This window comes from Pseudoalteromonas sp. SR45-6 (genome assembly GCF_014163545.1).
Classification (GTDB): Bacteria; Pseudomonadota; Gammaproteobacteria; order Enterobacterales; family Alteromonadaceae; genus Pseudoalteromonas; species Pseudoalteromonas rhizosphaerae.
In genome coordinates this window covers 229,208-272,879 of the sequence record NZ_JACJDM010000001.1, presented here as the reverse complement: position 1 = coordinate 272,879, position 43,672 = coordinate 229,208, and the positions used below count along the sequence as shown (strand labels likewise).

At 40.1% G+C, this 43,672-nt stretch carries 37 protein-coding genes (1 of these 37 only partly in view); 16 read left to right on the top strand and 21 right to left on the bottom strand.

Translation table 11 applies throughout. The features are described 5' to 3' along the window. Positions 1-294: 294 nt before the first annotated feature. Positions 295-1,104, bottom strand: coding sequence for a sulfite exporter TauE/SafE family protein (locus H5158_RS01275; protein WP_182739274.1), 810 nt, complete (start codon positions 1,102-1,104; stop codon positions 295-297). A gap of 512 nt (positions 1,105-1,616) precedes the next feature. On the opposite strand from H5158_RS01275, the gene H5158_RS01270 reads away from it, so the two are divergent. After that, the gene (locus H5158_RS01270; protein ID WP_182717840.1) at positions 1,617-2,591 is read left to right on the top strand and encodes a DUF1852 domain-containing protein; all 975 of its coding nucleotides are present in this window, start codon (positions 1,617-1,619) and stop codon (positions 2,589-2,591) included. Between the two features lie 68 nt (positions 2,592-2,659). Next, a complete protein-coding gene (locus tag H5158_RS01265; protein ID WP_182739273.1) occupies positions 2,660-3,709 on the top strand; it encodes a methionine synthase in 1,050 nt (349 codons plus the stop codon). A 102-nt stretch (positions 3,710-3,811) separates the two neighbouring features. Here the strand turns inward: H5158_RS01265 and H5158_RS01260 are convergent, their stop codons facing one another. The 4 genes from H5158_RS01260 to H5158_RS01245 form a co-directional block, all read right to left on the bottom strand. Next, on the bottom strand, positions 3,812-4,243 hold the full coding sequence (locus H5158_RS01260) for a DUF3859 domain-containing protein (protein ID WP_182739272.1): 432 nt from the start codon (positions 4,241-4,243) through the stop codon (positions 3,812-3,814). 49 nt (positions 4,244-4,292) lie between these two features. Next, positions 4,293-6,116, bottom strand: coding sequence for a protein kinase domain-containing protein (locus tag H5158_RS01255; RefSeq protein WP_182739271.1), 1,824 nt, complete (start codon positions 6,114-6,116; stop codon positions 4,293-4,295). A 321-nt stretch (positions 6,117-6,437) separates the two neighbouring features. Continuing rightward, positions 6,438-7,364: an electron transfer flavoprotein subunit alpha/FixB family protein gene (locus H5158_RS01250; RefSeq protein ID WP_182717844.1), complete on the bottom strand. Its 927-nt coding sequence runs from the start codon at positions 7,362-7,364 to the stop codon at positions 6,438-6,440. Continuing rightward, entirely contained in the window at positions 7,365-8,114 is a 750-nt protein-coding gene (locus H5158_RS01245; RefSeq protein WP_149981096.1) for an electron transfer flavoprotein subunit beta/FixA family protein, read from the bottom strand. A 195-nt stretch (positions 8,115-8,309) separates the two neighbouring features. Between H5158_RS01245 and H5158_RS01240 the strand changes: the two genes are divergently transcribed. From H5158_RS01240 to H5158_RS01215, 6 genes are all read left to right on the top strand, one after another. Beyond that, positions 8,310-9,956, top strand: a complete 1,647-nt coding sequence (locus tag H5158_RS01240; protein WP_182717845.1) for an electron transfer flavoprotein-ubiquinone oxidoreductase — start codon at positions 8,310-8,312, stop codon at positions 9,954-9,956. A 139-nt stretch (positions 9,957-10,095) separates the two neighbouring features. Continuing rightward, the gene (locus tag H5158_RS01235) at positions 10,096-10,566 is read left to right on the top strand and encodes an acyl-CoA thioesterase (RefSeq protein ID WP_145233918.1); all 471 of its coding nucleotides are present in this window, start codon (positions 10,096-10,098) and stop codon (positions 10,564-10,566) included. A gap of 222 nt (positions 10,567-10,788) precedes the next feature. Then, positions 10,789-11,361 (top strand): outer membrane beta-barrel protein, encoded by a 573-nt coding sequence (locus tag H5158_RS01230; RefSeq protein ID WP_182717846.1) that lies wholly within the window; start codon positions 10,789-10,791, stop codon positions 11,359-11,361. A 108-nt stretch (positions 11,362-11,469) separates the two neighbouring features. Further along, on the top strand, positions 11,470-12,174 hold the full coding sequence (tsaA, locus tag H5158_RS01225) for a tRNA (N6-threonylcarbamoyladenosine(37)-N6)-methyltransferase TrmO (RefSeq protein WP_182717847.1): 705 nt from the start codon (positions 11,470-11,472) through the stop codon (positions 12,172-12,174). Between the two features lie 90 nt (positions 12,175-12,264). Next, positions 12,265-13,989: a proline--tRNA ligase gene (locus H5158_RS01220; RefSeq protein WP_182717848.1), complete on the top strand. Its 1,725-nt coding sequence runs from the start codon at positions 12,265-12,267 to the stop codon at positions 13,987-13,989. 151 nt (positions 13,990-14,140) lie between these two features. After that, positions 14,141-14,983, top strand: coding sequence for a UDP-2,3-diacylglucosamine diphosphatase (locus H5158_RS01215; protein WP_182739270.1), 843 nt, complete (start codon positions 14,141-14,143; stop codon positions 14,981-14,983). 17 nt (positions 14,984-15,000) lie between these two features. Here H5158_RS01215 and H5158_RS01210 read toward each other — a convergent pair whose 3' ends face one another. The 4 genes from H5158_RS01210 to H5158_RS01195 all read right to left on the bottom strand — a co-directional run bounded on the left by H5158_RS01210 (position 15,001) and on the right by H5158_RS01195 (position 21,039). After that, entirely contained in the window at positions 15,001-18,051 is a 3,051-nt protein-coding gene (locus H5158_RS01210) for an ATP-binding protein (RefSeq protein ID WP_182739269.1), read from the bottom strand. Between the two features lie 192 nt (positions 18,052-18,243). Then, on the bottom strand, positions 18,244-19,452 hold the full coding sequence (locus tag H5158_RS01205) for an ABC transporter permease (RefSeq protein WP_182717851.1): 1,209 nt from the start codon (positions 19,450-19,452) through the stop codon (positions 18,244-18,246). Beyond that, positions 19,445-20,233 (bottom strand): ATP-binding cassette domain-containing protein, encoded by a 789-nt coding sequence (locus tag H5158_RS01200; RefSeq protein ID WP_149981088.1) that lies wholly within the window; start codon positions 20,231-20,233, stop codon positions 19,445-19,447. The genes H5158_RS01205 and H5158_RS01200 overlap by 8 nt, the downstream gene beginning before the upstream one ends. Continuing rightward, positions 20,230-21,039 (bottom strand): DUF3025 domain-containing protein, encoded by an 810-nt coding sequence (locus H5158_RS01195; RefSeq protein WP_182739268.1) that lies wholly within the window; start codon positions 21,037-21,039, stop codon positions 20,230-20,232. Before H5158_RS01195 ends, H5158_RS01200 begins: the two co-directional genes overlap by 4 nt. A gap of 108 nt (positions 21,040-21,147) precedes the next feature. Between H5158_RS01195 and H5158_RS01190 the strand changes: the two genes are divergently transcribed. Beyond that, entirely contained in the window at positions 21,148-22,773 is a 1,626-nt protein-coding gene (locus H5158_RS01190) for a M28 family metallopeptidase (RefSeq protein ID WP_182739267.1), read from the top strand. A 69-nt stretch (positions 22,774-22,842) separates the two neighbouring features. After that, the gene (locus H5158_RS01185; RefSeq protein WP_182739266.1) at positions 22,843-24,015 is read left to right on the top strand and encodes a putative manganese transporter; all 1,173 of its coding nucleotides are present in this window, start codon (positions 22,843-22,845) and stop codon (positions 24,013-24,015) included. A 65-nt stretch (positions 24,016-24,080) separates the two neighbouring features. Here H5158_RS01185 and H5158_RS01180 read toward each other — a convergent pair whose 3' ends face one another. The 6 genes from H5158_RS01180 to seqA all read right to left on the bottom strand — a co-directional run bounded on the left by H5158_RS01180 (position 24,081) and on the right by seqA (position 31,489). After that, on the bottom strand, positions 24,081-25,658 hold the full coding sequence (locus tag H5158_RS01180; RefSeq protein WP_182739265.1) for a dihydrolipoyllysine-residue acetyltransferase: 1,578 nt from the start codon (positions 25,656-25,658) through the stop codon (positions 24,081-24,083). An 8-nt stretch (positions 25,659-25,666) separates the two neighbouring features. After that, the gene (locus tag H5158_RS01175; protein WP_145233893.1) at positions 25,667-26,644 is read right to left on the bottom strand and encodes an alpha-ketoacid dehydrogenase subunit beta; all 978 of its coding nucleotides are present in this window, start codon (positions 26,642-26,644) and stop codon (positions 25,667-25,669) included. Further along, positions 26,644-27,858 (bottom strand): thiamine pyrophosphate-dependent dehydrogenase E1 component subunit alpha, encoded by a 1,215-nt coding sequence (locus H5158_RS01170; RefSeq protein ID WP_182739264.1) that lies wholly within the window; start codon positions 27,856-27,858, stop codon positions 26,644-26,646. Before H5158_RS01170 ends, H5158_RS01175 begins: the two co-directional genes overlap by 1 nt. 261 nt (positions 27,859-28,119) lie before the next feature. Continuing rightward, a complete protein-coding gene (gene astE / locus H5158_RS01165; RefSeq protein WP_145233889.1) occupies positions 28,120-29,172 on the bottom strand; it encodes a succinylglutamate desuccinylase in 1,053 nt (350 codons plus the stop codon). An 84-nt stretch (positions 29,173-29,256) separates the two neighbouring features. Continuing rightward, complete coding sequence (pgm, locus tag H5158_RS01160) at positions 29,257-30,894, bottom strand: phosphoglucomutase (alpha-D-glucose-1,6-bisphosphate-dependent) (protein ID WP_182739263.1); 1,638 nt, start codon at positions 30,892-30,894, stop codon at positions 29,257-29,259. A gap of 10 nt (positions 30,895-30,904) precedes the next feature. Further along, positions 30,905-31,489 (bottom strand): replication initiation negative regulator SeqA, encoded by a 585-nt coding sequence (gene seqA / locus H5158_RS01155; protein WP_182717858.1) that lies wholly within the window; start codon positions 31,487-31,489, stop codon positions 30,905-30,907. 141 nt (positions 31,490-31,630) lie between these two features. Between seqA and H5158_RS01150 the strand changes: the two genes are divergently transcribed. From H5158_RS01150 to fur, 5 genes are all read left to right on the top strand, one after another. Beyond that, positions 31,631-32,395, top strand: a complete 765-nt coding sequence (locus tag H5158_RS01150) for an alpha/beta fold hydrolase (RefSeq protein ID WP_182739278.1) — start codon at positions 31,631-31,633, stop codon at positions 32,393-32,395. A 99-nt stretch (positions 32,396-32,494) separates the two neighbouring features. After that, positions 32,495-32,716, top strand: a complete 222-nt coding sequence (locus H5158_RS01145) for a DUF2788 domain-containing protein (RefSeq protein ID WP_054204660.1) — start codon at positions 32,495-32,497, stop codon at positions 32,714-32,716. Between the two features lie 2 nt (positions 32,717-32,718). Beyond that, positions 32,719-32,997 carry a LexA regulated protein gene (gene ybfE / locus H5158_RS01140; RefSeq protein ID WP_016709654.1) on the top strand — a complete coding sequence of 93 codons (279 nt, stop codon included), beginning with the start codon at positions 32,719-32,721 and terminating at the stop codon, positions 32,995-32,997. A 14-nt stretch (positions 32,998-33,011) separates the two neighbouring features. Beyond that, positions 33,012-33,539: a flavodoxin FldA gene (gene fldA, locus H5158_RS01135; RefSeq protein ID WP_149981079.1), complete on the top strand. Its 528-nt coding sequence runs from the start codon at positions 33,012-33,014 to the stop codon at positions 33,537-33,539. 186 nt (positions 33,540-33,725) lie between these two features. Next, the gene (gene fur, locus H5158_RS01130; protein WP_145233880.1) at positions 33,726-34,166 is read left to right on the top strand and encodes a ferric iron uptake transcriptional regulator; all 441 of its coding nucleotides are present in this window, start codon (positions 33,726-33,728) and stop codon (positions 34,164-34,166) included. A 90-nt stretch (positions 34,167-34,256) separates the two neighbouring features. On the opposite strand, the gene glnS is transcribed toward fur, so the two are convergent. Continuing rightward, positions 34,257-35,918, bottom strand: coding sequence for a glutamine--tRNA ligase (gene glnS / locus H5158_RS01125; RefSeq protein WP_145233878.1), 1,662 nt, complete (start codon positions 35,916-35,918; stop codon positions 34,257-34,259). 511 nt (positions 35,919-36,429) lie between these two features. Here glnS and H5158_RS01120 point away from each other — a divergent pair. Further along, complete coding sequence (locus tag H5158_RS01120; RefSeq protein ID WP_182717859.1) at positions 36,430-37,500, top strand: DUF3083 family protein; 1,071 nt, start codon at positions 36,430-36,432, stop codon at positions 37,498-37,500. 42 nt (positions 37,501-37,542) lie between these two features. Here H5158_RS01120 and H5158_RS01115 read toward each other — a convergent pair whose 3' ends face one another. The 5 genes from H5158_RS01115 to H5158_RS01095 all read right to left on the bottom strand — a co-directional run. Further along, a complete protein-coding gene (locus H5158_RS01115) occupies positions 37,543-39,390 on the bottom strand; it encodes a diguanylate cyclase (protein WP_182739262.1) in 1,848 nt (615 codons plus the stop codon). Between the two features lie 215 nt (positions 39,391-39,605). Next, on the bottom strand, positions 39,606-40,478 hold the full coding sequence (gene sucD / locus H5158_RS01110) for a succinate--CoA ligase subunit alpha (RefSeq protein WP_145233870.1): 873 nt from the start codon (positions 40,476-40,478) through the stop codon (positions 39,606-39,608). Beyond that, on the bottom strand, positions 40,478-41,644 hold the full coding sequence (gene sucC / locus H5158_RS01105) for an ADP-forming succinate--CoA ligase subunit beta (RefSeq protein ID WP_145233868.1): 1,167 nt from the start codon (positions 41,642-41,644) through the stop codon (positions 40,478-40,480). The genes sucD and sucC overlap by 1 nt, the downstream gene beginning before the upstream one ends. Positions 41,645-41,820: 176 nt before the next feature. Next, entirely contained in the window at positions 41,821-43,335 is a 1,515-nt protein-coding gene (gene odhB / locus H5158_RS01100; protein WP_182717861.1) for a 2-oxoglutarate dehydrogenase complex dihydrolipoyllysine-residue succinyltransferase, read from the bottom strand. A gap of 3 nt (positions 43,336-43,338) precedes the next feature. Next, positions 43,339-43,672, bottom strand: the final stretch of a protein-coding gene (locus H5158_RS01095) for a 2-oxoglutarate dehydrogenase E1 component (protein WP_182739261.1). Its footprint extends 2,486 nt past the window's final position; only the last 334 of its 2,820 coding nucleotides appear in the window; the start codon falls outside the window, past its right edge; its stop codon occupies positions 43,339-43,341.

Below are 43,672 nucleotides of genomic sequence, written 5' to 3'. Positions count from 1 at the left end.
GCTAAGTGCTAAGTGCTAACAAAATGTTTTAATAATTAAGCTGGCAGTGCCAGCTTTTTTGCGCTTATACGGATACTTTTCATAAATGTTCTAATGTACTTTCATTTAAAAAACGACTTAGCTTTCTCAGATTTAAACCCTCATTTATTTCTCATTCTTTTCTCTTTGTGCAATAAAATTTTAGTGAATTATTCACAAAGGTATTAAGGTTCGCTGCGCTTAAAGAGCTAGCCACGCAAATAGAACCGATTTGATTAATTATTGGCTAACCTTATCACTGCAGTGCCCTTCCTTTTAATACATAATCATTTTGACAGCGGTTACTAGCAACAATGCGGCGAAGATTTTTTTGACTAACGTGACTGGCAAGTGATGGGTGGCTTTGGCGCCTAACGGGGCGGTAAACCAGGATGCGCAAATAATACCGAATAACGCTGGTAAATACACAAATCCAGCAAATCCATCTTCTAGTGCAAAATGGCCGCTGCCTGAGCTGATGTAACCAATTGAACCAAATAATGCGATAACAATGCCGCATGCGGATGCACACCCTATGGCTTTTTTCATATCGACTGAGAAAAACGTTAACAATGGTACCAAAAGCGCGCCTCCGCCAATACCGATCATCGCAGACAAGCCGCCGGTGATCGTGGTCATAATGGTTAACACACTTTTATTGGGCATGCCACGCTCAACCGATGGCTCACGCTTGTTACTTACAAACATCTTTATCGCAATAAGTACCACTGTGATAGCAAACACTAAGCGAACAACCTGCTCAGGTAATAGTGCCGCTATAAAGCCACTGATAAGCGCCCCCAGTGCAACGCCCGTCATTACCCAAGGAGCAAGAGTCCATGGAACATTGCCATTTTTATGATGTGCGATTGCGGAAGACGTTGATGTAAATAATATTGATGCTAATGACGTTGCAATTGCGGCAATAACGACTTGCTCAGCTGGTAGAATTTCAAAATGCAGTAAAATAATACTCAACACAGGAACAATAACCAACCCGCCCCCAATACCTAGCAGCCCTGCTAAAAAACCTACGCCACAGCCAAGTAAGGCGCAGTATAAAATCAACATTATCAATTCACTCATTGCGTTATCTCTTATTATAATTTGGGAGCACTCATGCTAAATGAATGCGGTTCTATTTCCTATTGAGCTGCTATCACTCACCATATTGGCCGCGAGTATATCAATATAACTGATGTCTATTGATATATTTGGCTAAATTAAGCCCTGAATAATCCTCATGTTTTAGATGAAATAAATACAACTTACACATCTAGAAGTCTAAATGTCTGCATGGCCAAGTTGAAACTCTTTTTTTTCAAGTGCCACTTCAGATAATTTATAGCTAATGGCGTGCAATATTATTAGTTGATGAATACAGCTCATGTTTTAGGTGAAATTAAACCGTTTTTATTCATGTATCGATCCACGTATAAATAGCTCAACTCTTAGAGGCAACACAGTTTTACAGCGGTTTTAATTAAGCCATCAGGCACAAAAACTGTGAACATCACTTACGAGATCAGTAACGTTAATCCGCTCAAGAGCACAGCATAAACGCAGGTTTTAAATCAGATAATTGGATATAGATCACTATGACTAAAGATTTCACATTTACTATTAAGAGTATTTGTCTCGATGAAAATTATCATCCAGCAGCTAATACACGTATCACTACCAATTTTGCAAACTTGGCCAGAGGCAGTTATCGCCAAGCAAACTTACGCAACGCCTTAAAAATGATCGATAACCGTTTTAATGCCTTGGCGCAGTGGGATAACCCAAAAGCGGATCGTTATTCTGTAGAGCTTGAAATCATCTCTGTTGATATGGATATTGCTGGCAGTGGTAATAGCTTTCCATCGATTGAAATATTGAAAACAAATATTGTTGATCATCACACTAACAAACGCATTGAAGGCATTGTAGGAAATAATTTTTCCTCCTATGTGCGCGACTATGATTTTAGTGTATTACTGCAAGAACATAATAAAGATCAGCCTAAATTTAGTATTCCTGATAACTTTGGCGAGCTGCATGGCAAACTATTTAAATATTTTATTAGTTCTGACAGCTACAAAAAGCACTTTAAAAAGCCGCCAGTAATATGCCTAAGTGTTTCGGATAACAAGACCTATCATCGTACTGAAAATCAGCACCCTGCGTTAGGTGTTGAATATCAGCCAAATGAACCGTCTTTGACTGAGCAATATTTCAAAAAAATGGGCTTGCAGGTGCGTTATTTTATGCCGCCAAATAGTGTAGCGCCCTTAGCCTTTTATTTTGTTGGTGATTTGCTAAATGATTACACTCATCTTGAGCTTATTAGCACTATTAGCACTATGGAGACATTTCAAAAAATCTACCGACCAGAGATCTATAATGCCAATGCGACTGCGGGGAAATCATATCAACCAAATTTGAAGAACCTAGATCATTCACTCACGCAAATTGTTTATGACCGTGAAGAGCGCAGTAAATTGGCGAATGAACAGGGGAAATTTGCTGAGCAGCACTTCATCAAGCCATATCAAACAGTGCTTGAGCAATGGTCTGCTAATTACGCGTAATAGCGAGTTCAATCGTTAGATTCAATCGCAACTTAAAAAGTTAACCCAAATAAATGGCATTATTTATTATGAAAACATCTATTAGCAAAACAATATTACCGACTTCAACTGCAGGCAGCTTACCTAAACCTTCATGGCTTGCAGAGCCAGAGACTCTTTGGTCACCTTGGAAACTTCAAGGTGATGAATTAATTGACGGCAAACACGATGCATTACGGATCTCTCTGCAAGAGCAACAACGCGCAGGTATTGATATTGTCAGTGATGGCGAGCAAACACGCCAACACTTTGTTACCACATTTATTGAGCACCTTAACGGTGTAGATTTTGAAAACCGTAAAACGGTGAGAATTCGTGACCGCTATGATGCCAGTGTACCGACAGTCATTGGACCTGTTAGTCGTATAAAACCGGTTTTTGTTGATGATGCTAAGTTTTTACGCAGCCAAACCAAAAAACCGATCAAATGGGCGCTACCAGGTCCTATGACTATGATAGATACACTTTATGATGACCATTATAAAAGCCGCGAACAGCTCGCTTGGGAATTTGCCAAAATTCTTAATCAAGAAGCCAAAGAACTAGAAGCTGCGGGGGTTGATATCATTCAATTTGATGAGCCTGCATTTAACGTGTTTTTTGATGAGGTAAATGATTGGGGAATTGCGTGTTTAGAAAAAGCCATTGAAGGCCTTAAATGCGAAACGGCCGTACATATTTGTTATGGTTATGGCATCAAAGCCAATACAGATTGGAAAAAAACGTTAGGCTCAGAATGGCGACAATACGAAGAAGCATTTCCAAAACTGCAGCAATCTAATATTGATATTATCTCATTAGAATGTCACAACTCTCATGTACCAATGGAACTACTTGAACTTATTCGCGGTAAAAAAGTAATGGTTGGCGCCATTGACGTTGCCACCAATACCATAGAAACACCTGAAGAAGTGGCAAATACGCTACGTAAAGCACTGCAGTTTGTCGATGCTGACAAGCTCTACCCGTGTACTAACTGTGGTATGGCCCCCCTACCTCGCGCAGTTGCAAGAGGTAAGCTCAATGCGTTAACCGCTGGCGCAGAGATTATTAGAAAAGAGCTGGCTCAAAGTAATTAAAATCTAATTTATTTCATGAGGTGGAGTAACCACCTCGTCCTAATTTATTTTCAACAATTACACTTACTACAAATACAATAAGCCTATATACACATAAAGTATTTAATACCCGCGCTTTTGCCAAAACTCAATTTCTGACATGGACTCTTGTTCAAACACTGAAAATGTTTTATCGGCAATCAGTTTACCGTTTAGCTCTATGGTCATGCGCCAGTCACCTATTTTATTGCTGATAGGTTGCCACAAGGTATCACCTAAGTAAAAGTGCCAGTCATTGTCTTTAACGTATTCAAAGCCGTAAAATGGTGGCATTACCTCACCATCAGCATCCGGTATGTCAGGATGATAAATACAATAATGAAGCTTTTCGCCTTTGGCTTTTTTAATATTAATGATAAAACCAAACTCCACATCGAGTTGTGCGGGTACTTTTGTGGTAAATGCTTGAATTTGCGGTAAGGCTTTTGATGATGAATCCCACTTTGTATAAATACCAAAGCTTTGCATAGTGATTGCGGGCTGAGTTTTTGCCATTATTTATCCTTTTTTTGATGCATTAGTTTAACGTATTTACACGGCAAAATTAAGCGCCAAAACGTTTAGGATCTTTAGGATAGAAAAAATCAGGCTGGCGATCACACAAGGCAAACTCACGGGTATTTTTGTAAGGTAGTTTCATAAACCCGGCAACCCCCACATCAGTAATGCTCACCGCATATTGCATCAACTTATTAAGCAAGCGCTTAAACTGTGCTTCTTTAGTGCCATCTAACAAACGATAGTAATGATGTATTTTCATTCTATCTGGTAAAGCTTCAAAAATAATGCAGCCGGTATGATGTATTTGGTTTAACTCAAATACGCATTTGATCACTTTTTTAGGTAGCTGCAGTTGCTCGTCCGGATCTTTACCGTCTTCAAAATAAGAATGTGGTCGGGTGACTTCTGAGCTTTTTAAATTCATTACCTCATAGTCAAGCTCTGGAAGTTGTTCAAACTTAAATGCCCCTGTGCCATCACGCTCCAGTTGAATGGTCTTTCTTGCATCAAATAAACAACACTTAAATAAGCCTTTTTGATGAATGCCTTGTGCCAACATCACGGTATTATTAACCGCTTGGGTAAAAGCATGGCCTAAACTTTCATCATGCATGATCAGTGATGATTCAACGAACAGTGATTCCTCTTTCCAATGAAAGCTTAAGCCCCCTACTACTGGGTATTTTGCTAATCGGCTGATAGAGGCTAAAAATGCTTTTTCAGTATCACCGGTATCAAACAGGAATTCTTTATAATACCGGTCCAATTGAGCGTCATTTACATCAAGCAGTTGTTGATTGAGGTCGGCTTGGCGTAAAAATTGTTTACGTGAACTATAAACCACAGTATCAGGTAGTTCGTCATCGTTACCAAACCAAAATGGAATATTGGCTCGCACATCTTCAGCTAAATTGAGCTCTGGTAAATATGCTTTTGCCATAGCAGGCATATTACGCATAAAGTAATCACCCGCCCCGTCTCTTGTAATTTTATTTTTAGAGAGCATACCGTCAATCACTTTTGCAAGCTCCATAGGGAGCCCTAGTGAACTGGCTGGGATCACTTGCGCGCCAAATCGGCATGACTGTGCAGAAGCCAGTGCGTATAAGGTGGACGCCACGCCTTGCTCATCAAAACGCGGCGATGATTTAGCACCTGACATTTGCTCATCACCAATAAAATACACATCCCCCATCCGCGCATTGGTGGTACTTAAATCGCCAGACATTAAATCCATAAAGTTACTGGTGATTGGCTCGCCATTACTGTCTATTTGGGCATACACCGAGCTGCCCCAGTCCACCAGCGATAAGCCTTGGGTATGTTCATCCCACACTAGATTAGAGGGCTTGATATCGCCATGCACAATCGGTTGTGGCGTTATGCCATTTTGCTGAGTGCGTAGGTCTATTAATACATTACGTAGTTTTAGCGCTAAACTGGCGATTGCTGCTGCGCTAAAGCGGCCTTTTTTAAGTGATACTTTTTCTAAGTCTTCGCCCAGCGCGCGGGCCATCATTAAAATGCCCTGCTTTTTTATCCGTTCAAAAGCATAAAACTTAGGCACTAATGGGTTATCAACTTGCGAGAGCATATACGCTTCGTCCTCAAGTCGATCACGTACACTTTGCGCCAAGGTGATACGTGAAAATTTAAACACCCAAGGAAGTTTACGCTCATCTAAACCCGCAAATACAAATCCAAAAGCACCCGAGCCAATCATTTCAACCTGGCTGTAGCCTAAATTAGTGAGTTGCTTAATACAGATATTCAACCATTGGCGATGTTTTTTGGCGTCATGGTGCGAAAGCAAATAGACCGACTGCTCTTCATTGATATAAAAATTGCGGATTGCTTTGGTTTTCACTGCGAGGTCTCAACGTATTCTAAAAAATGTAAGGGATAAGGGTGAAGCTAGCTTATTGATTATTAATTTTTTAGTTCTAAATTTCTAGTCATTTAGCCTCAGCTTAGCGTGTCCTGACATTTTGCGCAAAAAAAGTGTAAAAAGGCAATGTGTGTTAAAAAAATAATGCACCCAACTCACTAAACGACAAGTGATACTCCTTATTCATGGTAATTACTTAGTTAGATATTACAGACTTTCTGATTGGTAAAATAAAAGAAAAAAAGCCGCGTGATCAGTAAACTGATCACAACAGCTTTTAACAACCAGAATCGTTATAAATTAGAGTGCTTGTTCAAGCTCTGGTAGCACATCAAATAAATCTGCTACTAAACCATAATCTGCCACTTGGAAGATTGGCGCATCGGGATCTTTATTGATAGCCACAATCACTTTAGAGTCTTTCATACCCGCTAAGTGCTGAATTGCGCCACTAATGCCTACGGCAATATATAAGTTAGGCGCAACGATCTTACCGGTTTGACCCACTTGCATATCGTTTGGCACAAAGCCTGCGTCAACCGCAGCACGAGACGCACCAATTGCCGCGCCTAGTTTATCGGCAATACCATTAAGTAATGAAAAGTTCTCGCCATTTTGCATACCGCGTCCACCTGATATAACCACTTGCGCAGCAGTTAACTCTGGGCGCTCAGATTCGGTTTGCTCAACACTTACAAATGCGCTTAATTCACTGCTAAACACAGAATCAACAACACGACTCTCAGCGGGAGCTTGCTCACCTTGCAGATCAAAGCTACTTGCACGAACGGTGATCACTTTTTTGCTATCCAGTGATTTTACAGTTGCGATGGCATTACCTGCATAGATTGGACGTTTAAATGTATCAGCGTCAACCACATCAATGATTTCTGAAATTTGTGCAACATCAAGTAATGCGGCAACACGTGGCATGAAATTTTTGCCCGTTGTAGTGGCACTAGCAACAAGATGCGAATAATCTGGCGCAAGCGATAACACTAAATCTGCGATGTTTTCAGCTAACTGATGCGCATACTCACTATGATCAGCCACCAGCACGGTGTTTACACCTGCAATACTGGCCACTATTTCACTCATTGGTGCTACGTTTTCACCAGCAATTAGTACATCAACAGCAAAACCAAGCTTTAATGCTGCGTTTATGGTTTTAGAAGTTTCAGGCTTTAAACTGCCATTGTCATGATCTGCTATAACTAATGTTTTCATTTAAATCACCTTCGCTTGTGTTTTTAATAAATCAACTAACTGGGCTACATCATCAACAATGATACCGCCACTGCGTTTTGCAGGTTCATGTACCGCAACAAGTTCGATACGCGGGGTTAAGTCTACACCTAAGCTATCAGCTGCAATTACCTCAAGTGGTTTACGTTTGGCTTTCATAATATTTGGCAATGATGCATAACGGGGTTCATTCAAACGTAAGTCTGTTGTGACTACGGCCGGTAACTTTAATGCCACTGTTTGTAAACCGCCATCAACTTCACGCGTCACATTAACAGTGCCATTTGCTATGTCGACCTTTGATGCAAACGTACCTTGCCCGCGCCCAGTAAGAGCCGCCAGCATTTGACCTGTTTGATTGTTATCTGAATCAATCGACTGTTTACCTAAAATCACCAGTTCAGGGGCTTCTTGCTCGACGATTTTAGCAAGCAGCTTTGCAACGTGCAGTGATTCTAATTTTTCGTCAGTCTCAATATGAATCGCTTTATCGGCGCCCAGTGCCAGAGCTGTACGTAATTGTTCTTGAGATGCTTTAGCACCAATGGTTACAGCAATCACTTCAGTGGCAGTGCCCGCCTCTTTTAAGCGGATAGCTTCTTCAATGGCAATTTCGCAAAATGGGTTAAGTGCCATTTTCACATTAGTTAGATCAACGTCGCTATTATCTGCTTTAACGCGTGCTTTTACGTTGTAGTCGATAACTCTTTTTATTGGAACGAGAACTTTCATAGGAACTCCATAATTATTTAAACCTACAAGCTAACGTGTACGTCAACCTATTTATTTTATGAAATCAGACTACTTCCTGTTGACGTAAACGTCAACCTAAAATAACCTTAAACTATTCATCGCCTGTAACGTTTCATTTGCAAGTATGAAATTGCCCTCGTAAAGGCACAGGTCCGTCACATAAAAGAGGTTAATATGGTCGAACGCGAAACCATGGAATTTGATGTCGTTATTGTCGGCGCAGGCCCTGCAGGCTTAGCTACCGCCATACGATTAGCGCAACAAGCACAAGAAAAACAACAAGAGTGCATGATCTGCGTGGTTGAAAAAGGCTCCGAAGTGGGCGCCCATATATTATCGGGCGCAGTATTTGAAACCACCGCTTTGGACGAGTTACTGCCCAATTGGCAAGAACTTGGCGCACCAGTGACCACTAAAGTAACCAGTGATGAAATATATTGGTTTAATAATGACAGCAAAGCCACCGCTATCCCTCACTTTGCCGCACCTAAAACATTTCATAATTCTGATAACTATATTGTCTCTATGGGTAATGTATGCCGCTGGCTTGCAGAGCAAGCAGAAAACCTAGGGGTTGAGATTTTCCCAGGTTTTAGCGCACACTCACTGATTATTGAAGATGACACAGTAAAAGGCATTATTACCGGCGATATGGGCCTTGATAGCAATGGCAATGAAAAAGATGGCTTTATGCCTGGCATGGAACTTCGTGCTAAATACACTGTATTTGCTGAAGGTTGTCGTGGTCACTTAGGTAAACAGCTGATCACTCAATTTGCACTTGATCAAGATGCCTCACCGCAACATTATGGTTTAGGCTTTAAAGAAATTTGGCAAATCGATCCTGCTAAACACAAGCAAGGCACGGTAGTTCATGGCACCGGTTGGCCCTTAAGTGCAGATACTAACGGTGGTGCGTTTATGTACCACAGTGATAATAATCAAGTTGTAGTCGGCTTAATTGTTGATTTAAATTACTCAAACCCGCATTTAAGCCCGTTTGATGAATTTCAGCGCATGAAACACCACCCAATCTTTAAAGATGTATTAGCCGGTGGTGAACGTATTGCTTATGGCGCTCGTGCGATTGCAAAAGGTGGCTTACACTCATTACCAAAAATGCACTTCCCGGGTGGTTTGTTGGTCGGCTGTGATGCTGGCACCTTGAATTTTGCCAAAATCAAAGGCAACCACACAGCGATGAAGTCAGGTATGATTGCCGCTGAGGTGATCTTTAGCGCGCTTACAAACGAGCAACAGCATACTGACTTAGTTGACTACAGCGAAGCATTTAAACAAAGCTGGGCTTATAAAGAGCTATACCAATCACGTAACTTTGGCCCTGTGATGCATAAGCTAGGAAAATTTCTTGGTGGTGCGTATAACACCCTTGATCAAAATATTTTTGCAGGGGCATTACCTTTTACTTTTAAAGATAATATCCCAGATCACGCAACGCTAGTTGATAAAAATCAGGCCAGTGTCATTAATTACCCGAAGCCTGATGGTCAACTCAGCTTTGATAAATTATCTTCGGTGTTTTTATCAAATACCAATCATGAAGAATCTCAGCCGTGTCATTTAAAACTAAAAAATAGCGCTATTCCTATCGATGTTAACTTAGTTAAATTTGACGAGCCTGCTCAGCGCTATTGCCCGGCGGGTGTGTATGAGATACAGCAAATTGCCGGCAAAGACGAGTTTGTGATCAATGCACAAAACTGCGTGCATTGTAAAACCTGCGATATTAAAGATCCGAGCCAAAACATCACCTGGGTAACACCTGAGGGAGCCGGTGGTCCCAACTACCCAAATATGTAATCTAAATACAATTAAAGCGCTTGATACAGCGTAAAAATAATATTTTACATATAAGTTATAAACCTATCCTAAATTGCAGGGGCTTCGGCCCCTTTTTTGCGCTATGCTAATAAGAATTATATATGAGTGAGATATTTTTATGCCGTCGTCTAATGTTGTATTCCGTTTTTTAGCAGAGCCCACCGATGTGAATTTTGGCGGGAAGGTTCATGGCGGTGTCGTCATGAAGTGGATTGACCAAGCAGGTTATGCCTGCGCTGCTGGTTGGAGTGGTCATTACTGTGTCACTGTATCTGTCGCTGGGGTTAAATTTCGTCGCCCAATTCTAGTTGGTCAAATTGTTGAAGTTGAAGCTAAAATTGCCCACACTGGCAAAACCAGTATGCAAATCTTTATACAAGTTCGCTGTGGCGATCCGAAAACGCGTAATTTAGTTGAGACTAACCACTGTGTAATTAGCTTTGTTGCCATGGACGAAACAGGTTACCCCGTAGCAGTGCCAGAATACATCGCAGTGAGTAATGAAGACAAAAAATTAGAAAACTACGCAATTAAGATGAAAGAGATTGCCATAGAAACTGAAACTTTATTGCATAAATCAGAACCCTGATCACCTAAACTATCTATCTGTAAAAGCTACATCCTAGTCAGAAATATTTTCTCCAGCCAAACTGAACGAGCGTTTAAATAGCGCTCATTGGTATACTTTATATGCTATAAAAGACTATAACTGGCTGTTTTTAAGCCAAATTAATCATGGCACGCACCATGCAATATTAAAATTAACCGGTAATTTAAAGGTTATATTTTTATTTTGTAAAGGAGCTATTAAATGATTAAATCAATTTCACTTTCTGCTATCTCATTAGCATTGTTAGGTTTTAATACTGCAGCTAGTGCAGAAACAACAAACATGGATTACCCTCGCGTATATACAGGTATTGGCTATGGTCAATACTCATTCAAATTTGAAGACTCTGATGACGACATCGATTTTGATGATGATTCACAAATGCTTAAGGGTTACGTTGGTACGCAATTTAATAAGTATTTAAGTTTAGAGCTTGCCTATCAAAACTTTGATGAAGTAAGCGATATTGATAGCTATGCTGAAGTTGATGGTGTGTCTTTGGCCGCACGGTTAGCTGCCCCTATTACGGATAGCTTCTCTGTCTATGCTAAAGGTGGTTGGCTAGAATGGGATGCTGAGGTAACCAGCGACCTTCCTGCTATTGGTAAGATATCAGCAGATCAAAGTGGAGGCGATGTATTTTATGGTGCAGGTATCGAGTACGCATTCACCACCAACATGCAGGTACGCTTTGAGTATGAACGCTATGAACTAAAAGATGAAATTGATCCAGAAATGGATGTAGCATCGGTTTCATTCCAATATATGTTCTAAGAAATGCTTAACCTATTTTGAGGTTATTTAGCAGTAAAAGGCAGCTTCGAGCTGCCTTTTTTGTTGTTAGCGGTTAGAATATCGTATCTTTAACAGTAATTGAGTTTCATGAGCGATTTTCAACTAACGGCTATTGGCCATATTCAATCTCCTTATAAACAAAAGTTCGCCATTCCTCGCCAACCGCGTTTAGTTCCACAAGCAAAAGCTAAGTTGGTATTTGCTGCTGATTTTAACCGTGAAGAATTTGTTCGTGGTTTAGATGAATTTAGCCATATTTGGTTATTGTTTCGCTTTCATGAAACTGCAGATAAAGGCTACTCAGCCATGGTTAGACCACCGCGTTTAGGCGGTAATGAGCGCAAAGGCGTATTCGCCACACGCGCGACCTTTAGACCCAATGCCATAGGCATGAGTGCCGTCAAACTTGAAGGCATAGAGTATAAAAATGGCCAGCTGTGTTTATTATTGGCAGGCATAGATTTACTTGATGGCACCCCGATTTTAGACATCAAACCATATTTACCTTATTCAGATGCCATGGTTGATGCCACTGCAGGCTTTGCTGACACGCGCCCAGAAACGCAAATGACCGTTGAGTTTAGCCCGCAAGTGCAGGCGTTTATTGAACAGCAAACCAACTTCCCACAGTTGCATGACTTTATTAGTAATGTACTTAAGCAAGATCCTCGCCCTGCCTATAAAAAGCAAAAAGAGGGTGAACAAAGTTATGGAATGACCTTGTATGATTTTAATATCCGTTGGCAAGTAAACGACGAGCATAACTATGTCACTAGCATAGAAAAAAGTTAGAAAAACACACTTAGCGCTTTAGTGTAAAAGCAACCGCTGCTAAACTGAGTGCCCAATTGAAATAATAATTTTATAACTATCGGAATAAACATGCGTACCAGTCAATATATACTCGCAACACTTAAAGAAACGCCATCAGATGCTGAAATTGTATCGCATCAATTAATGTTAAGAGCGGGCATGATCCGTCGCGTCGCGTCGGGCCTATATACTTGGTTACCCTCTGGATTACGCGTGTTACGAAAAGTCGAAAACATTGTGCGTGAAGAAATGGACAAATCAGGTGCAATCGAAATGTTGATGCCTGTTATTCAACCTGCGGATCTATGGGAAGAGTCTGGCCGTTGGGAGCAGTTTGGCCCAGAACTTATGCGTTTTACTGACCGTCACAATCGTACTTTCGCGTTAGGACCAACCCATGAAGAAGTGATCACTGACTTTGTTCGTAAAGAAGTAAGTTCGTATAAACAATTACCGCTTACTTTGTATCAAGTACAAACAAAAGTGCGCGACGAACGTCGTCCTCGTTTTGGGGTTATGCGCGCGCGTGAATTTACTATGAAAGATGCCTATTCATTTCATTTAAGTGAAGAATGTTTAGATGCAACTTATCAAGTAATGCACAAAGCATACTGTAATATATTCGATCGCTTAGGCCTTGATTACCGTCCTGTTATTGCTGATACCGGCTCTATAGGTGGTAGTGTATCTCATGAATTTCATGTGTTAGCTGAATCAGGTGAAGATGCTATCGCCTTTAGTGATAAAAGTGACTACGCAGCAAACATCGAAAAAGCAGAAGCATTAGCGCCAAGTGAAGCGCGCCCTGCTGCCGCAAAAGAATTAAAAGCATTCCCAACGCCTGATGCGAAAACTATCGACGAGCTAAAGAAACACTATGGTGTTAAACCTCATCGCAGTGTTAAAACACTGATTGTTTACGGCGCGCCAAATGAAGATGGTCAACGTGGTTTAGTTGCATTAGTAATACGTGGCGATCATGAGCTTAACGAACTTAAAGCTGAAAAACATCCATTAGTAGATTCTCCACTGGAAATGGCAAACGAGGCTGACATAATTGCAGCCATTGGTGCTAAACCGGGTTCATTAGGCCCTGTTGGCTTAATCATGCCAATTTTAGTAGACCGTACAGCCAACGTAATGGCTGATTTTGTAGCCGGTGCTAACAAAGATGACGAGCATTACAGCGGTATTAACTGGGATCGCGATGTAACTGAGTATGAAGTTGCTGATCTACGTAATATTGTCGAAGGTGATCCTAGTCCATGTGGTAATGGTACTTTACATATTAAACGCGGTATTGAAGTTGGCCATATCTTCCAGCTTGGTACTAAGTACTCAGAAGCGATGAAAGCGGGAGTATTAAACGAAAGCGGTAAAAACCAAATAATGACTATGGGTTGTTATGGTATTGGTGTATCGCGTATTGTCGCAGCGGCTATTGAACAAAATAATGATCAATACGGTATTATTTGGCCACAGCCAATCGCCCCGTTCGATTTAGCTATTGTGCCAATGAATATGCATAAATCGCATCGTATACCAGATATCGCTAATAACCTTTACGACGGTTTAAAAGCCGCAGGCTTAGACGTGTTATTTGATGACCGTAAAGAGCGCCCAGGTGTGATGTTTAACGACATGGAATTACTCGGTGTACCTTTCACGTTGGTAATTGGTGAGCGTAATCTTGATGAAAACAAGGTTGAGCTGAAAAATCGCCGTACCGGTGAAAAACTAATGATAGATATTGATAGCGCTGTTGAAGCAATCAAAGCGGCCATGAACGCTTAATCATCAGCACCCTCTGTAACAAAAAAACCGCGAAATGCGGTTTTTTTGTTTTTGCACGATCATTAATTGTCATAGATGTTTCGTCAAACAGTCTTATAAACGTCATTCAAGTTGCTTAACTTTGTTGTTATTACACCGTGAGTAACCTCCTATGCACGACATCGAAAAAAGTGATAAAAAGTACTACCCAGCCGTTTGGATCTCCGATGTACATTTAGGCTATAAAGATTGTCGAGCAGATTACCTACTCGACTTTTTAAATAGTATTGAGTGCGATACCCTTTATCTAGTGGGTGACATCGTCGATTTATGGTCTATGAAGCGAAGTTTTTATTGGCACCCTAGTCACTATCAAGTATTAGCCTGTATTCAAGCCAAAGCAGTTCAAGGTACTCGAGTGATTTATATTCCCGGCAATCACGATGAAACATTCCGGCACTACGTCAATAACAGCCTATTTGGTATTGAAGTCCACCAGCAGTTTATTCACACAACCAAAGCCAACAAACGATTTCTTCTGGTTCACGGTGATGATTTTGACTCAGCAACTCGGTATAACAAACTGATCAGTATTGCCGGTGATGCAGGTTATGACTTTTTACTATTTTTAAATCGCTGGACTAATCGTATTCGACGCCTATATGGTGGTAACTATTGGTCACTTGCTGCTTGGATAAAAGCCCGCGTTCATAAAGCGCGTGAAGCAATAGAGGCATTTGAAAATGCTGCTATTCATGAGGCTAAAAAGCAAGGCGTAGACGGTATTATTTGCGGTCACATTCATCACCCACAACTCAAAGTCGTTGATGGCATTGTTTACTGTAATGATGGCGATTGGATAGAAAGTTGTACCGCAGTAGTAGAGCAAGAAAATGGTCGTATCGAATTGCTACACTGGTCTGACACTCAAACAGTGATTAATTCTGCTGATATTACCAAACTTAATCAAAATCTTGGTGGACCAAAGGCTAAACCTGAAAAATCAGTAGCTTAAAATTTAGACTGTGTGGTTTATTTTAACCACATAGCTAATTTGTCTTTCAAAACTTTTGGCTTTATGGGTTTGGTAATATAATCATTCATACCAGCTGTAATACAGCGTTCTCTGTCACCTGCCATAGCGCTGGCAGTCATAGCGATAATAGGCACTTTCGCATAGTCAGCACCAGCTTTGTTGCTGCGAATTGCAGAGGTCGTGTCATAGCCATTGAGGTTTGGCATTTGGCAATCCATAAAAATCAGATCAAATAAAGCTGTTTGCTCTGTATTTAATATTTCTAGTGCATCGAGGCCATCGCTGGCACATACAATAGTGACACCGGTATTTTTTAATATTGCTTTGGCAACTTCAAGGTTGATCATATTATCATCAACCAATAACACCTTAAAATTTGAGAAATCGTATTCAACATATTCTGTTTGCTCACTACCTTGGCTAGCAACCAAAAAACTATTATTAACACCAAACAAACTTGCTAACTTAAAACTAAATTGATCTTGAGTAAGCGGCTTATTAAGTACATGGCAATTTTCAGGCACCTGCTCTTTGGCTTTTTTACTAAGCAATAAATCACGCAAAATTAATACATATTTTTTATTCTGCTTATTACATAAATTAATCAGTGTTTGTAAGTATGGGTGATCATTATCAACAACCAGTAAATCAACTTTTAACTCTTGATATTGTGCTTGGTAGTCAAATCGTTGAATATTATTGGCCGCTACTTGGCAATTTTTAATCAATAAATTAGTGACATTGTTATATACACTGTCGCTATCTATCAGCACGCCAACCTGAATATCTTTTGCCAACTCAACGGCTGTATTGAGCTTTTTCTCAGCTGCAATATGTAATTGCACTTGCGCTGTAAAACAGCTCCCTTTGCCTTTTTCACTGGTGACGCTAATATCACCGCCCATCAATTGCGCCAACTTACGACAAATTGATAAACCAAGCCCAGTACCACCAAAGTGGCGAGTGGTACTGGTGTCCTCTTGGGTAAAGGCCTCAAACAACTTATCGATATTTTTTTCAGCAATGCCGATGCCTGAATCTTCAATAACAAAGCTCATTAATAACTTTTCTTCAGTAAGATACTGACATCCAAGAGTCAAACTGACTTCACCTTGATGGGTAAATTTGAATGCATTATTAAGTAAGTTTATTAATATTTGTTTTAATCGGTGGCTATCTCCTACTAACATACGATCAATAACTTTATCGGTATGCAAAAACACTTCTAAGCCTTTACGCTGGGCTTGTAATGCCATAGAGGTGATCATATCACTGCATACAGTAATCACATCAAAACTGTGATTATCAATATCAAGTTTACCTGCTTCTATTTTTGAAAAATCCAAGATGTCATTAATTAATGTCATTAATGAGTTAGCGCTGCTATTGGCCAGCTCTAGGTATTGCTGTTGCTGTTGCGTTAGTGTGTCTTCTTTGAGCATTTCCAGCATCCCTAATACACCATTCATAGGGGTACGTATTTCATGGGAAATGTTAGCAATAAAATCACTTTTCGATTTACTGGCTGCCAACGCTTCTTCAATCGCACTTTCAAGTTCAGTTGTGCGTTGGCGAACCTTTTGCTCTAACGTACTATTGAGTTTTTCAAGCTCTACTTGAGTCTGTTTAAGTGAATTGATGTTTCGTAAAATCGCTGCAACCTGGTGGCGCTGGGTAAAAATATCAAACACGCTAGTAAGTGTAATTGAGTAAAAGTGTTGTTGATCCTGCGGATCAGTATACACGCCTTCAAATGATGGTTTTGACCCCTGCGCTATGGTTTCATCAATACATGAATTATCACTTTCAGCAAGCGTAAATAATTGCGTGAATTTGGTGTGATCAATAATGATATCAAAGAACTGCAACGCTGTTTTATTGGCATTACTGATAAGCCCATCCTCTTGTACTGTTAAGATTGCATCGAGGGAATTTTCAATAATCTTGTTATTACGCTCCTTCAAGGAGTGAAACTCTAATTTGCGGTTTATATACCTTTGGTATAACCACACTAATAACCACAAAGCAGTGAAAAGTGAAATAATTACCAGCACAAAATGATCACGACGCTTAGCAACGTCTTTTGCCAAAATATCGGTATTAATTGATACCGCAAGTTCAAGGGGCAACATGCTAATGTTATTTTCTAAACTAATACGTTGTTTTAAATAATAATGGCTTGGTAAATCATGAAAAGGTAAAGTCGCTTGGCTGCTCATATCTTGGCTTTGACTAAATACACTTGACCAAGTAATGTCTTGACCAAACTCAAAACCAAATCGCAGTTTAGGATCTGGGTGAAATAAAAACTGCTGCTGATCATTTAACAGATAAACATCAACCCCAGCAGGTGAACTAAAAGTAACACTATTAAATAACTCATCAGCAAAATAATTGGTTACTAATACAGCAAACACTGCTCCTTGTTTATTAAATACCGGCTTAGCAACTCGGTAGGTACTCACGTAGGGGATCTGAATTTGGCCATGCTCTCGATTATAGTTAATCGGTGATATATATACAGATTCACTATCTAACCTGCTGGCATTAAGCATGTAATCCCGCTGCCCTTTTTGTTGTAATAAGTCTCCCTCTAGGCGAACCAAAGCATCATTGATCCTATCAACACGGACAATTTCTTGACCATTATCAGCAAGGGTAATATATCTGGCTTGTAATAGCTGCGGGTCAGTGCGCATAAAGCCACTAAATATTTCAGCTAAGCGCGTTTGCCATATTGCGATGGGAGTATTTAATAGTGGATCAATAAGGTTATTTGCAGCGGCTCGGCTGATGCCACTGATAGGCGGTGTGGCATTTAAAAAGTTGATTGACGAAACACTGTCTTTTAAATGTCCTTTTAACATCAGTGCTTTTGTATCAAGCTCTTGCTGTAGTGTGGTTTGGGCAACCTGGTAAACATCTTTGCGTACTTTCAGCTCAAATATATATAAAGCAGGTATTGCGAGGATGAAAAAAAACAGCAATGCTAATAAAGAAAGTTTATTACTGCGAAATAAATTAAAAAATGTCAGTGAGTTGCGCATCAAAATTGCCAGTTTGCTTTCAAATACAAACTACATTATAGAGCAATTAAAAAGTTATCTCTGCGCTTTTTATCGATTCTTAGTTTTTCTAAGGAAACTATAGTAATAAAAAATGACGAGCTAGCCCGTCATTTTTATTATTTAACTAAGAGTATTGTAACAACCACGCCCAGCCTACTTCTATATAATTTATTATCTAAATAAGACTTCTTCTTTATTAAACCATTTAACACAAAATGCTAATAGTGCACCGGCAACAATCACGGTCGCTAAAAAGATTAGTCCAAGTAACGTGTAATCAATCGTACCTTTGATAATTTCTTTAATCGCTAAAGCCACATTAGTAACCGGTATAAATGCGGTTTTAGCTGTTAGCTCAACATTCGGTAGTAAAGCAACAATGATAGGAAATATCACCCCCATACTCAGTGGTGTCATGTAATTCTGAGCTTCTTTAAAGCTACGAGCATAAATCGATATTGCTAACGCAAGAGAAGAAAAAATCGCGGCGACGGGTAATAAAATAATAAAAATGAGTGCCAAATCTAATACGCGTAATGAACTAAATGCTGTTTTTATCACATCCAAATCAATGAAAGAAATCGCGATACTGATCCAAACGCCCATACTCAACACGGTTATCGTTGTGGTGGCGATTGACGCTGCAAGTAAAGTAATAAATTTACCTAATACAAGTTGCGTACGGGTGATTGGTGTCAATAGTAACGTTTCTAATGTGCCGCGTTCTTTTTCACCTGCACCTAAATCAATTGCTGGGTATGTTGCTCCCATCAATACTAATGGGATCAGTAAGTAAGGGATAAAGCCGCCTATTTTCTCACCTAAATTTTCTCGTTTATCAGCAGTATCAACTTTTACAACTTTGATTGGATCAATAATTGCACTTTGTTGCTCAACTGAAACACCGTAGCTTAATAGTTTTTCAGCTCTTAGCTTATTACCAAATTCTTCAGCAAGCTCTTTTACTCTGTCGAATAAAAAGTTAATCGCTTTAGCATCGTTATAAACCACTTGCCACTGACTTTGTTTTGCGTCATCAAGGTTTTGTTTGGCATCTGCGGGTAAGAAAATACCCATATCAATGGTGCCGGCTTTAACGGCCTCTGTAAGCTCTGCAACTGTATTAAAGGTGTGATCACCTTTGTATAATTGAAAACTTTTATGATAAAAAACTTTATCTGTGAATGATTGCGCATATTCGCCATTGATAATGGCATAGGTATGAACTTTTTGTTCGGCTTCAAGTGTTGCTTGAGAACTAATAAATGCCATCACCGCAAATAATAATGGAAAGATAGCAACTGGTAATGCGACAATAAAAATGAGTGTTTTTTTATCTCGTAATAGCTCCTTTAATTCCTTTTTAAATACTTCAAACATTATTTTTCTCCGTCAATATATTCATAAACGCTTGATTAAGTTCGTCGCTTTTACCCACTTTTTTAAATTCGTCAAGACTGCCGTCAAAACAACTGATACCTTCGTTGATCACCGCAACGCGGTCACACAGTAGCGCTACTTCATCTAAATGATGGGTTGAAAATATAACAGGAGTCCCTTGCGCTTTAAGCCGTTTTATAAACTCGATCACCGTTTGAGTGGTCATAATGTCTAATCCAGTGGTCGGCTCATCAAGTACCACGACTGCCGGATGGTGCACAACTGCGCGGGCTATATTGGCTTTTTGCTTCATACCCGTTGATAAATTATCAGCACGTTTATCAATAAAGCTATGCATATCGAGTAAATCAAATAACTCTTCACACCGTGCTCTAATCGCGTCTTTACTCATACCGTGTAGTTTTGCAAAATATTCGATATTTTCTTTTACCGTTAAACGGCCATATAAACCGGTACTGCCAGATAGAAAACCAATAGACTTACGACCAAATAGTGGTTTTTTAATGATGTCTTCACCAGCAATAATTATTTGCCCTTCATCGGGTTTTAACGCTGTCGAGATCATTCTTAGCGTAGTGGTTTTTCCTGCACCATTAGGGCCGAGTAAGCCCAGCACTTCGCCTTTATTACAATGAAAGCTGACATCTCGCACCGAATGAAAATAATCTTTATCTTCACGGGGATCTATTTTATCGACTTTGTTTTTTTTATGGTCTTTAGTTAGCTTAAATTTCTTTTTAAGCCCCGTAACTTCTATCATGTTCGTGTCCTTCGTTTTGGTCTAAAGTAATCCGTATTACTATAAAACTCGGGGTTATTATTATCATACCAGCCTGGTACGCCTAGCAGTGGTAATGGTGAGAGCTGGCTATTGTCCCTTAAACAGTTATCAATGCTAATCATCTCATAAAGGGTTTGATCAATATACTGATACTGCTGGGCTAAATCTTTACAAAATATGTCACTCGGTACTTTTACAAATAATGCTTTACCTGTCAGACCAATATACGGCTTTGTTAGCATTTCATAATTAGCGTGGCCGAACATAAATGGCGCAATGGTTTTACCCCACAACGCTCTTTGCTCAATAAATGCCTGCTGCCATTGATGATTTTTAAGTAACGCAGGCCAAACATTATCACTTACAGCAAGTACAACCCCACATTCATCAAACAAGGTTAAGGCATTGCGGTGTTTTGAGCGTACTTTAGTGCCGTGAAGTGTGATCTCTTCAACATGGCGTTGATTGATCAATGCTTTCGTTTTAGGAAATAAACACCAGATAAGTCCACCAAATAAGTCATGCCAATTTTGTTGTCGCGTTGGTACTTTACCGGTATCAAAAATGATTTGCTCATAATAGCGCTCTTCCTCACTAAAGCAGGCGTCTTCAACAAAGCGAATTGTTTGCTGATTTGCATTTTTAGCATCTAAAAATGATGAAATCCACGCACATTGCGGCCAGTCGGATAAACCGTTTAAAGAAAACAGTGTATTTAAATGGCTAAATGCACCATTTTCTAAACTGGCGCTATGCCATTGTTCGTAAGGGGTAAAACGCTTCATGAGTATCTTTAGCTTTACAATTATTATGGTTGGAGTTTACCGCAAAAACTGGTTCTCTTTAATAGAAGTTCTTATACTGAGCTCACTTAAAACAAAAAAAGAGCGACTATGAAACGTTATTTTTCTCTGACACTCCTTGCAACTGCGGTACTTGCAGGATGTGCAACAACAAGTCTCACCTCTGATGATGTTAGCAAAGGGTATAATTCAATCAATGCCCAACAACTCGCAGAGCATGTCAAAGTGCTTGCCTCCGATGAATTTGGAGGCCGCGCTCCATCTTCAAAAGGTGAAGAACTCACACTAGCTTACCTTACTGAAGAATTTAAAAAACTAGGTTATCAACCAGGTAATGGCGACAGCTTTTTACAAGAAGTTCCGTTGGTGTCTCTTGAAGCAGATCCAAACATGGTGTTAACTATCGGCGGCAAAGATTACCAGTATAAAAAAGACATGGTAATGGGCAGCAGTCGCATTAGCGAACGCCAAAGTATTAAAGACTCTGAACTGGTATTTGTTGGTTATGGTGTTAATGCCCCAGAATATAATTGGAATGATTACGCAGGTTTAGATGTTAAGGGTAAAACTGTGGTGATTTTAGTCAACGACCCTGGTTTTGCCACTAAAGATCCTGCTTTGTTTACCGGTGATGCCATGACTTACTATGGCCGTTGGACTTACAAATACGAAGAAGCCAGCCGTCAAGGTGCTGCTGGGGCTATCATCGTTCATGAAACTGCACCGGCCTCTTACCCTTGGTCTGTGGTTGAAAACTCATGGAGCGGCGAGCAGTTTGGTTTTCAAAAAGAAAACAATAATATGGACAGAGTCGCTGTTGAAGGTTGGGTAACCACAGAGGTTGCTAACGAGCTTTTCACTAAAGCAGGTTTAGATTTTGCCAGTGCGAAAACCAATGCAGCAAAAGGCGCTTATCATGTTGATATGGGCGATTTAACAGCGTCTGTTGCGGTTAAAAACACCATCAAAAAATCAATTTCATATAACTTCATTGCGACTTTACCCGGTAGTGAAAAACCAGATGAGCATATTATATACTCAGCACACTGGGATCACTTAGGTACTGATAAAAACCGTAAAGGCGACCAAATCTACAATGGAGCACATGATAACGCGACAGGCACTGCAGGCTTAATTGAAGTAGCAGAAGCGTTTGCAAGCTTACCAAAGCACCCTAGCCGCTCAATGACTTTCTTGGCAGTGACAGCTGAAGAGCAAGGTTTATTAGGATCTAAGTATTATGCTGCACACCCAGTGATAGCAGCAAATAAGACAGTCGCTAATATTAATATGGATAGCTTGAACTTGTTAGGCAAAGTAAAAGATATCAGCGTGGTTGGTATTGGTAAATCAGAAATGGACTCGCTATTAGCACAGGCAGCTAATGCACAAGGGCGCACTGTCTCGGGCGATCCTAAACCATCTTCAGGCGGGTACTATCGCTCTGATCATTTTGCTTTCGCCAACATGGGTATTCCAGCGATGTATGCGGGTGGTGGCAGTGAAGCACTTGACGAAGATACGGCTAATTATCGTAAACGCATGAGCTTAGTGCTACGTGGTTGTTACCATCAACCATGTGACAGATACCGTGATGAATGGGATCTATCGGGAGCTGTACAAGACTTACAACTGTTTTATCAAGTAGGTTTTGATATTTCAGAGCAACCACAATGGCCCAAATGGAATGCGAACTCAGAATTCCAAAGAAAATAACGCAAATGATATTGATTTTCATTTAATTTGAATCTAAAGTGCAACTTAGATAGTTTTTAGGTTGCACTTATGTTTTTACTTTCACTGCCCAAAATTAGTTTTCCAGCGTCCACACATTTTATTACCAGTAATAAACGGCTGCTATTACCGCTATTGTTGTTGTGTTGTTTAGCTTATGCTCCTTTGCGAGCAATGACATTGACGGCAATGAGTGATGCGTTTTTTCAAGTTAGTATATTTGTTGCCGTCACTTTATTTATCTATTACTACGCCATCGATCGGTTGCCTCACTTAGAGCTTGGCTATTTAAGCCAAAAATCACCCTTGTTAGAAATTAGTTTTGCTTCACTACTAGGAGCTTTACCTGGCTGCGGAGGCGCCATCATAGTAGTGACACAATTTACCAAAGGACAAGCGAGCTTTGGCTCTATCGTTGCTGTATTAACAGCGACCATGGGGGATGCTGCATTTTTACTATTAGCAACGAAGCCGCTTGAAGGCTTACTTATTATGATTATTGGCCTAAGCGTTGGTATTATCAGCGGATCCTTAGTCAATGCATTTCATAAGCAAGATTATCTTCGCCCAGCAAAAAATGATTATGCTGATGAGTGCTTAAATCAGCCTAGTAAGGCAATTATAGTCAGTAAATCAATTTGGCAAATTATTATGATGCCCAGTCTTATTGTGGCAATAATGATTGCTTTCAATACTGACTTTTCAGCCTTTGATGCTCTACTTGCTGAATCAATAACCTTATTTGGCGCTATTATGGCGCTATTGGCTGTTACCACTTGGGCGCTGTCGTCTAAAGGTCAAAGCTATCAACAAGTAACTTCAGAAGAAGAGACTATAACGCCCCCTTCAAAGCTATATAAAGTTTTGCAAGACACCCATTTTGTTACGGCATGGGTAGTTGCCTCATTTATGCTATTTGAGTTATTAGTAACATTTGCCGGTGTGGATTTAAAAGCCTGGTTTACTCACTATGCATACTTAGCGCCTTTAATTGCCGTTTTGATTGGTTTTTTACCTGGCTGTGGACCACAAATAGTGGTAACTACATTGTATATTCAAGGCATAATTCCCTTTAGTGCCTTAGCTGCGAATGCAATATCAAATGACGGCGATGCCCTTTTCCCTGCAATCGCAATGGCACCACGTGCCGCATTTGTGGCAACAATATATTCGGCAATTCCCGCTTTACTCGTTGGCTATGGCTTATATTTCTTTGGGGTGTAAGTCACTGACATAAAAAAGCTCAGCGACTGCTGAGCTTTGATAAAATGAATAATTAAGAGCTACGCTTAACTCATTGCCATCATCATTTTGGCTGGGTTTTCTAAATACGATTTCCACAAGTTATTGAATCGCGCTATCGTGGCCCCATCAATCACTCGGTGATCGCCTGACCAACTAACTTGCATAATTGCAGCAGACACCACTTGCCCTTTGGCATCAAAACGCGGTAGATGTTGTAATTTACCCAATGCCACAATCGCCACTTCTGGCTTGTTGATAATTGGCGTCGCAACTGTTCCGCCAATCGCACCAATATTAGAAATGCTAATTGTGCCGCCTTTGAGATCGTCAGGGCTAACACGTCCTTCACGGGCAGCATCCGTCAATCGCGTTACTTCATTGGCTACATCAACAATACTCTTTGTTTGACATTGTTTGATATTTGGCACTAACAAACCAATTTTAGAGTCAACTGCCATACCGATATTGTGATCATCAAAGTAGCTAAGCTCAGTGCATTCATCATTTATTTTCGAGTTTAATACCGGAAATTCTTTCATAGCCAGCGATAAGGCCTTGATGAAAAATGGCATCATTGTCAATTTAACGCCTTGTTGCTTATATTGCTCTTTTAAATCACTGCGCAAAGCAATCAAAGTTGTTAAATCAATCTCATCACAAAATGTAAAATGTGGGATAGTCGTTACCGAAGCAACCATTTGTTTAGCCATTGCTGCTTTGATGCCTTTAATTGGCTCAATGCGCATGCCGCCAGTGTCGCTAGCTGTGGTTTTCGTAACGTCAGGCTTCGTTTGCAGTGGTGATGTATCAATACTATTTGGCACTTCCCCTTTCACAAACTGTTCAATGTCCTCTTTGTAAATACGGCCATTCTTACCACTGCCTGGGACTGTGGTTAGATCAACATCAAGTTCACGTGCTTTGCGTCTTACTGCCGGTGATGCGACCGCCTTTTTATTAATTACAGGGGCTGTCACTGACTTTTCAACTACTGCTGTTTTTTGCTCTACCGCTTTGGTTTGTGCTTTCACTAATGCATCATTGATATCGACAACGTTTGCTTGAGTGCCTGCAATCGACATTTGAAAAAGTGGACTGTGTACTTGTGCAACATCCCCTTTAGCATAATAAAGTTTTACCACTGTGCCGGTATATTTAGCTGGAATTTGTACCAGTGCTTTATCTGTCATTACATCACAAACGGCTTGGTCTTCTTCTATCAAATCGCCTTCGCTGACTAACCACTCAACAATTTCACACTCAACAATTCCTTCACCAATATCGGGAAGGATAAAATCCTCAACGACTTCAGCGTGAGTATTTGTTTGCGTGTGTTCTATCGCGCTGGTTGTTTCTGGTTGAGTATGATCGGCTGTAGTCTCACCAGCTACATCCATTGCAAACAGCGGGGCATGCACTAAAGCAATATCCCCTTTAGCATAATAGAGCTTACTGATCACACCATCATGAACCGCAGGAATTTGCACCAGTGCTTTGTCTGTCATTACATCACAAATCGGTTGATCTTCAGCTACGGTGTCGCCTTCGGCTACTAACCATTCAACAACTTCACATTCAACGATACCTTCACCGATATCCGGTAAAATAAAATCTTTTGCCATGATGACTCCTAAAATTCGACCGATTGCTTGATTGCTGCGAGCACTTTCAACGCATCAGGTACATATTCTTTTTCAAGCGCTAATGGATACGGAGTATCTAAGCCGCAAACACGTAAGATAGGTGATTCTAAATGCAAAAAACATTCTTGTTGGATTGTCGCCGCAATTTCTGCACCAAAACCATTAGTGATTGGTGCTTCATGGCTAACAATAAGTCGCCCTGTTTTTGTCACTGAGTTAACAATCGTTTCCATATCCCATGGTAAAATACTGCGTAGATCAATCACTTCACAACTAATACCTTGCTCACTTGCACGTTTTGCAGCATCTTCGATGATTTCCATCTGTGCGCCCCAAGCAAGTAGTGTTACATCCGTACCTTCACTAACTATTTCAGCTTTACCCAGTTCAATGCTGTAATCTTGTTCAGGAACTTCACCCGTTGATGCACGATATAAACGTTTAGGCTCAAAGAAAATAACTGGATTATCATCTTTAATTGCAGCACGTAATAAGCCCTTTGCTTGGTAAGGGTTGCGAGGGACAACAATCTTAAGTCCCGGGGTATGTGCAAAATAAGCTTCAGGTGATTGCGAATGATATAAACCACCGGCAATACCACCACCGTAAGGAGTACGGATAGTCAGGTTGCCAACATTAAACTCGTTACCGCTACGATAACGAAATTTAGCAGACTCATTTACTATTTGGTCAAAGGCTGGAAATATATAATCGGCAAATTGAATTTCAGCAAGTGCTGGTGCGCCAAACGCTGCTAAGCCATTAGCAAAACCCATGATCCCTTGTTCGGTTAATGGTGTATTAAATACACGGTGCTGACCATATTTCTCTTGTAGTCCAGACGTTGCGCGAAATACGCCGCCAAAATAGCCAACATCTTCACCAAAAATACACGCTTGAGGATGTTCAGCCATGGTTATATCAAGGGCTGAATTAATCGCATGTAACATATTCATTTTAGCCATTACTTAATTCTCCCTGCAGTCACTGGGTAAGCATCGGGGTGTTGCTTGATATGCGTTTTCAATTGCTCGTATTGACGTTGCAAAGAAGGGATCGGTGTATCATATACATCCGACACCAACTCTTCTAAGGCCGGTTTTGCAATCACTTCAGCGCGTTTTAATGCGGCTAGGATATCATCACGAATTTGCTCTTTGGCTTTATTGTCTTCTTCTTCATTAAGCCAGTTTTGCTTAATTAACCATTTGCGAAAACGTTCGATTGGACAAGATTGATAATTTGCTTCTTCGTCTTTTGAACGATAGCCACTAGGATCATCTGATGTAGAATGCGCGCCAAGGCGATATGCAATCGATTCAATTAAAATCGGCTCACCTGTTTTAGTGGCAAGTTCACGGGCTTTTTTAGTTGCGGCATAAACAGCAAGTGCATCAGCACCATCAACACGAATCGTTTTAATACCATAACCTACGCCACGAGAAGCGATGCCGTCGCCCTTAAATTGCTCATCCGCAGGGGTTGAAATCGCATAACCGTTATTGCGAGCAAAAAATATAACCGGTGACTTATGCACTGCGGCCATATTTAAACCAGCATGAAAGTCTCCTTCTGAAGCAGCCCCTTCGCCAAAGTAACATATAGTTATGTTATCTATCGTTGAGCTTAGTTCACCTGATTTTTCATCTATGTGTTTAATTTTCTGGCCGTACGCGTAACCAGTTGCTTGCGGTATTTGAGTGCCTAGCGGCGATGAGATAGTCATGTAATTAAGTGCACTTGAACCGTAGTGAATTGGCATTTGGCGACCTTTACCTAAATCCAACTCATTTGAAAACATTTGATTCATAAACTGATCAAGTGTGAAGCCACGATAATGAAGTGCAGCCTGCTCGCGGTATTGCGCCATGATCATATCGTCTTGATCAAGTGCCGCAGCAGACGCTGTCACTGCCGCCTCTTCGCCTAAACATTGCATGTAAAAGCTTACCCGGCCTTGGCGTTGAGCAGCTTGCATACGCTCATCAAGTGCACGAATAAAACGCATTGTTTCATACAAGCGCAGCGCAGTACTTTCATCAATATCGGGGGCTGTTGCACCGTCGTGGATATCGCCATCCTCGTTTAAAATACTCAAGGTCGGAATATTTAAGGCATGACCGTCAATAAATGAGAGATCATGACTAATATTCAGCGATACGTTATTTGGATTGCTCATAACCTACCTTCTTTTGTTGTCGTAAACAGTACAAGTCAGTTGTTATTATTGGCTGTGCTCTGCAGGATAAACTTTGCAGAAACTGTACTGTATTTAAATTAAAGCTGCTAACACTTTACGTTAACGTAAAGTGTTATTCAACTAATCATAGACGAAACAAAGTTAATTGGCGACAGTGGCATTGGAAAGTTAACTATACAAGAGCATAAAGTATATACAATCATATAGTTAACGATTTGAGCTGATCGGCAAAGCAACAAATTAAATAATATTATCAGTCAGTTGTAATGGTATTACCGTTAATAGTGCACGTTGTCCAAGGGCAACATCGGCATTAGGAAATATAATTGCTTCGCCTTCAACATCTGCGTAATAACAGGTCTGACCATCCGTTGCGAGTAAATCACCTTTGCTAAACCCGGTAAAATTCTCGGCATCATCCGAAAAAGGAAACGAAAAATCGTGTTCAGTGCGATTGATTGATCGGTGCACAGCAAATAACTCAAAGTCACTTGCATCAAATTCTTTATATATCACTTCTTTTTGGCTAATTAATGCGATTAGGGTCGCTTTGGTTTTCGCAAAACGACTCATATCATTTTCACCAAACGGTTTTACTTGACCAAGTTCAACGGTAAATGAATCTGCACCATGAACAAAAGAAGAATAGTAACTAAAAGTGGTGGCTGGTGATTTCATCATTAGCACCGTATTTACTCCACAGCTTAATAAAAACTGTAGTTGCGACTTTTTCCACGGTTTACCATGTAAAAAGGGATATACAGCAAATTTATCATTTTTTGAACCACGAATAGCAGTATGCAAATCGTAATGACAGCGCTCTCGCTGCTGCCCGCCGCGTTGATAAAAGTCACTAACATATTGTTCAAGCTTGGCCGCTCGTGTGCGCTCATTATTCATCTTTACACCTTCGACAGTGTGATGACCATTAAACAAACGGTTTAGATTTTCTTCTACAAAACGCTTGTCAATATTAATTGATTGCGGGTTACCAAAAATAAACAGTACACGCTGTGCTAGTTGTAAATCGCCTAAGATAATACGCTTAATTAATTCATCACAAATTTCAATAGGTGCTGTTTCATTACCATGGATCGCACTTGAAAGTACCACATCGATTGTAGTAGCGCATTTTGGTTGAAACTCTATAACGCCAGTGTCATGAATAGTTACAGTGGTACCATTACTTAAAGTAAAAGCACTCGGTGCTAAATGCCATTCATTATTACGGCTGAGAGTTAAAAAATCGCCTTGCTGTTGTAATTCGTTTAAATACTCTGAGTTGGCTGTCATAATCCAAATGCCTTCATATTATTATGCAAATGAGAAACAAAAACGGCTGAATAAATCAGCCGTTATAAAATAGTCTAAGCGTTATTAACTAATCACTGAATCAACCAACTTCTTGGCTTCTTTTTCTAATAGCGCTAAATGTTCTTCACCTTTGAATGATTCAAGGTAAATTTTATAAATGTCTTCAGTACCTGATGGACGCGCTGCAAACCAGCCGTTTTCAGTAACTACTTTTAAACCACCAATAGCGGCATTATTTCCAGGCGCATGAGTTAGCTTTTGTAAAATAGGCTCGCCCGCAATTGTATCTGCCGTAACATCTTTCGCACTTAGCCCTTTAAGTCGCTCTTTTTGGGCAGAACTTGCAGGCGCATCTATACGTTTGTATATAGGCGCACCAAATTCGAGCTCAAGCTCTTTATAAAGTGCTGATGGGGTTTTTCCTGTTACAGCTAAAATTTCCGCGGCTAATAATCCCATGATGAAACCGTCTTTGTCGGTATTCCATACTGTACCGTCAAAACGAAGGAATGATGCCCCGGCACTTTCTTCACCGCCAAACGCGAGTGTTCCAGTACTTAGCCCTTCGACAAACCATTTAAAACCAACAGGTACTTCTCGCACTTGACGATTATTACGGGCAACTACTCGGTCAATCATCGCACTTGAAACAAGTGTCTTGCCAATTTCAACGTTTTTGGACCAATCACGATGATTTAATAAGTAATCAATGGCAACCGCTAAAAAGTGATTAGGATTCATTAAGCCGTCAGGAGTTACAATACCATGGCGATCATAGTCTGGATCATTGCCAATGCTTATATCAAAATCATCTTTAAGGGCGATTAAGTTTGCCATCGCATAAGGTGATGAGCAATCCATACGAATTTTGCCATCTTTATCAAGTGGCATAAATGCAAAGCGCGGATCGACACTTTCATTGACGACTGTTAAATCTAAAGCAAATTTTTCGGCGATAATAGGCCAAAAGTTGATCCCTGAACCACCGAGCGGATCAATACCCACTTTAATATTTGCTTTTGCAATCGCTTTTACATCAACAACATTAATCAGATCTTCAATATAAGGAGTCATTAAATCTTGGTATTTAATAAAACCTGAACGGGCTGCTTTTGCAAATGGGAATAGCTCAACTTCAACTAAATCTTCTAGTAGTAGTTGATTTGCTCTGTCTTCTATCCACTTAGTAACGTCAGTATCTGCCGGGCCACCATTAGGTGGGTTATATTTAAAACCGCCGTCTTCTGGAGGATTATGTGAAGGTGTAACAACAATACCGTCAGCTAATTCATGAGGATGTAATTTGTTATGACACACGACCGCGTGGCTAATCACCGGTGTAGGTGTAAAATCGTCGTTTTCTTGCGTGATCACTTGTACTTCGTTAGCAACAAGCACTTCAATCGCTGAATTGTAAGCCGCCTCACTTAACGCGTGCGTATCCTTACCTAAGAATAGCGGTCCAAAAATATTATTTTGTTTTCGGTAATCACAAATTGCTTGAGTAATGGCGAGAATGTGAGATTCATTGAATTTCACATCATATGAACAACCTCGGTGCCCTGAAGTACCAAAAGCAACACAATGTTCAGGGTTTTGCTCTAGATCGGGTTCATTTAAATAATAAGCAGACACTAATTTTGGTACATTTACTAAATCTGATTGTGTTGCAGGTTTCCCTGCACCGGAATGAATCGCCATTACATTTCCTTTATAAGTAGTCTCGAATTTTTTCAGCTTGTTCAGCACTATAGCCTAAGCCAAGTGCCACTTCGTGTAGCATCATTTTCTTACGGGTAGTATTTGAGTTGGTCATTACCCAGTATTCACTGTCGGTAATGTTTTTTGGATTCATACTGCTGCCACTGTTTACTAACGCTTCTTTGCTGGTTGCGAAGTAAACGCGATCACGCCCTTGCACATCCAATACCGCTGAAAAATCAGTTTTATGAGTTCTATGTAAAGCAGATAAAATAAACAAAAAGCGCCCTACTACGCCTTTTTGCATCGCCAACTCTTCTTTATTGAGTATATTAAAAACACTGGCATGCGCTTGTGTCAATGGTGTGACAGCGGCTGACTTTTTATTCTCGGTCGATGAGGTGTGTTCAGTTGTTTGAGTCGTCTTTGCAACCTCATGCGTGACGGGCTGTTCTGGTTTTTCTTGCGCGGCTAAATCATTTTCGCCGTGAATATTTAATAAACGACGTAAAATAGTTGAGGCGCTTTCGCCTATACTTTGAGTGTTACTTGCAATGTATTGATATAACTCGTCGTCTATGTCAATTTTTTTCATGTTATTCCTGTCGTTACGGGTCACATTTTTTTCATCCATGCTGATTATACCCAAACCTGATTTAATTCTCTATGTTTTGCAATTTGTTATTTCACTAGGCAAACTAGGCACACTTTTATGAAATTGTTTTTGGAAACTGTGATGCTGTTAAATTACAAACAAACTGGCCAAGGGCCGCATGTAATTTTGATCCATGGATTGTTTGGTTCACTGGAAAATTTAAATGTTATAGCCAATGCATTGGCAGAAAATTTTACAGTAACGAATCTTGATTTACGTAACCATGGCCGTTCACCACACAGTGATATTATGGATTACTCGGCAATGGCTGACGACGTACTCGCCTTAATGGACCATTTAAGTATTGATAAAGCCCATTTAGTCGGTCATTCTATGGGCGGGAAAGTTGCTATGCAAATAGCACATATTAATCCAAGCTCAGTAAATAAGCTCGTAGTATTAGATATCGCTCCTGTTGCATATCAAAGTCGTCATGATGATATCATTGCGGCATTAAAGCTGGTAAAAAGCCATGCTATTAATGACCGCAAAGAAGCGGATAAATTAATGACGCAGCTAATACCTGAATTAGGTGTTCGCCAGTTTTTGCTAAAAAGCTATGCGAAAAACGAACTTGGTGAACTGCAGTGGCGCTTTAATTTGACTACCCTAAGTGAAAAATATCGCAATATTTTAGCAAATATTAAAGCAAATGATTCTTGTTTATGCGATACTTTATTTATCAAAGGGAACGATTCTGATTATATATTGCCTGAATATCGTGAAGCTATTATGGCTCAATTTAGCAACGCAAAAGCAAAAATTATTCATGGCGCAGGTCATTGGTTGCATGCCCAAAAACCAATGGCGGTTAATAAGTCTATCAATGATTTTTTAATGGCTTAATAAAGCAAAATTTAATCACGTATTTTTGACTTAGCGCACTAAATTATTACAATTTTATATGCTATAGTACGCGCCGTTTAATTTAAAGGTTATACGTTGATGGTCAGTCAGTTAATTAACGAATTTGATACCCTTGGGTTGTACTTTGGCTTAGCCGGTGTGTTCTTTTTTATCGGTATGGCTATCCAAGACGTACTAAAAAAAGGTAATGTGCCTAAATTTGGCCGTTATGTAGTATGGCTTGTGCTATTTTTAGGGTGTTCTGGTTTTATCGCTAAAGGACTTATTCAAGTTTTTTGGCAAGGTGCGGGTGTGGGTTAACCATGGCTAAGTCTGAAACAGATAGAACAACGCTCGATTTATTTGAATACGAAAAACGCCCCGGCAGACCAAAAACGAATCCCCTACCAAGGGAGGTTCAGTTAAAGGTAAATAAACGTAATCAAATAAAAAGAGATAAAGCACGTGGTTTAAAGCGTGTCGAATTTAAAGTTTCATCGCAGTTATATCAAGCGTTAAGCGATATGGCCGATGCACAAAATATTAGCCGCAGTGCGCTGATTGAAACTATTTTACAAGAAAGATTGGCTATTGATAGATAAAAGGTTTTAAATCCATGGCAAGTGTAGGTATTTTTTTCGGAAGTGACACAGGTAACACAGAACACGTAGCTAAAATGATCCAAAAAGAATTGGGTAAAAAGTTAGTGGCTGTGCATGATATTGCTAAAAGTTCAAAAGAACAGATCGCAGAATTTGATTTAATCTTATTTGGCATTCCTACTTGGTATTATGGTGAAGCACAATGTGATTGGGATGACTTTTTCCCTGAATTAGAAGAAGTTGATTTTGATGGCAAGCTTGTGGCTATTTTTGGCTGTGGCGATCAAGAAGACTACGCTGAATACTTCCTTGATGCGATGGGTATGATCAATGACATCGTTACTGAGCGTGGCGCTATTGTTGTGGGTCATTGGCCAACACAAGGGTATGATTTTGAAGCCTCGAAAGGCATGGCTGATGACAACCATTTTGTTGGTTTAGGCATTGATGAAGACCGTCAACCAGAGCTTACTGAACAACGTGTAAAAGCATGGTCAGCACAAGTTTATGAAGAAATGTGTTTAAGTGAACTTGCTGATTAAATGCACTTTATTGCTAGTAATCGTATAAAATAGTGACGTTCGTTTTCCTATTACACATTTTATAAGTATTTCTAGCAATTGATCTTTGCACTTAATGACTAGGCACGTTATTCTTATCGTTGCTAATGTGTCGTGTACATCTTTGTAAGGTGTCTAGTATAACCAAATATAATTGAGACAGATTTAATGACTGATCATAACTTGGAATTAAAAAAAGCCGGCTTAAAAGTAACTTTGCCGCGTATTAAAATTTTAGAGATTTTACAATCTCCAGATAACCAACACATCAGCGCTGAAGATGTTTACAAAATTCTTTTGGACCTAGGTGAAGAAATTGGCCTTGCTACTGTGTACCGCGTACTTAACCAATTTGATGATGCGGGTATTGTTAGCCGTCACCATTTTGAAGGCGGTAAGTCAGTATTTGAACTCTCTGGTAGCACACACCATGATCATCTTGTATGTTTAAAATGTGGTAAAGTTGTTGAATTTGAAGATGAAATGATTGAACGTCGTCAACTTGAAATTTCAGAAGAAAATGGTATTAAATTAACCAACCACTCTCTTTATCTGTATGGCGAGTGTACTGACACTGCAGCATGTAAAGCATTTGCTGATAGCCAATAATTTTTTAGCTGAATAAAAAAACCTGCAAATTGCAGGTTTTTTTATGTCTGTTACTTTTATCCCCTCGCCTTTGAGCGAAGGGATAAAAAACTACTGCTGCGTTTTAGTCCAAGAATCACGTAAACCAACTGTTTGGTTAAAAACAATGTTCTCTGACTTAGTATCACGGCTGAAGTACCCTGTACGTTCAAATTGAAAACCTTGTGCAGGCTCTGCATTAGCAAGTGATGGCTCAAGTTTTGCGTTTGCTAAAACCACTAATGAATCAGGATTTAAAGTTGTTGCAAAGTCTTCAGCTGCTGCAGGATTTGGTACGCTGAATAACCGATCATATAAACGAACTTCTGCGGTGATTGACTCACTGGCTGACACCCAGTGGATAACGCCCTTCACTTTACGTCCATCAGTTGGATTTTTGCCCAGCGTTTGTGGATCATAGCTACAGAAAATCGTGGTTATTTCGCCATTTTCGTCTTTTTCAACACGCTCTGCTTTAATAACATAAGCACCACGTAAACGAACTTCTTTATCAAGTACTAAGCGCTTGAATTTGTTATTTGCTTCTTCTTTGAAGTCTTCACGTTCAATATAAATTTCACGGGTGAACGGAACATCACGACGACCCATACTTTCATCATTTGGATGATTTGCAATTGATAAGGTTTCAACGGTATCAACAGCATAGTTTTCAATGATGATTTTAACCGGATCGAGAACGGCCATGGCACGTGGAGCATGTTCGTTTAAGTCTTCACGGATACAGGCTTCAAGCATGCCCATTTCAACCATGTTTTCTTGTTTGGTTACGCCAATACGTAAGCAAAATTCACGAATTGATGCTGGTGTATAACCACGACGGCGAAGACCTGCAATGGTAGGCATACGCGGATCATCCCACCCTTCAACATACTCATTGACCACTAAATCATTTAGCTTACGCTTTGACATTATAGTGTATTCAAGGTTTAACCTTGAAAACTCAATTTGTTGTGGATGACATTCAAGACTGATGTTATCTAACACCCAATCATATAAACGGCGGTTATCTTGAAATTCAAGTGTACACAATGAATGGGTAATGCCCTCTAGCGCATCTGAGATACAGTGCGTAAAGTCATACATTGGGTAAATGCACCATTTATCACCGGTCTGATGATGGTGTGCAAATCGAACACGATAAATAATAGGATCACGCAGCACCATAAATGAGCTGGCCATATCGATTTTTGCACGTAGTACACACTCGCCTTCTTTAAATTCACCAGCACGCATTTTTTCAAATAGTGCTAGGTTTTCTGAAGGACTAGTATCACGGGTTGGACTATTTTTACCAGGCTCTTTTAACGTGCCGCGATATTCACGCGCTTGATCAGCTGTTAAAAAGCAAACATAGGCTAAGCCTTTATTGATAAGCTCTACAGCATAGTCATACAAAGTATCAAAATAATTTGACGAATACTTTATTTCACCATCCCAGTTAAAACCTAACCACTGAACATCTTCTTTGATTGAATTAACGTAGTTAATATCTTCTTTTTCAGGGTTAGTATCATCAAAACGTAAATTACATTGACCACTGTAGTCTTGCGCTATACCAAAATTTAAACAAATTGATTTAGCATGACCAATATGTAAAAAACCATTTGGCTCTGGTGGAAAACGAGTATGTGTAGACGCATGTTTACCTGATGCTAAATCTTCATCAATACGGGTTCTTATAAAGTTACTTGGGCGATTCTCAATTTCCGCCATAGGAATACAATCCTCACAATAGTGCATGGTGACAAAACTACTGCATTATACCCAAACCACCCCAAGATGCGAGTTTCAGTTGGAATTAAAAGCGATTTAGGCAAGGCATTGATTGCAAATAATAGTGGTTCTATTGGTAAAATCAATAACGCAGTATAAATCGCTTTTAAACCAACCCGTTGGGCGTTTCGCAGGCATTTACTCTCATCGTTGTTACTTCTTAAAAGGGACTATCATTGTTGCAAAGTAACGCCTTGATATTAAGCCCCTGTGAAACGCTGAATTCTGCATATTGAGGTGGTTTGGGTATATTATAAAAACAAACCTTAACATACAGTAATAGATGCGGGTTTATTACATACTGTGTACTTAGCGGAAAATACTAGCTGAAGAACCACGTCTGGGTTGTTATTTAACCTCTTAATGGCGATAAATTGTTCTAGCGCAATAAAACAGTCATTCAACCAAGCTACAGTGGCGTCATTAAAGTAATTCTTTTAAGGAGAAAATAATGGCTTCACTTTCACAGCATCGCGTTTATATCCCAACTACTGCACGCGCAAACCAATATATCTTAGCGGAGTTCGTACCCAGTGCCGATTTATACGCACGTTTTAGCAATATACAGCAATGTTATGAACGTTTAGCACGACAGCTATTCTCCTCATGTGATGAATACGAGCTACACAATGTACATTTGATAGCAAACGATAAGCTTCCCGTTGTTAGGTTTCATGAAGAGTCGTATTGTTTACAAACAGAAAAGCAAATTTTATTCTTTTATAACCCGCGTTACCATGAAGCGCATAAATGCATTTACGACAGCAGCAAACCCAGTAAAAAAATTCGCTTGCTCTTCCTTGCTACTGGTGAAGACTTGCGTGCGAATGCTGCTATATTCCATACCCGTGTTAAAAAAGTACTCGAATACCTACAAAGCACATTATTGATCGATGAAACAGCAATAAAAGTGCGTGATCATCAGCATTTAACCTATGACTTGTTCGCCAAAGCGAAAGGATGTAAAGAAAGCTACGGTTATAAACTTAGAGGACTCTACCCTCGCTACCAAAGCCGCCATTGTACACTCCCCGCAGAACATAATGAGATGACTTATACGACATTTGCGATCCCAATAACACGTACCATTAAAACTCAGTTTCATCATTTACTTAATAAGCCAACATTCACAGAGTTTTACCAGTATTTTTATGACGCATTTATTCAGCAATGCGCCGCCAAAAATTTACATTTAGCGGCGATGATAGCAAATGGTACGATGCCAATAATTAGAAACAGTAAGACTGATAACAACGATGGCAATCATGAATTGCAAAAGCTGAGCTTTTCAACCGACGATCAAAAAACGCAATACAGTCATTATTGGCATGATGAAAAACTAGTAGATTCACTGCATTTTGTTATTGTTGCCAGTGAAAAAGACGAACAAGGAATTGGCCACGGTCGGTTTATGAATCAAGTTGAAAGTGTGATCCGTACACTCATCGAACCATTATCTATTAATAAAGAGCGCCAAGATATCACTGTGCGATTTTTTCAACATATCAATCATTATCTATAATAGCGAGCTTGTCGATAATGACCCCCTTAAGCTAAGTTCAGGTTAACTACAAACCTTATCCCTGCCAGTATTTTTAGCATGGTAAAGGTTTGTGTCAGCAACTTTTAATAATGTATTAAGGGCTAATCCTGGCTGCATTTGTGCGACCCCAGCACTGCTTGTTAAAGTGATTTTTTTATCGGTCAAGCTTAACGATTTTAAACAAATGCATAAGTTACCGATAAAATCATGCCCTTGTGCAAGTGTTAAGTTTGGCATTACCACAATAAACTCTTCACCACCAAAGCGAGCAAATTGATACTCAGTATCAGCTAACTGCTCAGTAAGTAACGCGCTAAAAGCAATTAGGGCTTGATCACCGATATCATGACCATATTGATCATTTACTTGTTTAAAATGATCAATATCTAAAATTGAAACTGAAAAGTTTTGTTGCTTCCCGATAAGTTGCGATGCAATAAAATCGAGAATATAACGACGGTTATGAGCTCCAGTGAGTGGATCTGTATTTGCTCTGCGTTGGCTTCGTAAATATGCTTTGCGTTGATTTAATGCGAAAATTGTAATGCTTAATATCGCTAATATACCAATAACAGAATAGGCTGCTTGTAACTGTCCTTCTTTAGCTAACTTATCTAAAGTAATTTGTTGGTATTTTAATTTCTCTTCAGCCAACTGCAATTTGATATCTTGTTGAGTAGATTCAAATCGTGAGCGTGCTTCTTGCTCGAGTTTCTGCTGCGTTGTTTCTTTTGCTTGCTCTGTAAGCTTAATCAATAACTTCAGTGCATTAGTAGCCTCTGCAAAACGACCTAATTGTTCTAGGCTTTGCGCCTTTAAGCTAAGTGTATTACGGCTGTAACGGTTATTAAGCGGCCTATCGTAATCAGTCAACAATAACTCTGATGCTTGAATATATTCAAGTGCTTGCTCTGGTTGCTGTAATGCTAAGAAAGTTTTAGCAAATCCATTATTTAACGCAATTATATGCGCTGGATTTACAATCACTTTATTGACATAACTTTTAGCCAAGTATAGTAGTTGCAACGCTTGCGAATATTTTTTTTGCTTCAGAGCGACATTTGCCTTACCAGCTGGTGCCAAAAAAAGATAGCGCGGTGCTTTTACCATTGCTGATAACATTATCATTTCTTCATAACAAGCCGCCGCTGAATCAAGTTTTTCAGCGCGCTCATATGTCATGCATAAGATATAGATAACAGGCAAACCATTGACAACATCGCCGTTTTTGCTGGCGATATCGCGCGCCAAAACTGCATATTGCTCACCTTTCTCAAATAGTGACATGGTCGAATAATATGCCGCTAAACTATCATAAACATAAAGCATGGTAGTTGATGACATATTCGTAGTTTTCGCTTCAATGTAGGCATTTTCGATAATTTCTATTGCTTTAGGGTATTCCTCTTGCCAGAGCAACAGAGCTCCTTCAATAGACTCAGCTTGTACCAACATCTCTAAATCGTTTGCTTGAGTAAAGGCATTTTGTGCTAAGCGGATTTGTTTAATACTTTCAGGTAACAGCCCTTCTTCTAAAGAAAAAACACTCCGATACATTAACCAATAACCTTGGATCCAATCATCGTCTTTAGGCAGTTGTTGTTGGGCAAGTTCAAAGTAACTTTGTGAACGTGCGATATCACCTTTAAATAAATACAGCCGCGCTAACAAAGTATTATTATAAGCGTGTTCAGTGGTAGAAATACCCTGAGCTGCTTGTGTAAGAACTAATTCTTCGATCAACTGATTTGGTTCAGCTAATGCGCGTTGTTCGGTTACTAAAAATGCGGTACGAAATGAAGTAGATGAAAATAAATTGAAAGAGCAACAAAAGCATACAAGGTAGACTGTAAAATAAATTATTCGCATTACTGCTAGATCTTCCAATGATAAAAAGCAATCGCACATTATAACGGCAGTTTTGATTATTACCAGTAGATTTTATTGAAACAAGCTATTGATTTTTATTATTAAATAAACAGCTAAAGATTCTGAAATTTATTATTATCTAGACATAATACTTATAAATAATGGCAATAAAAAAGGCTCACTAAGTGAGCCTTTTTTCAAAACATAGCAGGTTATTACCAGCCAGTTTTTTCTTTAAGTGCTTTACCGATATCAGCAAGTGAACGTACAGTTTTTACGCCCGCAGCTTCTAATGCAGCAAACTTCTCATCAGCAGTACCTTTACCGCCAGCGATGATTGCGCCAGCATGACCCATACGCTTACCTTCTGGTGCAGTAACACCAGCAATGTAAGAAACAACAGGCTTAGTAACGTTAGCTTTGATGTACTCTGCAGCTTCTTCTTCTGCAGTACCACCGATTTCACCGATCATTACGATCGCTTCAGTTTGTGGATCTTTTTCGAACATTTCTAAAACGTCGATAAAGTTAGTACCAGGAATTGGGTCGCCACCAATACCAACACAGGTAGACTGACCGAAACCTGCATCTGTAGTTTGTTTAACAGCTTCGTACGTTAAAGTACCAGAGCGAGAAACAATACCTACTTTACCAGGTTTGTGGATGTGACCAGGCATGATACCAATCTTAGTCTCACCAGGAGTGATAACACCTGGACAGTTAGGACCGATCATACGAGTACCTGTTTGATCTAGTTTAACTTTAACGTCAACCATATCAAGTGTAGGGATACCTTCAGTGATACAAACGATTAGCTCGATGCCCGCATCGATTGCTTCTAAGATAGCATCTTTACAAAAAGGTGCTGGTACATAGATAACTGATGCAGTTGCGCCAGTTGCTTCTACAGCATCACGTACAGTGTTAAATACTGGAAGACCAAGGTGCGTTTGACCGCCTTTACCTGGGCTTACACCACCAACCATTTGTGTACCGTACTCAAGCGCTTGCTCAGAGTGGAAAGTACCTTGGCCACCGGTGAAACCTTGACAGATAACTTTTGTATCTTTATTGATTAATACAGACATTATTTGCCCTCCGCAGCAGCAACAACTTTTTCAGCCGCGTCTGTTAGTGATTCAGCAGCAATGATATCTAGACCAGAGTTCTTAAGAACTTCACGACCTAGCTCAGCGTTAGTACCTTCTAAACGTACAACTACTGGTACGTTTACGCCAACTTCTTTAACTGCACCAATGATGCCTTCAGCGATCATGTCACAACGAACGATACCACCGAAGATGTTAACTAAAACGGCTTTAACGTTGTCATCAGAAAGAATGATTTTGAATGCTTCTGATACACGTTCTTTAGTCGCGCCGCCGCCAACATCTAGGAAGTTTGCAGGCTTGCCACCGTGTAGGTTTACGATGTCCATAGTACCCATTGCTAGGCCTGCACCGTTAACCATACAACCAACGTTACCGTCTAATGCAACGTAGTTAAGTTCAAAACTTGCTGCATGAGCTTCACGTGCATCTTCTTGTGATGGATCGTGGAAATCACGCATTTTAGGTTGACGGTAAAGTGCATTACCATCGATACCGATTTTGCCGTCAAGACAGTGAAGGTTACCTTCATCAGTGATAACAAGCGGGTTGATTTCAAGTAGTGCGAAATCGAAATCAGTAAACATTTTACCAAGACCCATAAAGATCTGTACGAACTGTTTCATTTGTACTGGGTTAAGACCCAATTTAAAACCTAGTTCACGTGCTTGGTAAGCTTGAGGACCTACTAATGGGTCGATCTCTGCTTTGTGGATAAGCTCTGGTGTTTCTTCAGCAACAGTTTCAATTTCAACACCGCCTTCAGTAGACGCCATGAAAACAACTTTGCGAGATGCACGGTCAACAACTGCACCTAAGTACAATTCGTTGGCGATATCAGTACAGCTTTCTACTAAAATTTTAGCAACTGGCTGACCATTCTCGTCTGTTTGGTAAGTAACTAGGTTTTTACCTAACCAGTTAGCTGCAAACGCTTTAACTTCGTCGATAGTTTTAACTAGCTTTACACCGCCAGCTTTACCACGTCCACCTGCGTGAACCTGAGTTTTAACAACCCACATATCACCGCCGATTTTCTCAGCAGCTGCTGCAGCTTCTTCAGGTGTATCGCAAGCGAAACCTTGAGAAACTGGTAAACCATATTCGGCAAAAAGTTGTTTTGCCTGATACTCATGCAAATTCATGATGCTTTATCCAATTTTTTATACTAAAAGAGCTGACTATTTTTATAAATAGACAGCTATCCCAAATTGCGCACCTAGTATAGATCCCAAGGCTTAACATGAAAACCCCAGTACGACCAAAGGCGCAAAAAAAAAGCTGTGAATATGACTCACAGCTTATATTTTATACTACTGAATTAAACATCCAGTAATAAACGAGTTGGATCTTCAAGTAACTCTTTAATTGTTACTAAGAAGCCAACAGATTCTTTACCATCTATTTGGCGATGATCATAAGATAATGCCAAATACATCATAGGAAGAATTTCAACTTTACCATTCACAGCCATTGGACGATCTTGGATTTTATGCATACCCAAAATTGAAGACTGCGGTAAGTTAATAATAGGTGTTGATAGTAACGAACCGAACACACCACCGTTAGTGATAGTGAAGTTACCACCGGTCATATCGTCAAGCGTCAGCTTACCGTCACGACCTTTAAGTGCTAGTTCACGAATACCTTTTTCGATTTCAGCAACAGATAGCTTATCGCAATCTTTTAGTACTGGAGTTACTAAACCGCGCGGCGTAGAAACAGCAATGCTGATATCAAAATAGTTGTGGTATACGATATCATCGCCATCAATTGAAGCATTTACATCAGGGAAGCGTTTTAGCGCTTCAGTGACCGCTTTTACGTAAAAAGACATGAAACCTAAACGGATACCGTGACGTTTCTCGAACACTTCTTGATACTGCTTACGAAGGTCCATGATTGGTTTCATGTTTACTTCGTTGAATGTTGTTAACATTGCCGTTGAGTTTTTCGCTTCAAGAAGACGATTAGCAATGGTTTTACGTAAACGTGTCATAGGCACGCGTTTTTGTGTACGGTCACCCATTGGTGCCGCTGGCGCTGCTTCAGCTTTCGCCGCAGGAGCTGGTGACTTCAAGAATTGATCAACATCTTCTTTTGTCACACGACCATTTTTACCAGAGCCTTTAATTTTAGAAGCATCTAGGCCTTTTTCTGCGATTAAACGACGCACTGACGGTGTTAACACGTCTGAGCTATCGCTAGAATCAGCAGCTGGAGCTTGTTCTTTTGCTGCAGGGGCTGCAGCTGGTGCGCCACCGGCTTTAACTTTACCGATAACTTGGTCACCCAGTACTGTATCGCCTTCTGCGTGAATAATTTCACCCATTACGCCATCTTCTTGAGCAACAACTTCAAGAACAACTTTATCAGTTTCGATATCAACTAGGTTTTGATCGCGTGTTACTGCGTCACCTGGTTGCACATGCCAAGTAGCTACTGTCGCGTCTGCGACTGATTCTGGAAGTACAGGTACTTTAATGTCCACTTCTTTACCTTCTGATGCTGGTGCTGATTGCGCCGCTGGCGCGTTTTCTTGTTTGTCCGAAGCTGGTGCAGCTTCGCTCTTTGCGTCTTCAGTTGGCGCAGCTGCATCAGCCTCACCAATGATACCGATCACTTGGTCGCCAAGTACGGTTGCACCTTCTTCTTGTGAAATTTCAGTGATCACACCATCATGTGGTGCAACAACTTCTAAAACAACTTTGTCTGTTTCGATATCTACTAAGTTCTGATCACGGCTTACTTTGTCGCCAACACTTACATGCCATGTAGCAACGGAAGCATCAGCAACCGACTCAGGAAGAACAGGAACTTTAATTTCTGTGCTCATTGCTTATCCTTTATTTTCAATAGTAAGCGCGTCTGCGACAAGCGCTTGTTGTTCTTTAGTATGCACTGACATATAACCACACGCTGGAGAAGCAGAGGCTTTACGACCTGCATATTTAAGCTTCGCACCTTGTGGGATTGCATCTACAAAGTGGTGTTGTGAACAATACCAAGCACCTTGGTTTTGCGGCTCTTCTTGACACCAAACAAAGTCTTTCACATGTTGATAACGCGCCATAATGGCTTCCATTTCATCATGTGGGAATGGGTATAACTGTTCAACACGCACAATAGCTATATTGTCTTGCTCAAGCTTACGACGCTCTTGTAATAGCTCG

Excerpts from the sequence above, each read along its gene's own strand:
- H5158_RS01185 (WP_182739266.1), top strand. The coding sequence starts at position 22,843 with ATGTTTTTACTTTCACTGCCCAAAATTAGTTTTCCAGCGTCCACACAT.
- sucD (WP_145233870.1), bottom strand. The coding sequence starts at position 40,478 with ATGTCTGTATTAATCAATAAAGATACAAAAGTTATCTGTCAAGGTTTC.
- H5158_RS01175 (WP_145233893.1), bottom strand. The coding sequence starts at position 26,644 with ATGGCTAAAATGAATATGTTACATGCGATTAATTCAGCCCTTGATATA.
- astE (WP_145233889.1), bottom strand. The coding sequence starts at position 29,172 with ATGACAGCCAACTCAGAGTATTTAAACGAATTACAACAGCAAGGCGAT.
- H5158_RS01200 (WP_149981088.1), bottom strand. The coding sequence starts at position 20,233 with ATGATAGAAGTTACGGGGCTTAAAAAGAAATTTAAGCTAACTAAAGAC.
- fldA (WP_149981079.1), top strand. The coding sequence starts at position 33,012 with ATGGCAAGTGTAGGTATTTTTTTCGGAAGTGACACAGGTAACACAGAA.
- H5158_RS01250 (WP_182717844.1), bottom strand. The coding sequence starts at position 7,364 with ATGAAAACATTAGTTATAGCAGATCATGACAATGGCAGTTTAAAGCCT.
- H5158_RS01190 (WP_182739267.1), top strand. The coding sequence starts at position 21,148 with ATGAAACGTTATTTTTCTCTGACACTCCTTGCAACTGCGGTACTTGCA.
- H5158_RS01240 (WP_182717845.1), top strand. The coding sequence starts at position 8,310 with ATGGTCGAACGCGAAACCATGGAATTTGATGTCGTTATTGTCGGCGCA.
- seqA (WP_182717858.1), bottom strand. The coding sequence starts at position 31,489 with ATGAAAAAAATTGACATAGACGACGAGTTATATCAATACATTGCAAGT.
- H5158_RS01215 (WP_182739270.1), top strand. The coding sequence starts at position 14,141 with ATGCACGACATCGAAAAAAGTGATAAAAAGTACTACCCAGCCGTTTGG.
- H5158_RS01205 (WP_182717851.1), bottom strand. The coding sequence starts at position 19,452 with ATGTTTGAAGTATTTAAAAAGGAATTAAAGGAGCTATTACGAGATAAA.
- H5158_RS01275 (WP_182739274.1), bottom strand. The coding sequence starts at position 1,104 with ATGAGTGAATTGATAATGTTGATTTTATACTGCGCCTTACTTGGCTGT.
- H5158_RS01210 (WP_182739269.1), bottom strand. The coding sequence starts at position 18,051 with ATGCGCAACTCACTGACATTTTTTAATTTATTTCGCAGTAATAAACTT.
- H5158_RS01230 (WP_182717846.1), top strand. The coding sequence starts at position 10,789 with ATGATTAAATCAATTTCACTTTCTGCTATCTCATTAGCATTGTTAGGT.
- H5158_RS01150 (WP_182739278.1), top strand. The coding sequence starts at position 31,631 with ATGCTGTTAAATTACAAACAAACTGGCCAAGGGCCGCATGTAATTTTG.
- H5158_RS01245 (WP_149981096.1), bottom strand. The coding sequence starts at position 8,114 with ATGAAAGTTCTCGTTCCAATAAAAAGAGTTATCGACTACAACGTAAAA.
- H5158_RS01260 (WP_182739272.1), bottom strand. The coding sequence starts at position 4,243 with ATGGCAAAAACTCAGCCCGCAATCACTATGCAAAGCTTTGGTATTTAT.
- odhB (WP_182717861.1), bottom strand. The coding sequence starts at position 43,335 with ATGAGCACAGAAATTAAAGTTCCTGTTCTTCCTGAGTCGGTTGCTGAT.
- pgm (WP_182739263.1), bottom strand. The coding sequence starts at position 30,894 with ATGGCGATTCATTCCGGTGCAGGGAAACCTGCAACACAATCAGATTTA.
- H5158_RS01180 (WP_182739265.1), bottom strand. The coding sequence starts at position 25,658 with ATGGCAAAAGATTTTATTTTACCGGATATCGGTGAAGGTATCGTTGAA.
- H5158_RS01220 (WP_182717848.1), top strand. The coding sequence starts at position 12,265 with ATGCGTACCAGTCAATATATACTCGCAACACTTAAAGAAACGCCATCA.
- glnS (WP_145233878.1), bottom strand. The coding sequence starts at position 35,918 with ATGGCGGAAATTGAGAATCGCCCAAGTAACTTTATAAGAACCCGTATT.
- H5158_RS01145 (WP_054204660.1), top strand. The coding sequence starts at position 32,495 with ATGGTCAGTCAGTTAATTAACGAATTTGATACCCTTGGGTTGTACTTT.
- H5158_RS01195 (WP_182739268.1), bottom strand. The coding sequence starts at position 21,039 with ATGAAGCGTTTTACCCCTTACGAACAATGGCATAGCGCCAGTTTAGAA.
- H5158_RS01170 (WP_182739264.1), bottom strand. The coding sequence starts at position 27,858 with ATGAGCAATCCAAATAACGTATCGCTGAATATTAGTCATGATCTCTCA.
- H5158_RS01235 (WP_145233918.1), top strand. The coding sequence starts at position 10,096 with ATGCCGTCGTCTAATGTTGTATTCCGTTTTTTAGCAGAGCCCACCGAT.
- H5158_RS01115 (WP_182739262.1), bottom strand. The coding sequence starts at position 39,390 with ATGCGAATAATTTATTTTACAGTCTACCTTGTATGCTTTTGTTGCTCT.
- sucC (WP_145233868.1), bottom strand. The coding sequence starts at position 41,644 with ATGAATTTGCATGAGTATCAGGCAAAACAACTTTTTGCCGAATATGGT.
- H5158_RS01270 (WP_182717840.1), top strand. The coding sequence starts at position 1,617 with ATGACTAAAGATTTCACATTTACTATTAAGAGTATTTGTCTCGATGAA.
- H5158_RS01265 (WP_182739273.1), top strand. The coding sequence starts at position 2,660 with ATGAAAACATCTATTAGCAAAACAATATTACCGACTTCAACTGCAGGC.
- tsaA (WP_182717847.1), top strand. The coding sequence starts at position 11,470 with ATGAGCGATTTTCAACTAACGGCTATTGGCCATATTCAATCTCCTTAT.
- fur (WP_145233880.1), top strand. The coding sequence starts at position 33,726 with ATGACTGATCATAACTTGGAATTAAAAAAAGCCGGCTTAAAAGTAACT.
- H5158_RS01120 (WP_182717859.1), top strand. The coding sequence starts at position 36,430 with ATGGCTTCACTTTCACAGCATCGCGTTTATATCCCAACTACTGCACGC.
- ybfE (WP_016709654.1), top strand. The coding sequence starts at position 32,719 with ATGGCTAAGTCTGAAACAGATAGAACAACGCTCGATTTATTTGAATAC.